This window comes from Neisseria sp. P0004.S004, assembly GCF_051963335.1.
Taxonomy (GTDB): domain Bacteria; phylum Pseudomonadota; class Gammaproteobacteria; order Burkholderiales; family Neisseriaceae; genus Neisseria.
Genome location: NZ_JBQCUK010000008.1, coordinates 55,295 through 111,241 on the forward strand (window position 1 = coordinate 55,295; position 55,947 = coordinate 111,241).

56 protein-coding genes, 1 tRNA gene and 2 pseudogenes (2 of these 59 only partly in view) are annotated in these 55,947 nt (G+C 50.7%); 27 read left to right on the forward strand and 32 right to left on the reverse strand.

Annotated elements, in window-relative coordinates:
• Both ACTHRY_RS08285 and rplQ read left to right on the forward strand, forming a co-directional pair.
• A protein-coding gene (locus tag ACTHRY_RS08285) for a DNA-directed RNA polymerase subunit alpha (RefSeq protein WP_003749298.1) crosses the window boundary here: on the forward strand, positions 1 to 726 show its 3' portion. Its footprint begins 261 nt before the window's first position; 726 of the gene's 987 nt are visible here — the last part of the coding sequence; its start codon lies off the left edge, out of view; it ends in the stop codon at positions 724 to 726.
• Between the two features lie 24 nt (positions 727 to 750).
• A complete protein-coding gene (gene rplQ / locus ACTHRY_RS08290; RefSeq protein ID WP_003684792.1) occupies positions 751 to 1,125 on the forward strand; it encodes a 50S ribosomal protein L17 in 375 nt (124 codons plus the stop codon).
• A 211-nt stretch (positions 1,126 to 1,336) separates the two neighbouring features.
• On the opposite strand, the gene cas2 is transcribed toward rplQ, so the two are convergent.
• From cas2 to ACTHRY_RS08320, 6 genes and pseudogenes are all read right to left on the reverse strand, one after another.
• Positions 1,337 to 1,651: a CRISPR-associated endonuclease Cas2 gene (gene cas2, locus ACTHRY_RS08295; protein WP_049323409.1), complete on the reverse strand. Its 315-nt coding sequence runs from the start codon at positions 1,649 to 1,651 to the stop codon at positions 1,337 to 1,339.
• Between the two features lie 174 nt (positions 1,652 to 1,825).
• Positions 1,826 to 2,359: pseudogene (locus tag ACTHRY_RS08300) on the reverse strand (type II CRISPR RNA-guided endonuclease Cas9); the annotation flags it as partial.
• A 111-nt stretch (positions 2,360 to 2,470) separates the two neighbouring features.
• A complete protein-coding gene (locus ACTHRY_RS08305) occupies positions 2,471 to 3,895 on the reverse strand; it encodes an alanine/glycine:cation symporter family protein (protein WP_049323414.1) in 1,425 nt (474 codons plus the stop codon).
• Between the two features lie 262 nt (positions 3,896 to 4,157).
• Complete coding sequence (gene lysS, locus ACTHRY_RS08310; RefSeq protein ID WP_440374186.1) at positions 4,158 to 5,669, reverse strand: lysine--tRNA ligase; 1,512 nt, start codon at positions 5,667 to 5,669, stop codon at positions 4,158 to 4,160.
• A 179-nt stretch (positions 5,670 to 5,848) separates the two neighbouring features.
• Entirely contained in the window at positions 5,849 to 7,291 is a 1,443-nt protein-coding gene (aldA, locus tag ACTHRY_RS08315) for an aldehyde dehydrogenase (RefSeq protein ID WP_049323417.1), read from the reverse strand.
• 313 nt (positions 7,292 to 7,604) lie between these two features.
• Positions 7,605 to 7,680 (reverse strand) — tRNA-Lys (locus tag ACTHRY_RS08320).
• A gap of 181 nt (positions 7,681 to 7,861) precedes the next feature.
• On the opposite strand from ACTHRY_RS08320, the gene ACTHRY_RS08325 reads away from it, so the two are divergent.
• Positions 7,862 to 8,293, forward strand: coding sequence for an Ag473 family lipoprotein (locus tag ACTHRY_RS08325; RefSeq protein ID WP_049322437.1), 432 nt, complete (start codon positions 7,862 to 7,864; stop codon positions 8,291 to 8,293).
• A 63-nt stretch (positions 8,294 to 8,356) separates the two neighbouring features.
• Here ACTHRY_RS08325 and ACTHRY_RS08330 read toward each other — a convergent pair whose 3' ends face one another.
• The gene (locus ACTHRY_RS08330; protein ID WP_049322438.1) at positions 8,357 to 9,331 is read right to left on the reverse strand and encodes a TerC family protein; all 975 of its coding nucleotides are present in this window, start codon (positions 9,329 to 9,331) and stop codon (positions 8,357 to 8,359) included.
• 33 nt (positions 9,332 to 9,364) lie between these two features.
• The gene (locus ACTHRY_RS08335; protein ID WP_036493576.1) at positions 9,365 to 9,814 is read right to left on the reverse strand and encodes a CopD family copper resistance protein; all 450 of its coding nucleotides are present in this window, start codon (positions 9,812 to 9,814) and stop codon (positions 9,365 to 9,367) included.
• Between the two features lie 254 nt (positions 9,815 to 10,068).
• Here ACTHRY_RS08335 and ACTHRY_RS08340 point away from each other — a divergent pair, with 254 nt between their 5' ends.
• Positions 10,069 to 10,281: a glycine zipper 2TM domain-containing protein gene (locus tag ACTHRY_RS08340; RefSeq protein WP_003684747.1), complete on the forward strand. Its 213-nt coding sequence runs from the start codon at positions 10,069 to 10,071 to the stop codon at positions 10,279 to 10,281.
• A gap of 64 nt (positions 10,282 to 10,345) precedes the next feature.
• On the opposite strand, the gene ACTHRY_RS08345 is transcribed toward ACTHRY_RS08340, so the two are convergent.
• From ACTHRY_RS08345 to ACTHRY_RS08365, 5 genes are all read right to left on the reverse strand, one after another.
• Positions 10,346 to 11,266: a hydrogen peroxide-inducible genes activator gene (locus tag ACTHRY_RS08345; RefSeq protein WP_003749313.1), complete on the reverse strand. Its 921-nt coding sequence runs from the start codon at positions 11,264 to 11,266 to the stop codon at positions 10,346 to 10,348.
• A 3-nt stretch (positions 11,267 to 11,269) separates the two neighbouring features.
• On the reverse strand, positions 11,270 to 11,533 hold the full coding sequence (gene minE, locus ACTHRY_RS08350; RefSeq protein ID WP_003680625.1) for a cell division topological specificity factor MinE: 264 nt from the start codon (positions 11,531 to 11,533) through the stop codon (positions 11,270 to 11,272).
• Positions 11,534 to 11,536: 3 nt separating this feature from the next.
• Positions 11,537 to 12,352 (reverse strand): septum site-determining protein MinD, encoded by an 816-nt coding sequence (gene minD / locus ACTHRY_RS08355; RefSeq protein WP_049322439.1) that lies wholly within the window; start codon positions 12,350 to 12,352, stop codon positions 11,537 to 11,539.
• Between the two features lie 26 nt (positions 12,353 to 12,378).
• The gene (minC, locus tag ACTHRY_RS08360; protein WP_003749320.1) at positions 12,379 to 13,098 is read right to left on the reverse strand and encodes a septum site-determining protein MinC; all 720 of its coding nucleotides are present in this window, start codon (positions 13,096 to 13,098) and stop codon (positions 12,379 to 12,381) included.
• A 147-nt stretch (positions 13,099 to 13,245) separates the two neighbouring features.
• Entirely contained in the window at positions 13,246 to 14,481 is a 1,236-nt protein-coding gene (locus ACTHRY_RS08365) for an FAD-binding domain-containing protein (RefSeq protein WP_065423764.1), read from the reverse strand.
• 125 nt (positions 14,482 to 14,606) lie between these two features.
• On the opposite strand from ACTHRY_RS08365, the gene ACTHRY_RS08370 reads away from it, so the two are divergent.
• The 6 genes from ACTHRY_RS08370 to ACTHRY_RS08395 all read left to right on the forward strand — a co-directional run bounded on the left by ACTHRY_RS08370 (position 14,607) and on the right by ACTHRY_RS08395 (position 23,760).
• Positions 14,607 to 15,449 carry an ATP-grasp domain-containing protein gene (locus ACTHRY_RS08370; RefSeq protein ID WP_049322441.1) on the forward strand — a complete coding sequence of 281 codons (843 nt, stop codon included), beginning with the start codon at positions 14,607 to 14,609 and terminating at the stop codon, positions 15,447 to 15,449.
• A 303-nt stretch (positions 15,450 to 15,752) separates the two neighbouring features.
• Entirely contained in the window at positions 15,753 to 17,144 is a 1,392-nt protein-coding gene (locus ACTHRY_RS08375; RefSeq protein WP_049322442.1) for an alanine/glycine:cation symporter family protein, read from the forward strand.
• Positions 17,092 to 18,483, forward strand: a complete 1,392-nt coding sequence (locus ACTHRY_RS08380) for a D-amino acid dehydrogenase (protein WP_440374187.1) — start codon at positions 17,092 to 17,094, stop codon at positions 18,481 to 18,483. Before ACTHRY_RS08375 ends, ACTHRY_RS08380 begins: the two co-directional genes overlap by 53 nt.
• Positions 18,484 to 18,860: 377 nt before the next feature.
• Positions 18,861 to 19,853 carry a WG repeat-containing protein gene (locus ACTHRY_RS08385; protein ID WP_049322444.1) on the forward strand — a complete coding sequence of 331 codons (993 nt, stop codon included), beginning with the start codon at positions 18,861 to 18,863 and terminating at the stop codon, positions 19,851 to 19,853.
• A gap of 169 nt (positions 19,854 to 20,022) precedes the next feature.
• Complete coding sequence (zupT, locus tag ACTHRY_RS08390; protein WP_049322445.1) at positions 20,023 to 20,832, forward strand: zinc transporter ZupT; 810 nt, start codon at positions 20,023 to 20,025, stop codon at positions 20,830 to 20,832.
• 96 nt (positions 20,833 to 20,928) lie between these two features.
• Complete coding sequence (locus ACTHRY_RS08395; RefSeq protein ID WP_049322446.1) at positions 20,929 to 23,760, forward strand: valine--tRNA ligase; 2,832 nt, start codon at positions 20,929 to 20,931, stop codon at positions 23,758 to 23,760.
• Between the two features lie 75 nt (positions 23,761 to 23,835).
• Here the strand turns inward: ACTHRY_RS08395 and ACTHRY_RS08400 are convergent, their stop codons facing one another.
• Together ACTHRY_RS08400 and ACTHRY_RS08405 are read right to left on the reverse strand one after the other, a co-directional pair.
• The gene (locus tag ACTHRY_RS08400) at positions 23,836 to 24,777 is read right to left on the reverse strand and encodes an ABC transporter ATP-binding protein (RefSeq protein ID WP_049359294.1); all 942 of its coding nucleotides are present in this window, start codon (positions 24,775 to 24,777) and stop codon (positions 23,836 to 23,838) included.
• A gap of 15 nt (positions 24,778 to 24,792) precedes the next feature.
• Complete coding sequence (locus tag ACTHRY_RS08405) at positions 24,793 to 25,683, reverse strand: NUDIX domain-containing protein (protein ID WP_049359297.1); 891 nt, start codon at positions 25,681 to 25,683, stop codon at positions 24,793 to 24,795.
• Between the two features lie 120 nt (positions 25,684 to 25,803).
• Between ACTHRY_RS08405 and ACTHRY_RS08410 the strand changes: the two genes are divergently transcribed.
• The 9 genes from ACTHRY_RS08410 to ACTHRY_RS08450 all read left to right on the forward strand — a co-directional run bounded on the left by ACTHRY_RS08410 (position 25,804) and on the right by ACTHRY_RS08450 (position 36,069).
• Positions 25,804 to 26,388, forward strand: coding sequence for a beta-class carbonic anhydrase (locus ACTHRY_RS08410; protein WP_036493603.1), 585 nt, complete (start codon positions 25,804 to 25,806; stop codon positions 26,386 to 26,388).
• Positions 26,389 to 26,406: 18 nt separating this feature from the next.
• Complete coding sequence (gene nadD / locus ACTHRY_RS08415; protein ID WP_049359299.1) at positions 26,407 to 27,012, forward strand: nicotinate-nucleotide adenylyltransferase; 606 nt, start codon at positions 26,407 to 26,409, stop codon at positions 27,010 to 27,012.
• Between the two features lie 58 nt (positions 27,013 to 27,070).
• Positions 27,071 to 27,457 (forward strand): ribosome silencing factor, encoded by a 387-nt coding sequence (rsfS, locus tag ACTHRY_RS08420; RefSeq protein ID WP_002246503.1) that lies wholly within the window; start codon positions 27,071 to 27,073, stop codon positions 27,455 to 27,457.
• A 108-nt stretch (positions 27,458 to 27,565) separates the two neighbouring features.
• A complete protein-coding gene (hrpA, locus tag ACTHRY_RS08425; protein ID WP_079453807.1) occupies positions 27,566 to 28,960 on the forward strand; it encodes an ATP-dependent RNA helicase HrpA in 1,395 nt (464 codons plus the stop codon).
• Between the two features lie 474 nt (positions 28,961 to 29,434).
• The gene (locus tag ACTHRY_RS08430; protein ID WP_049359303.1) at positions 29,435 to 29,653 is read left to right on the forward strand and encodes a hypothetical protein; all 219 of its coding nucleotides are present in this window, start codon (positions 29,435 to 29,437) and stop codon (positions 29,651 to 29,653) included.
• A 54-nt stretch (positions 29,654 to 29,707) separates the two neighbouring features.
• Positions 29,708 to 29,995, forward strand: coding sequence for a helix-turn-helix domain-containing protein (locus tag ACTHRY_RS08435; protein WP_003684799.1), 288 nt, complete (start codon positions 29,708 to 29,710; stop codon positions 29,993 to 29,995).
• The gene (locus tag ACTHRY_RS08440) at positions 29,985 to 30,944 is read left to right on the forward strand and encodes a reverse transcriptase family protein (RefSeq protein ID WP_239665059.1); all 960 of its coding nucleotides are present in this window, start codon (positions 29,985 to 29,987) and stop codon (positions 30,942 to 30,944) included. Before ACTHRY_RS08435 ends, ACTHRY_RS08440 begins: the two co-directional genes overlap by 11 nt.
• A 530-nt stretch (positions 30,945 to 31,474) precedes the next feature.
• Positions 31,475 to 33,052, forward strand: a complete 1,578-nt coding sequence (gene lpt3 / locus ACTHRY_RS08445) for a lipooligosaccharide phosphoethanolamine transferase (RefSeq protein ID WP_440374194.1) — start codon at positions 31,475 to 31,477, stop codon at positions 33,050 to 33,052.
• 65 nt (positions 33,053 to 33,117) lie between these two features.
• Positions 33,118 to 36,069 (forward strand): DUF3418 domain-containing protein, encoded by a 2,952-nt coding sequence (locus ACTHRY_RS08450; protein ID WP_440374188.1) that lies wholly within the window; start codon positions 33,118 to 33,120, stop codon positions 36,067 to 36,069.
• 22 nt (positions 36,070 to 36,091) lie between these two features.
• Here ACTHRY_RS08450 and ACTHRY_RS08455 read toward each other — a convergent pair whose 3' ends face one another.
• From ACTHRY_RS08455 to ACTHRY_RS08480, 6 genes are all read right to left on the reverse strand, one after another.
• Positions 36,092 to 36,514: a very short patch repair endonuclease gene (locus tag ACTHRY_RS08455; RefSeq protein ID WP_049322456.1), complete on the reverse strand. Its 423-nt coding sequence runs from the start codon at positions 36,512 to 36,514 to the stop codon at positions 36,092 to 36,094.
• Between the two features lie 5 nt (positions 36,515 to 36,519).
• Positions 36,520 to 38,163, reverse strand: a complete 1,644-nt coding sequence (locus tag ACTHRY_RS08460; RefSeq protein WP_049322457.1) for a TIGR02391 family protein — start codon at positions 38,161 to 38,163, stop codon at positions 36,520 to 36,522.
• Positions 38,164 to 38,176: 13 nt separating this feature from the next.
• Positions 38,177 to 39,235: a DNA cytosine methyltransferase gene (locus ACTHRY_RS08465; protein ID WP_049322458.1), complete on the reverse strand. Its 1,059-nt coding sequence runs from the start codon at positions 39,233 to 39,235 to the stop codon at positions 38,177 to 38,179.
• Between the two features lie 240 nt (positions 39,236 to 39,475).
• Positions 39,476 to 40,246: a ParA family protein gene (locus ACTHRY_RS08470; RefSeq protein WP_440374189.1), complete on the reverse strand. Its 771-nt coding sequence runs from the start codon at positions 40,244 to 40,246 to the stop codon at positions 39,476 to 39,478.
• 67 nt (positions 40,247 to 40,313) lie between these two features.
• Positions 40,314 to 40,943, reverse strand: a complete 630-nt coding sequence (gene rsmG, locus ACTHRY_RS08475) for a 16S rRNA (guanine(527)-N(7))-methyltransferase RsmG (protein ID WP_036493627.1) — start codon at positions 40,941 to 40,943, stop codon at positions 40,314 to 40,316.
• An 82-nt stretch (positions 40,944 to 41,025) separates the two neighbouring features.
• Complete coding sequence (locus ACTHRY_RS08480; protein WP_003749363.1) at positions 41,026 to 41,520, reverse strand: hypothetical protein; 495 nt, start codon at positions 41,518 to 41,520, stop codon at positions 41,026 to 41,028.
• Between the two features lie 432 nt (positions 41,521 to 41,952).
• Between ACTHRY_RS08480 and ACTHRY_RS08485 the strand changes: the two genes are divergently transcribed.
• The 3 genes from ACTHRY_RS08485 (at position 41,953) to ACTHRY_RS08495 (ending at position 44,786) form a co-directional block, all read left to right on the forward strand.
• Positions 41,953 to 43,425 carry a malate:quinone oxidoreductase gene (locus ACTHRY_RS08485; protein ID WP_049322460.1) on the forward strand — a complete coding sequence of 491 codons (1,473 nt, stop codon included), beginning with the start codon at positions 41,953 to 41,955 and terminating at the stop codon, positions 43,423 to 43,425.
• 143 nt (positions 43,426 to 43,568) lie between these two features.
• Entirely contained in the window at positions 43,569 to 44,351 is a 783-nt protein-coding gene (gene trpC, locus ACTHRY_RS08490) for an indole-3-glycerol phosphate synthase TrpC (RefSeq protein WP_049322461.1), read from the forward strand.
• A 63-nt stretch (positions 44,352 to 44,414) separates the two neighbouring features.
• Complete coding sequence (locus tag ACTHRY_RS08495; RefSeq protein ID WP_049322462.1) at positions 44,415 to 44,786, forward strand: DUF488 domain-containing protein; 372 nt, start codon at positions 44,415 to 44,417, stop codon at positions 44,784 to 44,786.
• Between the two features lie 72 nt (positions 44,787 to 44,858).
• Here the strand turns inward: ACTHRY_RS08495 and ACTHRY_RS08500 are convergent, their stop codons facing one another.
• The 5 genes and pseudogenes from ACTHRY_RS08500 to argG all read right to left on the reverse strand — a co-directional run bounded on the left by ACTHRY_RS08500 (position 44,859) and on the right by argG (position 47,896).
• Positions 44,859 to 45,491: a DUF421 domain-containing protein gene (locus tag ACTHRY_RS08500; RefSeq protein ID WP_049322463.1), complete on the reverse strand. Its 633-nt coding sequence runs from the start codon at positions 45,489 to 45,491 to the stop codon at positions 44,859 to 44,861.
• 14 nt (positions 45,492 to 45,505) lie between these two features.
• The gene (locus ACTHRY_RS08505) at positions 45,506 to 45,955 is read right to left on the reverse strand and encodes a DUF3290 domain-containing protein (protein WP_049322464.1); all 450 of its coding nucleotides are present in this window, start codon (positions 45,953 to 45,955) and stop codon (positions 45,506 to 45,508) included.
• 129 nt (positions 45,956 to 46,084) lie between these two features.
• Positions 46,085 to 46,301 (reverse strand): annotated as a pseudogene (locus ACTHRY_RS08510) (hypothetical protein).
• On the reverse strand, positions 46,294 to 46,509 hold the full coding sequence (locus ACTHRY_RS08515; protein WP_003749376.1) for a DUF4177 domain-containing protein: 216 nt from the start codon (positions 46,507 to 46,509) through the stop codon (positions 46,294 to 46,296). The pseudogene ACTHRY_RS08510 and the gene ACTHRY_RS08515 overlap by 8 nt, the downstream one beginning before the upstream one ends.
• A 43-nt stretch (positions 46,510 to 46,552) precedes the next feature.
• Entirely contained in the window at positions 46,553 to 47,896 is a 1,344-nt protein-coding gene (argG, locus tag ACTHRY_RS08520; protein WP_049359322.1) for an argininosuccinate synthase, read from the reverse strand.
• Between the two features lie 109 nt (positions 47,897 to 48,005).
• Here argG and ACTHRY_RS08525 point away from each other — a divergent pair, with 109 nt between their 5' ends.
• The 3 genes from ACTHRY_RS08525 to ACTHRY_RS08535 are packed head-to-tail and all read left to right on the forward strand — an operon-like array spanning position 48,006 to position 50,394.
• Positions 48,006 to 48,806 carry a competence/damage-inducible protein A gene (locus ACTHRY_RS08525; protein ID WP_049359324.1) on the forward strand — a complete coding sequence of 267 codons (801 nt, stop codon included), beginning with the start codon at positions 48,006 to 48,008 and terminating at the stop codon, positions 48,804 to 48,806.
• Positions 48,806 to 49,432, forward strand: a complete 627-nt coding sequence (locus ACTHRY_RS08530) for a phosphatase PAP2 family protein (protein ID WP_049359327.1) — start codon at positions 48,806 to 48,808, stop codon at positions 49,430 to 49,432. Before ACTHRY_RS08525 ends, ACTHRY_RS08530 begins: the two co-directional genes overlap by 1 nt.
• Before the next feature lie 11 nt (positions 49,433 to 49,443).
• On the forward strand, positions 49,444 to 50,394 hold the full coding sequence (locus tag ACTHRY_RS08535) for an alpha/beta fold hydrolase (protein ID WP_049359328.1): 951 nt from the start codon (positions 49,444 to 49,446) through the stop codon (positions 50,392 to 50,394).
• 94 nt (positions 50,395 to 50,488) lie between these two features.
• Here the strand turns inward: ACTHRY_RS08535 and ACTHRY_RS08540 are convergent, their stop codons facing one another.
• The 6 genes from ACTHRY_RS08540 to ACTHRY_RS08565 form a co-directional block, all read right to left on the reverse strand.
• A complete protein-coding gene (locus ACTHRY_RS08540; protein ID WP_003680641.1) occupies positions 50,489 to 50,785 on the reverse strand; it encodes a helix-turn-helix domain-containing protein in 297 nt (98 codons plus the stop codon).
• Between the two features lie 404 nt (positions 50,786 to 51,189).
• The gene (map, locus tag ACTHRY_RS08545; protein WP_223168906.1) at positions 51,190 to 51,990 is read right to left on the reverse strand and encodes a type I methionyl aminopeptidase; all 801 of its coding nucleotides are present in this window, start codon (positions 51,988 to 51,990) and stop codon (positions 51,190 to 51,192) included.
• Between the two features lie 42 nt (positions 51,991 to 52,032).
• Positions 52,033 to 52,638 (reverse strand): hypothetical protein, encoded by a 606-nt coding sequence (locus ACTHRY_RS08550; protein ID WP_049359332.1) that lies wholly within the window; start codon positions 52,636 to 52,638, stop codon positions 52,033 to 52,035.
• A gap of 67 nt (positions 52,639 to 52,705) precedes the next feature.
• Positions 52,706 to 53,317: a BON domain-containing protein gene (locus tag ACTHRY_RS08555; protein ID WP_036493677.1), complete on the reverse strand. Its 612-nt coding sequence runs from the start codon at positions 53,315 to 53,317 to the stop codon at positions 52,706 to 52,708.
• A 73-nt stretch (positions 53,318 to 53,390) separates the two neighbouring features.
• Positions 53,391 to 53,984, reverse strand: coding sequence for a phosphoheptose isomerase (locus ACTHRY_RS08560; RefSeq protein WP_049359335.1), 594 nt, complete (start codon positions 53,982 to 53,984; stop codon positions 53,391 to 53,393).
• Between the two features lie 4 nt (positions 53,985 to 53,988).
• Positions 53,989 to 54,336, reverse strand: coding sequence for a YraN family protein (locus ACTHRY_RS08565; protein ID WP_049359336.1), 348 nt, complete (start codon positions 54,334 to 54,336; stop codon positions 53,989 to 53,991).
• 65 nt (positions 54,337 to 54,401) lie between these two features.
• Between ACTHRY_RS08565 and rsmI the strand changes: the two genes are divergently transcribed.
• Positions 54,402 to 55,289: a 16S rRNA (cytidine(1402)-2'-O)-methyltransferase gene (rsmI, locus tag ACTHRY_RS08570; RefSeq protein ID WP_049359338.1), complete on the forward strand. Its 888-nt coding sequence runs from the start codon at positions 54,402 to 54,404 to the stop codon at positions 55,287 to 55,289.
• Positions 55,290 to 55,506: 217 nt separating this feature from the next.
• Positions 55,507 to 55,947 carry the 5' portion of a DUF1269 domain-containing protein gene (locus ACTHRY_RS08575; protein ID WP_049359340.1) on the forward strand. It continues 180 nt past the right edge of the window, so 441 of the gene's 621 nt are visible here — the first part of the coding sequence; the start codon lies at positions 55,507 to 55,509; the stop codon falls past the right edge of the window.

Sequence of the window (55,947 nt, forward strand, 5' to 3'; positions counted from 1 at the left end):
ATCGTATTTAAGCTTCACGGTCGTAATCAAGTTCAGTTGACTTTGAAAAAAGCAGGTGCCGGTGCTGTTGTAGCCGGTGATATTGATTTGCCACATGATGTGGAAATCATCAATCCTGAACATGTTATTTGCCACTTGTCCGACAATGGTCAAATCGACATGGAAATTAAAGTAGAGCAAGGTCGTGGTTATCAATCTGTTTCAGGTCGTCGCGTATTGCGTGATGAGAACAAACAGATTGGTGCGATTCAGTTGGATGCGAGCTTTTCGCCCATCAGTCGTGTTAGCTTTGAAGTTGAACCTGCACGCGTAGAGCAACGTACGGATTTGGATAAATTGGTTTTGGATATTGAAACCAATGGTTCTATTGATCCAGAAGAAGCTGTACGTAGTGCCGCACGTATCTTAATTGACCAAATGTCTATTTTTGCAGATCTGCAAGGTACTCCGGTTGAAGAGGTTGAAGAAAAAGCGCCTCCTATCGATCCTATCTTGCTACGTCCTGTGGATGATTTGGAATTAACCGTACGTTCAGCTAATTGTCTGAAAGCTGAAGATATTTACTATATTGGCGATTTGATTCAACGTACTGAAACTGAGCTTCTCAAGACCCCTAATTTGGGTCGTAAATCTTTGAATGAGATCAAAGAAGTGTTGGCCTCTAAAGGTCTGACATTAGGTTCTAAATTAGAAGCTTGGCCGCCTGTAGGCTTAGAAAAGCCGTAAGTTTGAAGATTAAAGGATAATGACATGCGTCATCGTAATGGCAACCGCAAATTAAACCGTACTAGCAGCCACCGCGCTGCGATGCTGCGCAATATGGCGAATTCCTTGTTGACTCACGAAACCATCGTGACAACTTTGCCTAAAGCAAAAGAATTGCGCCGCGTAGTTGAGCCCTTGATTACCTTGGGTAAAAAACCTTCTTTGGCAAACCGTCGTTTGGCTTTTGACCGCACTCGCGATCGTGATGTTGTAGTTAAATTGTTTGACGAATTAGGTCCACGCTTTGCTGCTCGTAACGGCGGCTATGTTCGTGTACTGAAATACGGTTTCCGTAAAGGCGACAATGCTCCTTTGGCATTGGTTGAATTGGTTGATAAAGCAGCTGATTCTGCTGAATAAGCAAATTAATATGAAAGCACTACCTATTTAGGTAGTGCTTTTTTCATTTAGGAAGTCTCTATTTTATTTTGCAACACTACAAATTTATTGTTTCGTTCAATGGGGGGATATAGTTGTAGCTCCCTTTCTCATTTCGCAGTGCTACAATGTCTCAACGGGAAACCCTTATTATGTAAGGGTTTCCCGTTTTATTTTGTCTAAAAAAGCGGCTTTAAAATAATAATAGTTGGTCGGAATTTACCCTTTTTTCTTGGGTTTTCAGCTCTCCCAATAGTAGTTTCATGGTGGCATATTGCTTTTCTGTTACTTCCAAACAGCGGATGGAACCCTCTTGCGGCAGGTTTGCACATAGCCTATTGTAGTGTTTTTGCAACGAGTCTTGACCTTTGATAATACGGCTGTATACGGAAAGTTGGAGCATTTGGTATCCATCTTTTAATAGAAACTGGCGGAATTGATTGGTGGCTTTGCGCTTGGCCAGTAGGTTGAAGAAGACGATAATCCTTATGAATTTGGCCTCACTCATATTGGTATTCTTTCAATGGTAAGACTTCAGGTAATTCCAGCTGTTTGGCGTTTTTGTCGGCTACGCTGGCTTGAAATGAAGAAACCGTTTTGTCGATGGCAGCCAAGGTGCTGAAGTGCTGCCGTTCGATGCGGATTTGACAGTGAAGGGTCTTGATAAGGTTTTGTTTGATGCCGGGGTCAGTTCAGTCTTCAGACGGCCTGTAATGTCTTCATCGGTTTTGAATAGGGAGAATGCCGTGCCGATTTCATCTTGTAATTCGGGAGAAAGGTTTAATGGGGATTTTTTGTCTTTCAAACCTTCTTTTTCCAGCGCACGGCTGATGGCGTGGTAGGCCTTCATTTCCATCAATGTTGAGGCTTCGGCATTGTCTTTGCCGTAACGCAAGCCTTTGAAAAAGGCGGTATCTTCTAAACCCAGCAGCTTACGGGCTTGTGCGTAAGTCAGTTTAGATTTTCTGTATGGCTCGTCCATAAGCGTGGCGCGTTCGGTATTGGTCAATGGCCGCTCGCTGCCTTGCTCTAAAATACGCAGGTTGTTCAGCTTGGTCAGCCAGATGAAACGTTCGGCTGTGTAGGTGTTTTTAGCGGCTTTCAGCTCTGTCGGTTCGAAGGTGCAATGCCCCAACATTTTTTGAACAGCATCGCCTGACAAGGCAGGGCGTTGCGTCATCAGCAGGGTTTCGATACTTTCTTTAAGGCCGTCTGAAAAGATGTGCCGCAACGCTCTGCCCCTTAAGGCTTCTGCTTTAAGGGGCATCGTTTTGTCTAAATGGCAGGGATTAAAAAGGCCGTCTGAAATTTCAGACGGCCTTTGGTTTTACCAGATATCGGATTTGATTTTGCGTTTCAAGCCTGGGTGTTCAGAGAGTTTGAACTCTGGGTCTTTGCCCATTTTCAGCTTGGCTGTGTAGTCTTTCAACAGTAGGAAGGCAAGTGGGGACAGGAGCAGGATGGCAACGAGGTTAATCCATGCCATGATGCCCATGGCCATGTCTGCCATATCCCATACTAAGGGTACGTTGGCAACTGCGCCGAAGTAGACCCATGCCAAAACCAGCATACGGAAAACGGCGGTAACCAGCCAATGGCTCTTGATGAATTGGACGTTGGACTCGGCATAGGCATAGTTGCCGATAACGGTTGAAAAGGCAAACATAAACAGGATGGCAGCAAGGAAGCCCGCTCCCCATTCGCCTACCTGGCTGACGATTGCCGCTTGGGTCAGCGCCGCACCGCTCAGGTCGCCGTAAGGCTGTTGATAGGTCAAGACGATAAAGGCGGTGCATGAGCAGACGATGATGGTATCGACGAAAACGCCCAGCATTTGAATCATGCCTTGGGAGACGGGGTGTTTTACTTCGGCTGCGGCTGCGGCGTTCGGCGCGGAACCCATACCCGCCTCATTGGAATACAGGCCGCGTTTGATGCCCTGCATCATGGTGGTCGAAATCAGACCGCCGAGGAAACCGCCTGCAGCCGAATCAAAGTTGAACGCGTTGGAGAAAATCTGACCGAACACGTCAGGAATCAGGGAAATATTGGTAGCAATGATGAAGAGTGCTATGACGAGATATAAAACCGCCATCAGCGGAACGATAATTTCCGCGGCTTTAGATACGCGACGGATACCGCCGAAGATAATCGGGGCAGTCAGAATGACCAAGGCGACACCGACATAGTGTTGATCCCAGCCCCATGCCGCTTTGGTGGTATCGGCGATGGTATTGGTCTGTACGGCTTCAAATACAAAGCCGAAACAGAAAATCAGGCTCAGGGCGAACAAAATGCCCAGCCATTTTTGTCCCAGGCCTTGAGTTATGTAGTAGGCAGGACCGCCGCGGAAGTGGTGGTTGTCGTAGTCCCGGACTTTAAAGAGTTGGGCCAGTGAAGATTCGACGAACGCCGAACTCATGCCGATTAAGGCGGTTACCCACATCCAGAATACCGCGCCCGGCCCGCCGAGTTTGATGGCAATCGCCACGCCGGCGATGTTGCCCACGCCTACGCGGCTGGCCAAGCCGGTGACGAATGCTTGGAACGGTGTGATTCCGTGCGGATCATCACCTTGTTTGCGGCCGCCCAGCATTTCTTTGATACTGCGGCCGAAGAGGCGGAATTGTACAAAACCGGTGGTAATAGTGAAAAATAGGCCTGCGCCTAAAAGCATATATACCAATCCCGACCACATTGGGTCGTTGATGGCGTTTACCCAGCCGTGAAGCTGTTCGAAAAATTGATCCATACAAACCTTTCAGAGTTTCTGAATTTTCAGACGGCCTGTGTGTGGAGGCTGTCTGTAACTGGATGTATTCTAGCAGACTGTCAACAAACTGAAAAACGTTTACATATTCTTTTTTATATTATGCTTTTGATTATCATGGAATTTTATTATTATGATGTAAAGGAATTATCGATTTGAATTCTACCGTTTTACATATTTGAACAAAAAGGCCGTCTGAAAACAGAGTCTTGTTTTCAGACGGCCTTGATTTTATTTTAATGCGTTATTCGGGACGCATTTGCGGGAACAGAATCACGTCGCGGATGGTTTGCGAATCGGTCAGCAACATTACCAAGCGGTCGATACCGATGCCGCAGCCGCCGGTCGGCGGTAAACCGAATTCCATGGCGCGGATGTAGTCGGCATCGTAGTGCATGGCTTCGTCATCGCCGGCATCTTTTTGCGCCACTTGCGCTTTGAAGCGTTCGGCTTGGTCTTCCGGATCGTTCAACTCAGAGTAGCCGTTTGCCAGTTCGCGGCCGACAACGAAAAGCTCGAAGCGCTCGGTCAAACCCGGTTTGCTGTCGGATGCGCGTGCCAATGGCGACACTTCGACAGGGTAGTCGATGATGAAAGTCGGGTTCCACAGTTTGCCTTCGGCGCAACCTTCAAACAGGGCAAGTTGCAGGCTGCCGATGCCTGGAGACGGAGGCAGGCTTTCGCCGTGTTTGACGATTTCTTTTTTCAGCCATTCTTCATTGTTCAACTGCTCATCGGTGTAGTGCGGATTGTATTTTTTGATGGCACCGAGAATGGTTAAACGTTCAAACGGGCTTTCCAAATCGACTTCTTTGCCGTTGTAGCTGATTTTCGCCGTGCCGTTTACCGCGCGGGAAGCGTTGCGGATGATGTCTTCCGCCATCTGCATCATGCGCTCGTAGTCGGAGAAGGCTTCGTAGAATTCAATCATGGTGAATTCAGGGTTGTGGCGCACGGACATGCCTTCGTTGCGGAAGCTGCGGTTGATTTCAAACACGCGCTCCAAACCGCCGACCACCAAGCGTTTCAGATACAGCTCGGGAGCGATGCGCAGGTAGAGCGGAATGTCCAAAGCGTTGTGGTGGGTCACGAAAGGTTTCGCCGTTGCGCCGCCGGGAATCGGGTGCATCATCGGGGTTTCGACTTCCAAATAATGCTCGTTCACCATGAAATTGCGCACGGATTGGATGATTTGGCTGCGTTTGATGAAGGTATTGCGCGATTCTTCGTTGGCAATCAAATCGACGTAGCGTTGGCGGTATTTGGTTTCCTGATCGCTCAAACCTTTGTGTTTGTCGGGCAGAGGACGCAGGGATTTGGACAGCAGGCGGATGTTGGACACGCGCACAGTCAATTCACCGTGGTTGGTTTTGAACAAAGTGCCTTCTGCGCCGACGATGTCGCCCAAGTCCCAGTGGTTGAAGTCATCCAAGACTTCTTGGCTCACGCCTTTGTTGTTCAAATAAAGCTGGATTTGACCGGTCACGTCTTGAATGGTGGCGAAGCTGGCTTTGCCCATTTGACGTTTGAGCATCATACGGCCGGCCACTTTGACGGGAATGCCTTGCGGGTCGAGTTCTTCTTTGCTGATTTCGCCGTATTGGGTGTGCAGGTCGGCGGCAAAGCTGTCGCGTTTGAAATCGTTAGGGTAAGCGTTGCGTTCTTTGCGGATGTTGTGCAGTTTTTCGCGGCGCAGGGCGATGATTTGGTTTTCGTCCAACTGCGGCTCGATTTGAGGATTGTTTTGTTCGCTCATGATGTTTTCCGGAAAAATAAGTCAGGCTGCCCATGTGTTCAGACGGCCTGAATAAAGTGAAAAATTAGCTCTATTTTACGCGATGTCGGTATTTTTTTCTATAAAGGCAGAAAGGCCGTCTGAAACTTGAAAAATCAGCTTCAGACGGCCTTTTGCTTCATGAAGGGCAGTATCGGTGGTTAGATATCGGTTTCCAAATAAACAACTTGGGTTTGCAGATATTCTTCCAAACCGTGTTTACCGTCGGCGCCGCCGATACCTGATTTTTTCCAACCGGCATGGAAGCCCTGCATGGCTTCGAAGTTTTCGCGGTTGATGTAGGTTTCGCCGAAACGCAGGCGGCGGGTTACATAAAACGCTTCATTCAGATTGGTGGTATAGACGGAGCTGGTCAGGCCGAACTCGCTGTCGTTTGCCAAAGCGATGACTTGGTCGAGCGTGTCGAAAGTGGCAACCGGCAGGACTGGGCCGAAGGTTTCTTCTTTCATGATGTCCATGCTGTTGTCGGTATCGGTCAGCAGGGTAGGTTCGAAGAAGTAGCCTTTGCCGTCGGCACGTTTACCGCCGCAGACCAGCGTCGCACCTTGTTTGACGGCGCGTTCGACTTTTTCGGCAACGGCTTTGACGGCACGCTCTTCAATCAGCGGGCCCATTTCCAGTGCGCCGGGTTCGGCTTCGGCCGGGTTGCCGTAGCGCACGCCTTTCATGGCGGCAGTCATTTTTTCAATGAACGCGTCTTTCAGGCTGCTGTGGACATACACGCGCTCGGCGCAGTTGCAGATTTGGCCGGTGTTGCCGACGCGCGAAGCCAAGATGGATTTCACTGCCAAGTCCAAATCCGCGTCTTTCAAAACGATGGCAGGGGCTTTGCCGCCGAGTTCCAATGAGACTTTGGTAATGTTGGTGGCGGCGGCTTCCATTACTTGGCGGCCTGCTTCTACAGAACCGGTCAGGCTGACCATGTCGACTTGCGGATGTGATGCCAAGGCATTGCCGATTTCTGCACCCGGGCCGTTGACGACGTTGAATACGCCGGCCGGTAAGCCTGAAGCGTGAACGATTTCAGCAAAGATGTGGCAGTTGATCGGGGTGACGCTGCTTGGTTTGACGACGATGGTATTGCCTGTTACCAAAGCCGGGCCCATTTTGCGGGCGATCAGGAAGAAGGGGAAATTCCACGGCAAAATGCCGGCGATTACGCCCAAAGGACGTTTGAACAATAAAATGTTTTCGCGCGGGCGGTCGCTTTGGATGATTTCGCCTTCATAACGGCGCGCCCATTCGGCTTGATAATCGAGATAGTCGGCAGTGAACATGACTTCTATGCGTGCCAAGTCTTTGGTTTTACCGCCTTCGGCAACAATGGTGTCGGTCAGCTCGTCGGCGCGTTCGCGTATGCCTTGGGCGATTTTGCGCAAGTATGCGCCGCGTTCAACGGCAGGCAAACGCTCCCATGCGGCTTGCGCCTCTCTGGCGGCGGCAACGGCACGGTCAACATCGGCTTTTCCGCCTTTAGGCTCACGCGCGATGACTTCTTCGGTTGCCGGATTCAATACATCGCGCCATGTGCCGTTAAAATCGGTTTCAAAACGGCCGTTGATATACATAGACAGTTGTTTCATCAAACTTTCTCCTGTTTTGTAGTTGAATGTAGTTTTAGTCTATGCCTAAATTGTCTGGCATACAAGAGTATTTAGAGTGGGTTGACGGTAGGTATTTGGAAGTTTTTAGAAAAAGTTGATGGAAGGGGGGGAGTCGGGCTTGGTTGATTAAAGGTGGGTTTGTGCTGGTGTGATGCGTTGGGTAGCATTCAGACGCGGCATTGAGAAAAAGCCTGCATATGGCTTGATTTTGAAGATAGGGGAGGCATCGTATGGAGAAGGGTTTGATAGGGATGTAAAAAAACCTGCTTTTTTTAAAGCAGGTTTTCATATTTGGTGGGTCGTGAGCGATTCGAACGCTCGACCAACGGATTAAAAGTCCGCTGCTCTACCGACTGAGCTAACGACCCGATAAGCTGTGCATTATAGGGAGCTTGTTTCTTTTCGTCAACTGTTTTTTTGAAATTTTTTCAAAAAACGTAAATCGGTTGTTATTTGGCGTTAATTCTCCCGTTTTCGAGTATTAATTATGTTATGATTTTCTAATCTGTCAGTTCTGATGGATATTTTTTAGATCAAAGGATATACAACATGAAAAAATTATTGATTGCTGCGATGATGGTGGCTGGTTTGGCTGCTTGTTCTCAAGAGGCGAAACAGGAAACTCAAGAAGCGGCTTCTGCCGTTGCTTCTGATGTGAACGCTGCTGCTGAACACGCGGCTTCTGCTGCTGATGCTGCTGCTTCCGAAGCTAAAGGCGTTGCTGAACAGGCTGTTTCTGACGCTAAAGAAGCCGGTGCTGATGCGAAGGAAACTGCGGAGAAAGCAATTTCCGATGCTAAAGAAACTACCGGTAAAGCCATCGATGGTGCTAAAGAAGCCAGCGACAAAGCTTTGGACGATGCAAAAGCTGCTGTGGGCGAAGCTAAAGACGCTGCCAAAGATGCGGCTAAAGATGCTTTGGGTAAAGCTGCCGATGCAACTCAAGAAGCTGCCGACAAATTGAAAGATGCTGCTAAATAAGCTGGTGTTTGATATTTGAAAAGGCCGTCTGAAATGTTCAGACGGCCTTTTTATATCGGCAGATTATTTTTTCTCTTGCTGACGCGTGTACACCAAAGAAGTCAGGATGGACGCGCCCAGTGCGCCAAAGACGACGGACAGGGAAATGGAAATCGGGATATGCACCCAGTGCATAATCAGCATCTTGATACCGATAAAGCTCAACACGAAAGCCAAGCCGTATTTGAGGAAAATAAAGCGTTCGGCAAAGTCTGCCAGTAAGAAGTACATGGCACGCAGGCCCAAGATGGCAAAAATGTTGGAAGTGAGGACGATGAAAGGGTCGGTGGTTACGGCAAAAATAGCGGGGATGCTGTCCACGGCGAAGATGACGTCGCTCAATTCGATCATAATCAATACCAGCAAAAGCGGCGTAGCGATGCGTTTGCCGTTTTCAATGGTAAAGAATTTTTCACCGTCAAACTGTGGGCTGGTCGGGATGACTTTTTTGAGCAGGGTCAGGATTTTGTTTTGGGAAAGGTCTTCTTCTTCGTCCGATTCGGGTTTCATCATGTGGATGCCGGTATAGAGCAGGAATGCGCCGAAAAGGTAGAGAATCCATTCGAATTGCTGTACCAGTGCCGCGCCGATGAAAATCATGATGGCGCGCAGGACGATGGCGCCGAATACGCCATAGAGCAGGACGCGGTGTTGGAATTTGGGTTCGACTTTGAAATAGCCGAAAATCATCAGGAAAACGAAGATGTTGTCGACGGCAAGGGATTTTTCGAGCACATAGCCGGTGAAGAATTCGAGGATTTTTTCTTTGGCGACAACGGCCCCGTAAGCCGGGTTACCTGCCATTTCGAAATAGAGCCAGCCGGCAAATGCGCAGGATACGGCCACCCAAATGCCGCTCCAAGCGAGGGCTTCTTTAATGCTGACTTTGTGGGCGCCGTTTTTTTTCAGCGACACCATATCGATGGCAATCATGATTAAGACGGCAATAAAGAAGATGCCGTAAAACATCGGCGAGCCGACGGACGGGTATTGGGTCATAAACAATCCTTGTGTGTGGGGGAGGGGTAAGGTTTACCAAGACAGGTAGAACATTGCTTTGGCAAAAAAGACGATAAACAGCATATGGCTGAATACGACGGCGTGTATGTATTTCGACCAGCCGACGGTGAGGGTGTGCCGTGCCATTTTGACGACGGCGATGGCAAAATGTACCAAAACGCTTACTGCCAACAGGATTTTGATGCTCAGCATGATGCCGAAGGAGCTGTCGAAAGGGTGGTGCAGTATCGGCAGGTAGCGGTTGTACACCATCACGATCCCGCTGATGAACAGGGTAATGACGACAGGCGGCATCACGCGGACGGCACGATAGGACATGGCACGTTCGACTTCGCGGCGCGATTCGCGTGAAACTCGGCCGGTGTGTAAAACGGAGAGGACCAGCATTTCGAAAAATACGCCGCCGACAAAGGCAATCGCGCAATAAACGTGGATGATGTGTGCCAGTGCGTAGATACTCATGACGGGTGTTTCCGGTAATTCAGACAAGTCGTCATTGTATCACTACCGAATACAGTTGATGTATGCGCAATTTTATGCCAAATATATTAAATTTTATAAATATTCTTTTGGAATTACCGTTTGTTTTTGCATTTAACCGTTCATTAAGAGCGTTATCTTAGTTTAATTTGTCTTTACTTATCAGAAAATATATTAATGAAAGGTTGTGCCATACTATTTCATATAAAGCTTAACCTCTGATGGAGAATCAAACCATGAAGAAAACTTTTGCAAAAACTGTGACCTTGATCATGCTGGCCGCTTCTTTGGGCGCGTGTGCCAATATGACTCAAACCCAACGCAACACTGCTGCTGGTGCGGTATTGGGTGGTGTGGCAGGTAACTTGATTGGTGGCGATACCGGCTCTACCTTGGGTGGTGCGGCTTTGGGTGGCGTTATCGGCAGCCAGGTTCATACCCGCTACTAATCCTTTATTCGGTTAAAAATAAAAAAGGCCGTCTGAATGTTCAGACGGCCTTTTGTTTTGCGGTTTATTCGTTGACGAACGTTACACCGGTCAGTTGCGATTGCAAAATGGCAGTGCGCAAGGCAGTCAGTGCTTTCGGGCGGACAAAGTTGCGGCGATAAGCCAAAACGACACGGCGGTGCGGTGCAGTGCCTTCAAACGGGATAATGCTGAAAAGCATATGGTCGTTTTCGGTCAATGCGGTAGCCGGCATGACGCTGATGGCCAGGCCGCTGGCAACCATGTGGCGGATGGTGTTGATGGAGCTGCCTTGTAGGGTATTGGTCAAGCCCTGGATTTTTTGCTTGGAAGCCAATTCGGAACAGCTTGCCAACACTTGGTCGCGCATACAGTTGCCTTCGGACAGCAGCAACACTTGTTCTTCGCTCAAAAGCTGAGGCGTAACGGCATCGAGTTCTTCAAAGTGATGTCCTTTGGGAACGATGACGAAGAAAGGTTCGTCATACAGAGGCTCGGTTACGATGCCCGGCTCTTGGAACGGTTCGGCAACGACGATTGCATCGACATCGCCGCGTTTGAGCGACTCGGTCAGGATGTGGGTATAGTTCTCTTCCAGCATCAGCGGCATTTTCGGCGCGGTTTCACGCAGCGCGGTAATGAGCTTGGGCAGAAGGTAGGGGGCAACGGTAAAAATCAGGCCGAGTTTGAACGCGCCTTCCAATTCGTTTTGCTCTTCATTGGCAAGGTGCTTGATGAGTTCGGCTTCTTCCAGAACCCGGCGGGCTTGGGCGACAATGCGCTCGCCCGCTTCGGTCGTGATGATGTCGTTGCTGCTACGGTCGAACAGGGATACCGACAGCTCTTCCTCCAGCTTTTTGATGGCGATGGAGAGGGTGGGCTGGCTGACAAAGCAGCGTCGTGCGGCACGTCCGAAGTGACGTTCTTGTGCGACGGCTACGATGTAACGCAATTCGGTCAAGGTCATGTGTTAAGCCTTTTTTTGTTCCGGCAGGGTGATGTTCAGCTCAAGAACGTCCAAGCCGTCTTGTTTCTCTTGGGAGATGCGGATGTCGTCCAATGATACGTTGACGTATTTGGACAGGACTTCCAGCAGCTCTTTGCGCAAGGTCGGCAGATAGTCCGGAGCTTGGCCTTCTTGTGCGCGTTCTTGCGCGATGATGATTTGCAGGCGGTCGCGCGCGACGGTGGCGGTTTTCGGCTTTCTGCCGAACAGCATATCGAGCAGTGACATGTATTAACCTCCGAACAGTCGTTTTAAGAAGCTTTTCTTCTCAGCTTCGAGGAAACGCATTTCGCGGTTTTCACCCAAGAGGCGGGCGATAACGTCCTTGTAGGCTTCTGCTGCTGCGGCATTGTCTTGGTGGATGACAGGTTCGCCGGCGTTGGAAGCTTGCAGGACGTTTTGTGATTCAGGAATCACACCGATCAACGGAATACGCAAGATATCGCAGATGTCTTGTACAGACAGCATTTCGCCTTTAGCCACGCGCTCAGGGGAGTAGCGGGTAATCAGCAGGTGCTCTTTAACAGTGCTGCCTTGTTCTGCTTTGCGGGATTTGCTTTGCAAAATACCCAAGATGCGGTCGGAGTCGCGGACGCTGGATACTTCCGGATTGGTAGTGATGATGGCTTCGTCGGCAAAGTAGAGCGCCATCAGTGCGCCTTGTTCGATACCGGCAGGGGAGTCGCAGATAATGAACTCGAAGCCCATTTTTTTGCTGGACAGCTCTTTCATCACGTTGTCCACGCCTTCGCGGGTCAGCGCGTCTTTGTCGCGGGTTTGCGAGGCGGGCAGGATGTAGAGGTTTTCGCAGTTTTTGTCTTTAATCAGGGCTTGGTTGAGTGTGGCTTCGCCTTGGATGACGTTGATGAGGTCATACACGACGCGGCGTTCGCAACCCATAATCAGGTCGAGGTTGCGCAAACCGACGTCGAAGTCGATCACGGCGGTTTTGTGGCCGCGCAGGGCCAGGCCGGTTGCGATGCTGGCGCTGGTAGTGGTCTTGCCTACGCCGCCTTTACCTGAAGTTACTACGATGATTTTGGACACGATATTTCCTTTTTAAGTACTGATGTTTATTCGGCGTCGATTGCGCTGATAACCAGTCGGTTGTCTTGCAATGATACTTGTACGGGTTTTTTGTGCAGATGCTCGGGCAGGTCTTGCTCGAAGTTGCGGTAGATACCGGCAACGGAGACTAATTCGGCCTGCATGGAATGAATAAAGATGCGCGCGTTGGTGTTGCCTTTTGCTCCGGCCAACGCTCTGCCGCGCATGGGGGCGTAAATATGGATGTTGCCGTCGGCGATAAGTTCTGCACCTTGGCTGACGATGCCGGTAACGATGAGGTCGCCGTTTTCAGCGTACACCTGCTGGCCGGTACGCACGGGCGTGCTGACCAATACGGTCGGATTGTTGATGACGGTGGCTTGTACGTCTTGCGGCTGCGGGGCTTGGCGCGGGGTGGGCGCTGCCTGTGTGTCGGCTGCCTGGGTGGCGTTGCCTTGTTTGAAGACCAAGTGGTAACGTGCCGCCGCCGCCGCCCATGTGTCGCTGGTGTGGTGCAGCCCTAAGATTTGCATGCCGTAACGGGCAAACAGGGAAATCATGCCGCCCAAATCGATGGATTCGGGATGGTCGAAATCTTGTACGTCTAAAATAAAGGGAACGAATTCGTCTTGGGACTGGCCTGCCAGTTGGCGCAGGAATTCTTCCAATTCGGTTAGATCTGCGGTGTGCAGATGGATGGATAAGACGTCCAAACGTGACGTTTTTATGTCGAATGCGGGTTTCATTGTAATGAAATAATAAAATTTTTTAATGATGTAAGTTTACCGTGTAAATCTTGGCTATTCAATCTGTTTGGCCGTCTGAAACCAAAATATTTTGTTTGGGCGTTTTTTAGTTGTGTTTAGTGTGGTTTTTTGGTGTGAAGCTCTGTTTCAGACGGCCTTGGGGAAGGGGTAGCCGTGTGTGTCGATGTCATCGGCGGCCGCCCACGGTGTGTGGATGAGGGTGGACGGCAGGTGTGCCAATTCGGGGAGGTAACTGCGGATGTAGCTGCCGTCGGGGTCGATTTGGTGCGAACGGTGAGCATAGCGGACAGTGGTTGTGTCTTGAGCGGCAAGGTGCCAGTTGGCTTGGTTGAGCGCGGGGTCGGTGCCGGTTTGGACGGAGGCTGTCCACGCGATGCCTTGGTTGGGGTCGAGGTTGAGGGCATGGCAGAAATAGTGGGCGCACAGCTGCTGGAGAACAGGGTGTAAGTGGCCGGTGGCTTCGAGGCTGCGGATGGAGGCGTCGATGACGGGTACGCCGGTTTGGCCGTTGCGCCAGTATTCGCGCACCGGGGCGGCATCGGTTGTTTCGGGTAGTCGGCGGTGGTAGGCGAGCTGGTAGCAGTAGTCGCGGAAAATAAGCTTGTCCAGCCACTCGAAATGTCGGTTTGCCAAGCTTTCGGCGGCCAGCAGGCGCGGTGAAATGCAGCCTGCGGACAGGTAGGCATTGAGGAGGCTGGTGTTTTTTCGTGCCGGAAAATTTTGGGTAATCGGGTAGTGAACCAAATTCTGTTTGAACGCGTGCCATTGCGTTAAGGCCGCGGTTTCGCCGCCCTGTTGATAGGCAGGCAATACTGCGCCGGTATGGGCTGGAAACAGTGGAACGTTTTGTCCGGTTTGAACAGGCAATTCGGTTTCAGACGGCCTTTGTCCTGAATAGGCCTGCAACCATGCTTGTTTATAGGCGGCAAAATCGGTGTAGGGCAGGCCGTTGGCATCCATGAGGGGGGCTTTGGCCAAGATACCGCGGTCGTTGGCGTGTTGCAGGGCAATGCCTGCGCGGTCGAAATTGTGCCAGAGAAGGTTGTCTTGGCGGATTTCGGCTTCGGTGTAGGCTTCGTCAGTGATGACGGTATGGGCATGGAGCGAAGCGGCCAAGGGGAGGAGGTCTTCGTCGGAAGCGACGGCATATAAGGGAATATGGTGTGCCGCCAGACGGGTATGTAGCTCTTGCGCGGCTTGATAATGGAACAGGCTTTGACGCGGATTGTGGTTTTCAGACGGCCTTTGGCTGACCCAGACGCAGGCGATGGGTAAACCGCTTGCAACGGCGGCATTAAGCGCGGCATTGTCGTGCAGGCGGAGGTTGCGGCGGAACCAGACAAGGACGTGGGCAGATTTCATGAGCATGTTCCGACGGAAAAGGGGGAAACCATTTTATCAGAATCGGCCTTATGTATCAGGCCGTCTGAAAAATCTTTTGGTTTGATTTCGCTATATAATTTTGGTTTTAGCAACGAGATGCAACCATGACCGAGCAAACCGTTTTGGCACTCATTACCTGCCAAACCTATCCCGAACCGTCGGACAACCTGAAAACATTGGCGGCGCATTTGGAAACCATGGGTGTGAAAACCGTATTTGATGCGTGGCAAAACCATCCGTCCGCGCCGTTTTTGCTGCCTTTGTGCGCATGGGATTATGCCGCCGAACCCGAAGCCTTCCGCCAATGGCTGGAGCAAGCCGGGCAGGCGGGGCAGCGTTTTATCAATCCGCCCGAATTGATGGCTTGGAATATGGAAAAGACGTATTTGTGCGATTTGGCGGCGCGCGGCGCGCAAGTAATTCCCAGCGTGTTCGTTCCCGCGCACAAAGACAAATTGGCCGATATTCTGAAACAACAAGGCTGGACGGAAGCAGTCGTCAAGCCCGCATTCGGTCAGAGCGGCAAAGGTGTGGTCAAAGTTTGTGCGGAGGCATTGGACGTGGATATGGCGGATTATCCGCAAGGCATGATTGTTCAACCGTATATCCGCGAAATCGAAACGGCAGGCGAAACCTCGCTGGTGTTTTTCAACGGCGCATTCAGCCATGCCGTGCGCCGTCAGCCGCCGCAAGGCGAATGGCGCGCCAACTCGGCCTATGGCGTGTCGGTGTTCGGTATCGAGCCGCCCGAGTTTGCCATCAGTGCCGCGCAAGACGTACTGGCCGCCTTGCCGCAAATGCCGGTTTATGCCCGCGTGGACGGCACACTGATTGGCGATACCTTCCTGCTCAATGAGTTGGAACTCATCGAACCTGCCCTGTACCTGCACACCAGCGAAGGCGCGGCGGAGCGTTTTGCCCGAATGTTGGCTGGGTTGTTGGAATAGGATTGCGGCACGCACATTCAGGCCGTCTGAAAGACTTTTTTCAGATGGCCTGAATTTTTTTAAACAGTTGGCAGGAAGATGTTTTAAAGCATGCTTTTATTTGTCATTTTAATTGGGCTGGGGTCTTGGTCTGCTCTGGATTGTAAACAATTTTCTTGGTGTTGATTGGGTTTTATTTAGGGTAAAAATACGAAAAGCTTTTGAAAATAAATATGTTGTAATCTTAAACATTCTGTGCTGAAATTACAGGGCACTACAAAAAAGTGGTGTTTTAAAAAATAAAACAGACAAAGGAGAAAAACCATGCAATTGCTTTTAGACAATCTCAAAGCCTTTTTTGAAACCATCAGCGGCTGGGTCTGGGGGCCTATTATGTTGATGCTGCTGGTCGGTACGGGCATTTTGCTGACCGTTTTGCTGAAAGGCTTGCAGTTCACCATGTTGGGTTATGCACTGAAACAGGCGTTTGTGCCGTCAAAGAAGCATGAAGACGGCGAAGACCATGAAGGCGATATTTCCCATTTTGCAGCGTTGATGACCGCGCTGTCGGCCACCATCGGTACGGGCAATATCGCCGGCGTGGCGACTGCGGTGGTAACCGGCGGCCCGGGCGCGGTATTTTGGATGTGGATGACCGCTATTTTCGGCATGGCCACCAAATACGGCGAGGGCGTGTTGGCGGTGAAATACCGTGTGACCAACTCCAAAGGCGAAATGTCCGGCGGCCCGATGTATTACATCGAAAAAGGCTTAGGCAAAAACTGGAAATGGATGGCCGTCGCGTTTGCCCTGTTCGGCACATTCGCTTCCTTCGGTATCGGCAGCTCGGTGCAGTCCAACTCGGTTGCGCAGGCAGTGCAAACCAGCTTCGGCGTCGAACCTGCCTACACCGGCGTGATATTGACTGTATTAACGGCCATCGTGCTTTTAGGCGGCATTAAGGGCATCGCCAAAGCGGCGTCCTTTATCGTGCCTGCTATGGCCGTATTTTATGTAGTGGGCGGTATTTCCATTATTGTCGTGAATTCTGACGCACTGATGCCTGCCGTCAAACTGATTTTCTCCGATGCGTTTAGCGCGCAAGCCGTGGCCGGCGGCGCCATCGGCACGGTCATCCGCTACGGCGTGGCGCGCGGTGTGTTCTCCAATGAAGCGGGCATGGGTTCTGCGCCGATTGCCGCCGCCGCCGCGAAAACCGACCATCCCGTCCGCCAGGCCTTGGTTTCCATGACCGGTACGTTTTTGGACACCATCGTTGTCTGCTCGATTACCGGTATCGTGTTGGTCATGGGTCTGCTCGGCGCAGGCGGCGAGTTTGTCAAACCTGAATTGAGCGGCGCGGCGTTGACAACCGTCACTTTCCAAAAAATGCTGCCCGGCATCGGTGGCTGGATTGTGACCATCGGCCTGATTTTCTTTGCTTACTCAACCATTCTCGGCTGGTGTTATTACGGCGAGAAATGCGCGGTGTACGTTTTCGGCGAACGCTTTGCCGCCCTCTACCGCGTGGGTTATGTTTCTTCCGTTATGCTGGGAACCGTGTTGAGCCTTGATTTGGTGTGGCTGGCTTCGGACACATTCAACGGCTTGATGGCATTGCCCAACCTGATTGCGCTTTTGTTGATGGCGAAAGTCATCGTCAATGAAACGCGCGACTTCAAACAAAAAATCAAAAACGGTGAATTGCCGCATTGATGTCCAAGGCCGTCTGAAACGGAACATTCAGACGGCCCGATGTATATCAGTTTGTTTTGAAAAAAGTCAGAGGAGGAGAAAAATGAAAGTGCTGGTTTTAGGTGCCGGAGTTGCCGGCGTATCTTCCGCGTGGTATCTGGCAGAGGCCGGACATGAAGTAACGGTCATCGACCGCGCCGAGGGCGTGGCGATGGAAACCAGTTTTGCCAACGCAGGCCAGCTCTCTTACGGCTATACCACGCCCTGGGCTGCACCCGGCATCCCGACCAAAGCGCTGAAATGGCTGTTTAAAAGCCATCCGCCTTTGCTGTTTCGCCCCGACGGCAGCCTGTATCAAATCGAATGGCTGTGGCAAATGCTGCAAAACTGCACGGCAGCGCGCTATCAAATCAATAAAGAGCGCATGGTCAGGATTTCTGAATACAGCCGAGAAATGTTCCGCCGTTTTGAAGTGCAAACCGGCATGAATTTTGAAGGGCGCAAAAAAGGGACGTTGCAGATTTTCCGCCAAACCAAAGAAGTCGAAGCGGCAGAACAAGACATTGCCGTTTTGGAACGCTACGGCGTGCCCTACCGCCGTCTGAAACCCGAAGAATGCGCAGAGTTTGAGCCTGCGCTGGCGCGCGTTACTGCCAAAATTGCCGGCGGCCTGCACCTGCCTGCGGATGCGACCGGCGACTGCCACCTCTTCACCCAAAACCTGTACAAACTGTGTCTGGAAAAAGGCGTACAGTTCCATTTCAACCAAACCATCCGCCGCATCGACCACAACGGGCTGCGCATTAAAGCCGTTGAAACCGAAACAGGGCGGTTTGAAGCAGATGCCGTTGTCTGCGCGCTCGGCTGCTTCAGCAGGACGGTTTTGGCGCAGTTGGATCTCGATCTGCCCATTTATCCCGTCAAAGGCTATTCCTTGACCCTGCCGGTCACAAATTCCGACGGTGCGCCGGTGTCCACCGTTTTGGATGAAAGCTACAAAGTCGCCATCACGCGCTTTGATAACAGAATCCGCGTCGGCGGCATGGCGGAATTGTCGGGCTATGAAATCAAACTGTCCGACAAACGCCGCGAAACATTGGCTTTGGTCGTCAACGATTTGTTCCCCGAAGGCGGCGATTTGAGTCAGGCATTGTTCTGGAGCGGCCTCAGACCAATGACGCCCGACAGCACGCCGTTAATCGGCCGCACCCGCTTTGAAAACCTGTTCCTGAATACCGGCCACGGTACTTTAGGCTGGACCATGTCGCTGGGTTCGGCAAAATTGACCGCCGATATCGTGAGCGGCAAAGACACTGAAATCCGCAGCGACGACTTGAGCCTGTCGCGCTATCAGGCTTAAGCTGGAAAGCGATAAAGTTAGCGGCATTTCAAATTTAAAGGCCGTCTGAAAATCATTTTCAGACGGCCTTTTGTTCCCAGTATGTCTTGTTATACTGCAATCGGACTGACGTAAAGATTTTTTGTAAAAGAAATACGGATGGATTTGAAAAAAGTTTGTGGCCTGTTCTTCATGTTGGCGATATTGCCGGTATTTTCCAAAGGCAGTGTGATTTAGCAAAACAACCCGGTTGTGGCTATGTTGAGGGACGGTAGCAGCTTGGGAAAAGCGTAGGAGATTGTCCCATATTTCCTTTCAGTAACATTGCCGTTTTTGAAGATGGACATGTCTTATAATTTTCTTATAGAATTTATACATCATTTTTAAAAGGGTTAAGTGTGAAGAAAATATTTTTGGGTATTTTTATTGCATCAGTGTATATCCCTCTTGCGCTGGCTGATACCTGCGAAAAACCAAAATTAACCGGTAGAGAAAGTGACAGCACGGTTTATTGCCTTAACGAAGAAGGCTTGTCTATGGTTATCAAGGTTGGTAACGAGAAGAATCTTTTTTTGCATGGTTTTGCCAATCGACAAGGGAAGATTGTTGTTCCACTCAAATATTATCTTGCCCGTGATTTTTCTGAAGGATTGGCAGCAGTATGTAAAATAGTAGGGAAATCAGATCAGGTTTTATGCGGCTATATCAATGCTAGTGGCAAAGAGGTTATTCCTTTTAAATTTGAGGATTTGCCTGGTGATTTTTTACAAGGTATTGCTCCTGCTAAACAAAAAGGCAAATGGGGCTTTATTGATACAAAGGGCAAAGTTGTCATACCATTCCAATATGTTAAAATCGACTTATTCAGTGAAGGACTGGCGGTAGTTGTCACTGCTGATACAAATAAATATGGCTATATCAATATAAAAGGTGAGATGGTTATTCCACCAAAATATGAAGGGGCTTTTGATTTTAATGAAGGTGTAGCTGCTGTTCAGATTCTTGATAAATGGGGTTATATCGATAAACGAAATCAGTGGGTAATTCCTGCGCGATATAAAAGTGCTTCTAATTTTAATGATGGTATGGCAAGAGTTTCACAAAATGGTAAATATGGCTATATCGATAAAAAGGGAAAGGTAGTTATCCCTTTTAAATATGCATATCTAGGTTCATTGAGTGAAGGTTTGATCGGTGCAGAATTAAACGGCAAATTCGGTTATTTAGATAAAACCGGTAAAGTAGTTATACCGTTCAAATTTGGTACTGTTAATGATTTCCAAAATGGTGTGGCATTTGTCAATATGAAGAATGAATTTAAAGACGAAGATTTTAGTGAAGATGAATTCTTTTATATTGATAAGCAAGGCAAACCAGTTGAGATTGAATAGCAATTCCTGAATTTTTTGTCAGTAGGTAGGGCCGTCTGAAAACCATTTTTCAGACGGCCTTTTGTTTCAAAATCCGTGTATTCAATCAATAAAATAAATAATAACTATTATCATATGCATTAAAAAGTGTTAGTCTGAACCTGTCCCAGCTTTTAGCGCAGGTTTTCTCATGCCCGATTTTTCGATGTCTAATTTGGCCGTTGCCTTTTCCATCACGTTGGCTGCCGGTTTGTTTACCGTATTAGGCAGCGGTTTGGTGATGTTTTCCAAAACGCCCAATCCGCGCGTGTTGTCGTTTGGTTTGGCATTTGCCGGCGGTGCGATGGTGTATGTTTCCCTGACGGAGATTTTCAGCAAATCCAGCGAGGCGTTCGCTGAAATTTATGATAAAGACCACGCGTTTGCGGCGGCGACCATGGCATTTTTGGCCGGGATGGGCGGCATCGCGCTGATTGACCGCCTGGTGCCGAACCCGCATGAAACCTTGGATGCGCAAGATCCGTCGTTTCAAGAAAGCAAACGCCGCCATATCGCGCGAGTCGGCATGATGGCGGCGTTTGCGATTACGGCGCACAATTTCCCCGAAGGCTTGGCGACGTTTTTTGCCACCTTGGAAAATCCGGCGGTCGGGATGCCTTTGGCCTTGGCGATTGCCATCCATAATATTCCGGAGGGCATTTCCATTGCCGCGCCGGTTTATTTTGCCACCCGCAGCCGTAAGAAAACGGTGTGGGCGTGTCTACTATCCGGCTTGGCCGAGCCTTTGGGGGCGGCTTTGGGCTATTTGGTTTTGCAGCCGTTTTTGTCGCCTGTCGTGTTTGGTTCGGTATTCGGCGTGATAGCCGGTGTGATGGTGTTTTTGGCGTTGGACGAGCTGCTGCCGGCCGCCAAACGCTATTCAGACGGCCATGAAACCGTTTACGGCCTGACAACGGGCATGGCGGTGATTGCCGTCAGCCTGGTATTGTTCCGTTTTTAAAACCCGTATGCCAAAGGCCGTCTGAAATGATTCAGACGGCCTTTTTGCGTTATAATCCGCACATCAAAAATAACCTTAATTTCACAAAGTTCCATCATGTTAGACAAATACAATCCAGCCGAAATCGAATCCAAACATTATCAAAACTGGGAAGAGCAGGGCTATTTCCAACCTGATATGGATTTGACGAAACCGTCTTTCTCCATCCAACTGCCGCCGCCCAATGTAACCGGTACGCTGCACATGGGTCATGCCTTCAACCAAACCATCATGGACGGCCTGACCCGCTACTACCGCATGAAAGGCTGCAACACCGCCTGGATTCCGGGCACCGACCACGCGGGCATCGCTACGCAAATCGTGGTCGAGCGTCAGCTTGCCGCGCAAAACGTGTCCCGTCATGACTTGGGTCGTGAAAAATTCTTGGAAAAAGTGTGGGAATGGAAAGAAGTTTCCGGCGGTACGATTACCCAACAAATGCGCCGCGTGGGCTGCTCTGCCGACTGGACGCGCGAGTATTTCACAATGGACGACGTGCGTGCCGAAACCGTGACCGAAGTGTTTGTGCGCCTGTTTGAACAAGGCTTGATTTACCGCGGCAAACGCTTGGTGAACTGGGATCCGGTATTGGGTACCGCAGTGTCTGATTTGGAAGTGGAAAGCGTGGAAGAACAAGGCTCTATGTGGCACATCCGCTATCCGTTGGCGGACAATCCCGCCGAAGCCGTTATCGTGGCGACCACCCGTCCTGAAACGTTGCTGGGCGACGTTGCCGTTGCCGTCAATCCCGAAGACGAACGTTACACCCACTTAATCGGCAAAGAATTAATCCTACCGCTGACCGGCCGCACCATTCCCGTGATTGCCGACGAATACGTTGAAAAAGACTTCGGCACAGGCTGCGTGAAAATCACGCCTGCGCACGACTTCAACGACTACGAAGTCGGCAAACGCCACAACACGCGCCTGATTAATGTGTTCGATTTGGAAGCCAAAGTGCTGGCAAACGCCGAAGTGTTCAACTTCAAAGGCGAAGCGCAACAAGGCTTTGCCCTGCCTGAAAAATACGCAGGCTTAGACCGCTTTGCCGCACGCAAACAAATGGTTGCCGATTTGCAGGAACAAGGCTTCTTGGTCGAAATCAAACCGCACACGCTGATGACGCCGAAGGGCGACCGCACCGGCTCAGTGATTGAACCGATGTTGACCAGCCAATGGTTTGTCGCCATGTCTGCCACGCCAAATGGCGGCGAACCCGACAGCGAATTCAAAGGCCTGAGCCTCGCCGACAAAGCCAAAAAAGCCGTCGACAGCGGCGCAGTGCGCTTTATCCCTGAAAACTGGGTCAATACCTACAACCAATGGATGAACAACATCCAAGACTGGTGTATCTCACGCCAACTGTGGTGGGGTCATCAAATCCCTGCATGGTACGACAACGAAGGCAATGTGTACGTCGCCCGCAATCAGGAAGAAGCCGAAAAACAAGCCGGCAAAACAGGCTTGACCCGCGAAGAAGATGTATTGGATACATGGTTCTCCTCCGCGCTCGTACCGTTTTCCACACTCGGCTGGCCGTCTGAAACCGACGAACTCAAAGCCTTCCTGCCGTCCAACGTCTTGGTAACAGGCTACGAAATCATCTTTTTCTGGGTGGCGCGCATGATTATGATGACCACCCACTTCACCGGCAAAGTACCGTTTAAAGACGTGTACATCCACGGCATCGTGCGCGACCACGAAGGCAAAAAAATGTCCAAATCCGAAGGCAACGTTATCGACCCTGTGGATTTGATCGACGGCATCGACTTGGAAAAACTGCTGGTAAAACGTACCACCGGCCTGCGCAAACCCGAAACCGCGCCGAAAGTGGAAGACGCAACCAAAAAACTCTTCCCCGAAGGCATTCCGAGCATGGGCGCGGACGCATTGCGCTTCACCATGGCGAGCTACGCCAGCCTCGGCCGCAGCGTCAACTTCGACTTCAAACGCGCCGAAGGCTACCGCAACTTCTGCAATAAATTGTGGAACGCCACCAACTTCGTGTTGATGAACACCGAAGACAAAGACTGCGGTCAAGACGAAATGCAGCCGTTGGCGTTTACCTTCGCCGACCAATGGATTATCGGCAAACTGCAACAAGCCGAAGCCGCCGTTGCCGAAGCCTTTGAAACCTACCGCTTCGACCTTGCCGCACAAACGCTGTACGAATTTGTGTGGAACGAATATTGCGACTGGTACATCGAGCTGGCAAAAGTGCAAATCCAAACCGGCTGCCCGACAACCCAGCGCACCACACGCCGCACCCTCGTGCGCGTACTTGAAACCATCCTGCGCCTGCTGCACCCAATCATGCCGTTCATTACCGAAGAGCTGTGGCAGGTCGTTGCCCCTCTGGCGAATGCCAAAACCGCCGACAGCATCATGTTGGCCGCCTATCCGCAAGCCGATAAAGAACAAATCGTTCAGACGGCCTTCGACAAAATGGCCGCATTGAAAGACTTGGTGGAAGAAGTGCGCAAACTGCGCGGCGAAATGGGTATCGCGCCAAACGTCAAAGCGCCGCTCTTCGTCGAAGGCAGCGCAGAACTCGAAGGCCTGCTCAAATACCTGCCGTCGCTGACACGATTGACCGAAGCCAAGCTGGTGGACAGCCTGCCCGAAGCAGAAGACGCACCTGTCGCCGTCTGCAACGGCGCGCGCCTGATGTTGAAAGTCGAAATCGACAAAGCCGCCGAAACCGCCCGTTTGAGCAAAGAAGCCGAGAAGCTGCAAAAAGCCTTGGACAAACTCAATGCCAAACTCTCCAAACCCGGCTACACCGAAAAAGCCCCGGCGCATTTGGTGGAAAAAGACAAAGCCGATTTGGCGGAATTGGAAGACAAAATGGCGAAAGTTCAAACCCAGTTGGCGAAGTTGAAAGACTGATTTTGATTGAATAGACAAGGCCGTCTGAAAAATGTTTTTTCAGACGGCCTTTTTCTTTTTCTCAATCCATCAAATTCAATCAAACCAAACAATTTGACCTTCATCCACGCTGATGCGGATTTCCTGTCCGGTTGGCGGTTTGTCCGTATCGTGGTCGGCGTGGGGATACCAAATCAAATCGCCGTATTGCGGATGGGCAAGGGTGAGGCGTATGCCTTCGGCGAGAGGGACGGCTTCGCTGATGCGGACGGCCGTGCCGTTCGGGTCGAATCGGATGGCGTGTTGGGGGATGTAGCGTGTGTCGTCGGTGTTGGCCAAACCGAGCAGCAGGGCGGCTTGGGCGTTGACGGGGCGGCGGATAAGGGTTTCCGGCGTGCCGTGTTGGAGGATGCGGCCTTCGTGCATGATGGCGATGGTGTCGGCCATGGTGCAGGCTTCCTCGGCGGAGTGGGTCACGAGGATGGCGGGGATGTTTTGACTGCGGATGCGTTCGGCGGTCAGGGTGCGCAGGTGGCGGCGCAGGTGGGTGTCGAGGCTGGAGAAGGCTTCGTCCAAGAGCAACAGCGACGGGCGCGTGATTAGGGCGCGCGCGAGGGCGAGGCGTTGCTGTTCGCCGCCGGAGAGGCTTTCGGGTTTGCGTTGTGCTTCGTGTTCCAAACCGATGTCGCGCAAGGCCTGCATGGATTGTTCTTCGATTTCGGCTTTGGGCAGACGGCGCATTTTGAGGCCGAAACCGACGTTATCGAGGGCGGTTAAATGCGGCAAAAGGGCGTAGTCTTGAAACATCAGCGAGATATTGCGCTTTTCAGACGGCATGTCGGTGATGTTGTCGCCGTTGAGCCAGACTTCGCCGCTGTCGGGACGCACCAGGCCGACGATGGTTTTGAGCAGGGTGGATTTGCCGCAGCCGGAGCGGCCGAGTACGGCGAGGATTTCTCCTGCTTCGACGTTTAGGTTGATGTCTTGGGCAACGGTTTTGTTGCCGAAGCGTTTGTTGATGTTTTTGAGTTGCAACATGGTTTCAGACGGCCTTTAAAAATGGGGTCGGCAACGGATGCTGTCGAGCCATGCGGACAGCGGATGTTTAGGGTCGATCAGGTCGTATCGCCGGCAGGCTTCGATCGTGACCAGCTGGGCATCGTGCATCATGTGTCCGCCCAGCATGGCATCGAGCAGGGTGGGGATGTCCATCAGTTCAAAACCGGCGACTTCGCCGTCTTGGTTGGCGGGTTGGAAGTCTTCGGGCAGGATAATGTCGAAGATATGCAGGATTTCGTTGTGGACACCGCGGTTAACGGGGCGCAAACTATATATCTGGGCGGTCGGTCGGATATGGGGTGTCAGAGAAGCGGGAATGCCTGCTTCTTCTTCACCTTCGCGGCAGACGGCTTCAGACGGCCTCTCGCCGCTGCTGATGCCGCCGCCGGTCAGGTTGTCGAGTTTGTTTGGATCGACGGCTTTGTGCGGACTGCGGCGGCCTATCCAAAAGCGCAGACTGTTTTCTGTTTCGACCAATCCGTTCAAATGCACTGCCTGACTCATCAGGCCGAACGGACGGAAGGCGGCGCGTTCGAGTGCGCATAAAGGCTTGCCTGCCTGGTCGCAGATGTCGAACTTTTCACCGCGCCAACCTTTGAGCCAACCGCACTCGCGCCATTTTTGCGCCAGCGTTTGCAAACTGTCGCCCATTTCCGGCCAGCCGTCAGTTTCCAAATTCAGGCCGTCTGAAAGGGTCGACTGCCTGCCTGTCCAATCTTGCCCGAGGCGTTCGCGCCATAACGGGTTTAGACGGCCCAAAGGCAGGCCGTTGAGATACAGAATGCACCAATCGTCGGATGCGCCATAGCTGGTTTGCGCCCAATCCCACAATGCATCGTGGACATCGGGCGCGAATACCTGTTCAAAGCGGAAAGACTGAGACACGGCACATCCTCCAAAAGAACTAAAGATACGTCGATTTTAGCCGTTTACGGCGAATTTGCAAAACAACCGCACTACCCGAAAACCGCTATAATAGAGTAAACCATCCGAAACGAGCACATCATGAGTGAATTGAGCGAAATCCTCGCCTATAACCAACATTTCGTCGAAACAGGCGAATACGAAAAATACTTTACCAACAAATACCCCGGCCGCGAGCTGGCCATCCTCTCCTGTATGGACGCGCGCATTATCGAATTGCTGCCCAACGCGTTGGGTTTGAAAAACGGCGATGCCAAGCTCATCAAAAACGCCGGTGCGCTGGTGACCCATCCTTGGGGTTCGGTAATGCGCAGTTTGTTGGTGGCCGTATTTGAACTCAAAGTCAAAGAAATCATGGTCATTGCCCACCATGACTGCGGTATGCGCGGATTACACGCCGAAGAGTTCCTCCAACGCGTACACGACAGCAATATCCCCGACGACCGCATCGAAACCCTGCGCAACGCCGGTATCGATTTGGACGGCTGGCTGACCGGTTTTGACGATGTCGAAGACAGCGTGCGCCATACCGTCGAGCTGATTCGCAAACATCCGCTGATGCCCGACAATATCGCCGTCCACGGCCTGGTCATCCACCCGACCACAGGCAAGCTCAACCTGATTGTTGACGGCAGCCTGCCCGCTTCAGACGGCCAAAACATCTAACGCAGACACCACCACGAAATGAAAAACATCGGATTATTCGGCGGCACGTTTGACCCCATCCACAACGGCCACCTCCACATCGCCCGCGCCTTTGCCGACGAAATCGGTTTGGACCTTGTCGTCTTCCTGCCGGCAGGCGACCCGTACCACAAAGACAGCACGCGCACGCCGGCGAAAGAGCGCCTCAATATGGTCGAACTCGCCATCGCCGACGAGCCGAGATTCGCCGCCAGCGACTGCGACATCGTCCGCGACGGCGCGACTTATACGTTTGACACCGTCCAAATCTTCCGCCAGCAGTTTCCCGGCGCGCAACTGTGGTGGCTGATGGGCAGTGACAGCCTGATGCAGCTGCACACATGGAAAAAATGGCAAACCCTCGTGCGCCAAACCCATATCGCCATTGCCATGCGACAGGGCGACAACCTCAACAAAACCCCGCGCGAATTGCACGCATGGCTCGGCGAAGCCCTGCAAAACGGCAGCGTCCGCATCCTCAACGCGCCGCTGCACAACACCAGCTCCACCCAAATCCGCGCCAATCTCGCCAAAACGCACCATTCAGACGGCCTGCCGCAACCCGTCGCCCAATACATCCGCCAACACAAACTCTATGAAAAATAGCGTTTATTCAGGCAGATAAGCTATAATGCCGTCTGAAAACATTTCAACTAGGAAAACAATGAACGAACAAGAATTGCAAGACCTGCAAAAAATGGTCGAAGTGGCCGTAAACGCCCTCGAAGACATCAAAGCCAAAGACATCTCCGTTTTGGAAACCCAAGACAAAACCTCCCTGTTCGCCCGCATGATTATTGCCAGCGGCGACAGCACACGCCAAGTCAAAGCACTGGCCAACAACGTTGCCGTCGATTTGAAAGAAGCCGGTTTCGAAATCCTCAGCACCGAAGGCGACAGCGGCGAATGGACGCTCGTCGATGCAGGCGACCTCGTTGTCCACGTCATGCTCCCTGCCGTGCGCGACTTCTACGACATCGACACCTTGTGGGGCGGAGAAAAACCGAGTTTCCACGCCGGTATGCAAAAACCTTGGCACGCCGCCGACTAAAACGGTTTATCCATACAAAGGCCGTCTGAAACTTGAAAGCAAGCAAGTTTCAGACGGCCTTTTGCTATAATTCCATTCTTTTCACATTATTCAATTTATTGCACCATCATGCCGCAACCCGATTTCGCCCAAACCCTCTCCAAAGACCGCCATTTTCTGCGATCTGCCTTTAAAAACCCCAATAAATACGGCGGCTTAGCCAAGGTTGAGGAAAAATACAAAAAATCGCACGACCTCTATCTGCAACGCCTGTCCAAACTGCCCAAGCCCGAATTTGACAACACGCTGCCCGTTCACGAAAAACTCGACGAAATCAAAAAAGCCATTGCCGAGAATCAGGTAACGATTATTTGCGGCGAAACCGGTTCGGGCAAAACCACGCAGCTGCCCAAGATTTGTTTGGAACTCGGACGCGGGGCAGCAGGTTTAATCGGGCATACCCAGCCGCGCCGTTTGGCCGCGCATTCCGTGGCAGAGCGGATTGCCGAAGAGCTGAAATCAGAAATCGGTAGTGCGGTCGGCTATAAAGTGCGTTTTACCGACCATACCTCGCGCGATGCCTGCGTCAAACTGATGACCGACGGCATCCTGTTGGCGGAAACCCAGACCGACCGTTATCTCGCCGCCTACGACACGATTATCATCGACGAAGCGCACGAGCGCAGCCTGAACATCGACTTCCTCTTGGGCTATTTGAAACAACTGCTGCCGCGCCGCCCCGATTTGAAAGTTATCATCACCTCGGCAACGATAGACGCAGAACGCTTCTCCCAACACTTCAACGGCGCGCCTGTTTTAGAAGTGAGCGGGCGCACCTACCCCGTCGAAATCCTCTACCGACCGCTTACCAGCAAAGACGAAGACGATGCAGAAGTGGAGCTGACCGACGCGATTGTCGACGCCGCCGATGAATTGGCGCGCTACGGTGAAGGCGATATTTTGGTGTTCCTGCCGGGCGAACGCGAAATCCGCGAAGCCGCCGAAGCCCTGCGCAAATCCACGCTGCGCCGCAACGACGAAATCCTGCCCCTGTTCGCACGCCTGTCGCACGCCGAGCAGCATAAAATCTTCCACCCTTCAGGCGCAAAACGCCGCATCGTGCTGGCGACCAACGTCGCCGAAACCTCGCTCACCGTGCCGGGCATCAAATACGTCATCGACACCGGCCTCGCGCGCGTCAAACGCTATTCCGCACGGGCGAAAGTGGAGCAGCTTCATGTAGAAAAAATCTCCCAAGCCGCCGCCCGCCAACGCTCCGGCCGCTGCGGCCGCGTTTCCGCAGGCGTCTGTATCCGACTGTTTTCAGAAGAAGATTTCAACAGCCGCCCCGAATTTACCGATCCCGAAATCGTCCGCAGCAACCTCGCCGCCGTCATCCTGCGCATGGCATCGCTGAACCTGGGCGACGTAGCAGCATTTCCATTTTTAGAAATGCCCGATTCACGGTATATCAATGACGGTTTTCAGGTATTGCTGGAATTGGGTGCGGTGGAGGCCGTCTGAAAAGTAAAGCCCTTAGTTTGCATTGGTAAACCCAAATATCTCAGACGGTATTGGGTTTTGTATCAGTCTTCAAAAAGACTTACTCAGAAAGCAACATTTTTTAACTGACAGTCAAAAAATGTTGCACTTAAAAAGCGTGTCTGCTATTATGCCAACCTGTGGACGAGCTGCAATCGGCTCGATGCATTTCAAAAGATAATAATCTGATGTACCGAACATGACAGTGGCACTTTCGTGTCGTTTACCCTAAAAGGTAAACTACTTCCTCGTTCTGATTAGGAATGGGTAGCCAAAGCAAAGTTAGCAACCTAAGCCTAAAAAAAATCAAATAAACGACTGGAAGCTGCTTATTGCATTGAACGCAATGCAATAAGCAGCAATATGAAAGCAACCTGTGCTATCCATACTATTTCTTAACAGTTCGGTATTGTTTGACGACTGGGCAATGTCGCCCTGTTAAACGAAAGATTTATTATGAAAATTCTTTTGAAAAATACCATTGATACTTTGAAACAGTTGAAAATGGAAATGCATGATGGTATGGATAGCAGCACACAAGCAAAACTAGACCAAGTTATTCAGGATTTAGAACAGCATAATGATTTAACAAAATCTAAATTGCTGCAAATTTTGGGAGAAATTTTGGAGTGGTTGCCGGTAATTCGCGGCATTATGCAATTACTGGATAAATAGTAGGCTTGGGTGCAACAGGTTGCTTTTTATTATTCTATGATAAGGAGCTAGATAATGAATATTGGTAGGGCGATTAAATTATGTCGCAACCAAAAAGGATTTACCAAAACTAAACTGGCAGAAAATTCTGGATTATCAGTTTCTTATTTAACGCTGTTAGAACAGGGTAAGCGAGACCCAAATTTATCTACACTTGAAAAAATCTGTCTAGCTTTACAAATTCCATCAACGGTTTTAATGTTTTTGGCAGCAGATGCAGATGAAAAAGCTGGTATGAGTACAGAATTATCAGAAAAATTATCAGCATTGGCTTTATCTGCAATTGGTGACAATGATGAATAAACCTGTTTCTTTTTGCTATCCACACAAACCCATAGCCAGTTTAGAAAAACTGGCTATTTGCTTGGGCATTACATTAGAAGAGTTGTTTTATTTACGGCAATATTCTGATTCATTCTATTTCTTGCATGAGCATAAATTAAAACCTGATGGTACTTTTCGGGATACCTATAATGTTCGTGATAGATTAAAAATTATTCACGAAAAAATTGCTAAAAAATTTTTCAAAATATTGAATTACCCCGAATATTTGCAAGGAGGAATTCAAAAACGCAGCAGTATAACTAATGCTAAAGAACACATCGGAATGAACATTCTCATTAAAGAAGACATTTCTAATTTTTTTCCAAGTATCAGCAAAAAAATAGTTCATCAAGTATGGACTGGATTTTTCCACTTTCCTCATGATGTTGCCGATTGCTTAGCTGAATTGGTAACTTATCAAGGATACTTGGTGCAGGGAAGTAAGGTTAGTGGCTTTTTGTGTAATTTGATTTGGTGGCAGCGTGAAGCAGATTTGGTTGCTGAATTTCAAAAACAAGGACTTGTTTATACCAGGTTTGTTGATGATGTAACGGTTTCTACCAAAAGGAATTTAAGCAAAGCAGAAATGCAAAAAATTATCAGTAAAATTTATTCGCTCTTTCATAGTGTTGATGCAAAACCTAATCGAAAAAAGCACAAGGTTATGCATAAAGGTCACCAGCAAACTGTGAATAATATGAATGTTTCAGTAGACAAGCCAACACTACCAAAAGAAAAACGAAAAGAAATTCGCTCCATAGTTTTTAAATGCGAACAGGCCTTTAAACATAAGGAAATACATGTTACCACTTATGAAAAACTGTTTAATTCAGCAAAAGGCAAGGTACTTTATTTAAAACAATTTCATATAGCACAAGCCGAACAATTATTACAACGATTGGAGAATATACAACCAAAATACTTTTAGTAGTCTAAAAATGCTTAAATGCCTATCTGAAAAATAAAAGACTGTCTAAAAAACGGCCGAGAATTGATGTCCGACCTAGAATCATGCAGAACACAAAAAACAACTACAACACACCCTCCACCCCCATAGGCAGCCTACCCCATACAAATAAACCAGACCTACCTAAAAGTCACTCACTCTACCGCCTGATCAGACTCAGCGAATAAACGGCACATCTACTCAGTAACACAAAATTTACTTACATTTTGTCGTTTACTTTACTGTTTTTGAAAATGCCCGATTCGCGGTATATCAATGACGGTTTTCAGGTGTTGTTGGAATTGGGGGCGGTGGAGGCCGTCTGAAAATTAAGTAGGGCAGGCATTTATGTCTGACCTACAAAACCAAAAACAATCTACCCCCTTAATCAACCACACAAACCATTTTCAGACGACCTCATTCTTGAAAAACAATCTGTAAACAGATAGCTGCTGAAGAATACCGTTGCCGCACACCCTAACCCGTCCTGCAACTTTTATTGTGAACTTCCCATTATGAAAAAATCCCTTTTCGTTCTCTTTCTGTATTCATCCCTACTTACTGCCAGCGAAATTACCTATCGCTTTGTATTCGGGATTGAAACCCTGCCGGCGGCAAAAATGGCAGAAACGTTTGCGCTGACATTTGTGATTGCCGCGCTGTATCTGTTTGCGCGTTATAAGGCGACGCGTTTGTTGATTGCGGTGTTTTTTGCGCTCAGCATTATTGCCAACAATGTGCATTACGCGGTTTATCAAAGTTGGATGACGGGCATTAATTATTGGCTGATGCTGAAAGAGGTTACCGAAGTCGGCAGCGCGGGCGCGTCGATGTTGGATAAGTTGTGGCTGCCTGTGTTGTGGGGTATGTTGGAAGTTGTGCTGTTTTGCAGCCTTGCCAAGTTCCGCCGTAAGACGCATTTTGCCGCCGATATATTGTTCGCTGCGGCGATGTTGCTGATTTTTGGACGCTCATTCAGCACGACGCAGGAACACGGTATTTCGCCCAAACCGACATACAGCCGCGTCAAAGCCAATTATTTCAGCTTCGGCTATTTTGTCGGGCGCGTGTTGCCGTATCAGTTGTTTGATTTAAGCAAGATTCCTGTGTTCAAACAGTCTGCGCCAAGCAAAATCGGGCAGGGCAGTGTTCAAAATATCGTCCTGATTATGGGCGAAAGCGAAAGCGCGGCGCATTTGAAATTGTTTGGCTACGGACGTGAAACTTCGCCGTTTTTGACCCAGCTGTCGCAAGCCGACTTTAAGCCGATTGTGAAACAAAGCTATTCCGCCGCTTTGATGACGGCTGTGTCCCTGCCCAGCTTCTTCAATGCGATACCGCATGCCAACGGCTATGAGCAAATCAGCAGCGGCGATACCAATATGTTCCGCCTTGCTAAAGAGCAGGGTTATGAAACGTATTTTTACAGCGCGCAGGCGGAAAACGAGATGGCGATTTTGAACTTAATCGGTAAGAAATGGATAGACCATCTGATTCAGCCGACGCAGCTGGGCTATGGCAACGGCGACAATATGCCTGATGAGAAGCTGCTGCCGCTGTTTGACAAAATCAATTTGCAGCAGGGCAAGCATTTTATCGTGTTGCACCAACGCGGTTCGCATGTTCCATACGGCGCATTGTTGCAGCCTCAAGATAAAGTATTCGGCGAAGCCAATATTGTGGATAAGTACGACAACACTATCCACAAAACCGACCAAATGATTCAAACCGTATTCGAGCAGCTGCAAAAGCAGCCTGACGGCAACTGGCTGTTTGCCTATACCTCCGATCATGGTCAGTATGTGCGCCAAGATACCTACAATCAAGGCACGGTGCAGCCCGACAGCTATCTCGTGCCGCTGGTGTTGTACAGCCCGGATAAGGCCGTGCAACAGGCTGCCAACCAAGCTTTTGCACCTTGCGAGATTGCCTTCCATCAGCAGCTTTCAACGTTCCTGATTCACACGCTGGGCTACGATATGCCGGTTTCAGGTTGTAGCGAAGGCTCGGTAACGGGCAATCTGATTACAGGCGATGCAGGCAGCTTGAACATTCGCGACGGCAAGGCGGAATATGTTTATCCGCAATAAGCGGCGTGAAAACCAATAAAAACAAATTTAGATGATGTCGGGGAAGATGCCCGACCGACAAGACTATGCAAAATATGAAAAACCAAGTACGCGGATCAGGCATGGATGCACGATCCAACCCAGCCAATGTTTCAGACGGCCTGCAAAACAGTTCGGGCCATATCGGTGCCAACACGCGCTACCGCCTGACTAAACTCGGCGAACAAATGGCGCGTCTGCCCATCGACCCGAAAATCGCGCGTATTTTGCTGGCGGCGAAGAAGCACGACTGTATGGCGGAAATACTGGTGATTGCGTCCGCACTGTCGATTCAAGACCCGCGCGAGCGGCCGCTGGAAGCGCGCGATGCCGCGGCTAAGGCGCATGAACGCTTTACCGACAAGCAATCCGATTTCCTTGCCTATCTGAATATTTGGGACAGCTTCCAACGCGAGCGCGATAAAGGCTTGTCCAACAAGCAGTTGGTGCAGTGGTGCCGCCAATATTTCCTGTCGCACCTGCGGATGCGCGAATGGCGCGAGCTGCACCACCAGCTTGCCCAAACCGCGATTGAAATGGGTTTGACCACCAAAGAAGCCGCGTTTAGACAACCTCCTTCCCAAGAGCAATTAAGGCCGTCTGAAAGCCAAGGCGACCAAGATTTAGCGGCCAAACTCAAACAAAAACAACTGGATAAGAAACAACACCGTGCCCAAATCCGCGCCGCAAAAGAAGCCGGCTACGAACAAATCCACCGTGCCCTGCTGACCGGCCTTATCGCCAACGTCGGAATGAAATCGCCCGATGGCAACGACTACACCGGCGCGCGCGGCAGCCGTTTCCACCTTTTCCCCGCCTCAGCCCTGTTCAAAGCCAAACCCAAATGGGTGATGGCGGCAGAATTGGTTGAAACCACGCGCCTTTACGCGCGCGACGTCGCCGTTATCCAGCCCGAATGGATAGAGCAGGAAGCGCCGCACCTCGTCCGCTACCACTATTTTGAGCCGCACTGGGAGCAAAAACGCGGCGAAGTCGTCGCCAGCGAACGCGTGACGCTTTACGGCCTGACCGTATTGCCGCGCCGCCCCGTGTCTTACGGCAAAGTTGCGCCCGAAGAAGCGCGTGAAATCTTTATCCGCGGCGCATTGGTGGCGCAGGAAAGCAATCTTCAGACGGCCTTTTTTGTTCACAATAAAAAGCTGATTAAAGAAATTACCGAACTCGAACACAAATCGCGCAAGCAAGACGTATTGGTCGATGACGAAGCCCTGTTTGCGTTTTATAACGAACGGCTGCCCGAGCTGGTGTGGAAAGACGCGAAAGGCGGCGTTTGGGGAAACGAAGAGGGCGGACAAACCCAGTCGGACAAGACAGCCGATCAAAACGGACAAGCAAACCAGCGCAACGCAGGGCGCGTGGCGCAAGCCGCGCACGCGGATTCCAAAGATGCGTCCAACCACGAGCGCGAACCGAGTTCACATACCCGACAAAATGTTTCAGACGACCCCAAACCTAAAAAGCAGCCAGCATCTCAAAAAGGCCGTCTGAAACCTTTGCCCCTTGCCGATATCCGCACCTTTGAAGCCTGGCTCAAAACCGCCGAGCGCGACAACCCGCGCCTGCTGTTCCTCAGCCGCGACGATTTGATGCAACACGCCGCCGCGCACATTACCGAAGAGCAATTCCCCAAATTCTGGCAAACCGCAGACGGCAAGTTCAAACTTTCCTACCGCTTCGAGCCGCACCACCCGCTCGACGGCGTGACCATGACCGTGCCGCTGACCGTCCTCAACCGTCTGCACGCGCCGTCGCTCGAATGGCTGGTGCCCGGTATGTTGCGCGAAAAAATCCAGCTGCTGATTAAAGCCCTACCGAAGCAAATCCGCCGCATTTGCGTGCCCGTGCCCGATTTCATCACCAAATTCCTCGAAAGCAATCCCGACCGCCAAGCGGCCATCATTCCCCAGTTGGCGCACTTTATCGCCAAAAGCGCCGGCGATATGCGGATTCTCGAGCAAATCGACCAAGACGCATGGGCGGCGCAAGAATTGCCCGAACACTGCTATCTGAATCTGCGTATTATCGACGACGGCGGACAAGAGCTTGCCGGCGGCCGCAAACTGCACGAATTGCAACAACAACTCGGCCAAGCCGCCGCCGTTACCTTCCGCGACAACACCCAAGAATTCGAGCGCGACAACGTTACCGCATGGGACATCGGCACCCTGCCCGAATCCATCAAGTTCGCACGCGGCAAACAACAGCTCACCGGCTATCTCGGCCTGCAAAAAGAAAAAGACGGCCGCATCGCCCTGCGCCTGTTTGACACTAACGAAGCCGCCGAACAGGCACACCGTCAAGGCGTAATCGAATTGATGAAGCTGCAATTAAAAGAGCAGGTAAAAGATTTGAACAAAGGCATCCAAGGCTTCACCCAAGCCGCCATGCTGCTCAAACACATCAACGCCGACACCCTGCGCGACGACCTCACCCAAGCCGTCTGCGACCGCGCCTTTATCGGCGAAGACGAGCTGCCGCGCAACGAAAAAGCCTTCAAAGAACAAATCAAACGCGCCCGCAGCCGCCTGCCCGCCGTCAAAGAAGCCCTCAGCCGCTACTTACAGGAAACCGCCGCCGCCTATGCCGAACTCAACGGCAAACTCGGCAAACACCCATTGACCCACCTTCTAAGACTACGCCTCCAAACCCTGCTCGCCGCCGGCTTCGCCACCCGTACCCCATGGGCACAATGGCCACGCCTCCCCATCTACCTCAAAGCCATGACCCTGCGCCTTGAAAAATACAGTGGCAACCCCGCCCGCGATGCAGCCCGCGAAACCGATATACAGGAATTGGAACAAATGTGGCAGGAAAAAACCGACAGCCTGATCAAACAAGGCCTCCCCGTTTCAGACGACCTCGCCGCGTTTAAATGGATGATTGAAGAATTGAGAGTGTCGCTGTTTGCACAGGAATTGAAGACGCCATATCCGGTGTCGGTGAAGAGGTTGATGAAGGTATGGGAGGGTCTTAATTAAAGGAAAATGCCGTCTGATTTTTTCAGACGGCATCTTTTATTTCCTCGACCAACTGATTTAATCGCTCCCTACAAATAGCTTTATTTTTTAATTCGCACTCCCAAACGACAATCACTTTGAAACCAAGCTTTTCCAGCTCGGTTTCATTTTTAAAATCACGTTTGCGATTTTTTGTGATTTTTTCCAACCAAAAATCCGTATTGCTTTTCGGGATGTGTCCTTTATTACAAGAGTGCCCGTGCCAAAAACAGCCGTGTATAAACACGACTGTTTTATATTTCGGCAAAACGATATCTGGTTTGCCTGCATAGCGTTTATCGTTTTTCCGATAACGGAAACCTTGGGAAAAAAGAAATTTCCTTACCAATACTTCCGGTTTGGTTTCTTTGCTATGGATTTTTGACATCACGAAGGAACGTTTGGATGGAGTGAAAATATCGGTCATAAAATTTAAGACGATGTAGGCTTAGCTCGTTTTTTTGTTTGTTCCACTTTTCTTAATAAATATGAAACTAAGCTGATTAAATCCAAAGCATCCTTGTCATTAAAAATGCTAGGAGATAAATTTGCTCTTAACTCATGTTGCACAGGATTTCTAAATCCAGTCCATGTTCCGCATGCAAGCTGTTCAAGACCATCTTCTAAATTCTGTTCCGCCTGCGTTTTGTTATTCGTTAATAGAAGTATAGAATTTTTACTCCCGAAGGCTTTTTCAATCAATTCCCTTCCATCTATGCTATGAAGACCTGTCTGCTTCTGAACCTTATCTTCGAAAACTTTAACTGCCTCGATTGCAGCACTTAAATAATCCTTCTTTTCATTGTAAAAATCATTACAGGCAGTATGCAAATCCTGATGCAGATGCCGCCAATGATAGTAAGGATATTCTGGAATAATACTATGTAAGGCAGAGATTACTTCCGCTTGTTCTCTATTTGTAAGCTCCGAATCTTCCAAACGATTCAAAATAACTTCTACTGGGTCCCTTTCCTCTTCTGGTAATTTGCTTTTCCAATCTTCGATATCAACTCCGCTTTCGCCTTTCACTTCGTCATCTTTCTCTTTTTTTCTTCTTTTTCTCCAATCTTGCCCGATGGCTCGGACGATTTCCCCAAGGAAAACCCGTAATTTTGAAGTTTTAGGATGCTTCCAATCCAATGATGTCCTATCTGTAGCGATTAAATCTTCATCATCATTATCTATAAAATCAATACTTAACCATCCTGTCAGATAAGAGTAGAAATGGCTAGATTCACTATCTGTGAAGAATTCCGGAGTATTAACCATTCTACCGTTAGCAAACAACGTAATACCTTTCATATCGTTCTTTAACGGTTTTTCAGTTGTAATAAATTTGCCTTTTATCAAACCACTAAATTCATATTGTTCGAATTTTAAAGATAATGAAGGAATAGCGGTTACCAAATTTTCATATTTCCATTCAAATTGCGGGGTTACAAGATTATATTTTAGGTTTCCATCAATGATTTTGGGTTCCGAGTCGTTCAATCTTACTTTGATTTTAAAATCCTGAGCCGGAAAATCAAACAAGCGGGAAAGACGCTCCACATAATTATCTAATGGATATCCCTGTTTCTTCGTTAGCTCTGTCAAAGTTATAGTTGTTCCGTTTTCGGTATTGGGTTCAACAGATTCTTTCTGAAACTTTGGTTGATAAATACGCTCACTTTTTTTAATCTCTGCATAATCCAAAGTAAAAGTAACCCGTTCGTTTCCTTGAATAGTAGAGATTTCAATTTTGTTACCAAGCCCGAATAATGCCAATTTACCAAGCCCCTTTTTACCCGTTGGAATTCTTCCGCACGGTGAGGCTTGTTTTTCTTCCCTTCTGTTCCGACCGATTCTCAAATAAAAATCATTGATTTCATCGAAGCTCATTCCTATACCATTATCTTTAATAATGATTTTATGCTCCGGTTTATCGAATAACCTAACTTCCACTTCCGTGGCACATGCATCGTAGGCATTCGCTATCAACTCGGCAATCGCAGGAACAGTATGCGAATACATCTTTACACCCAAATGTTCGATTACGGTTGGCTCGAAACTCATTTTCAATTTTTTTTCAGACATGTTTTCTCCTTTTCTAACATTCGATATTATCAACAATTGCCCTACCTATTTTTTCCGCATACATCGGAGGAACGGCATTACCAATCAAACGGGCTATCTTGTCTCTGCTGCCCGCTTTAAAGACATAGTTACGAGGGAACGATTGCAATGTTGCACCTTCGCGCAGGGATAACGCCCTGTCTTCTTCTGGATGGACAAACCGCCCGTTGGAAATACTAAAGAATTTGGTCGTTATGGTAGGTGCGGGTTTATCCCACCATAGCCTACCGAACGTATCCTTAAAGCTATCATCTTTCCCGATAAAACATTTCAGTTGTAATTCGGGAATATGTGCAAAAGCCAAACGATTTCCTCCGTTTTTAGGTATCAAAGCCAATCGTTTCAGATTGATATCGGATAATCCCGCACAGCTATGCATAAAATCCGTTTCATCTTGATGCCCCGCAATAATTTTCGGAAAGCCGTTTTCCATTCCCAAAACATCGCGCACCGTAAGCCGTTTACCCGAATACTTGACTGGCTCCAGCTTGTCTTTGGTTATTCTGTTTGCAATCAAAGTAAACCTCTTACGACTTTGGGGAATTCCGTAATCAGCCGTATTGTGAATACCGAAATGGACGGTAAATCCTTTTTCTTCCAATAATTTTATGAAATTATCAAGCCCACTTTCTTTCATCCTGCTCAGAATTCCCGGAACATTCTCTACAACAACATATCCGGGATTAAAATATTCTACAAACCGTTGAAATTCCAAAAGCAAACTCTTGGATTTTTCCGATTTTCGTTTGTCTGTTTGAATAACGCTCCAATATTGACAAGGACTACAACCTATAAGAATTAAATCATCATCATCCTTTTTTAAGCCGAGTTCTTTTTCTAATGTTTCAGGCTGCAATTCAAAAACATCAGCCTGTATAAATTTGGCATCTATATTGGCTTCATATGTTTCTTTGCAGCTAGGTTCGTAATCTATTCCAGCTAGAACTTTGATGCCAGCAGATTGCATTCCATAGCTCATTCCTCCGCCACCACAGAAAAAATCAATTGCTTTTAAAAAAGTACCATTCTTCATTTTTATTTAAATAAATGCATTAGTAAAAATTTGTTTTGTATAACATATAATTTGTTGTTTATCAAGAAAAATTAATTTTTAACTAGTGTGGCCTGTATAGTAAACTGTAGCTTGCATCAAGCCGCGTGTGTACCCAAAGGCACGCACGCGGTCTTTTTAAAATGTTTTCCCAATCAAACCAAAGGCCGTCTGAAAGTACTCTTTAACTTTCAGACGGCCTTTTTATATTCATATCCCTGTTTATTTTTCCAACCGTGCAATCAGTTCATCGGCCAAGTCCAGATAAGCCTGTGTGCCTTTGGCGTGGGCGTCGTAGGCGAGGGCGGGGAGGCCGTGGCTGGGGGCTTCGGCAAGGCGGATGTTGCGGGGGATGACGGTGTCGAAGAGCAGGTTGCCGAAGTGTTGTTTGAGCTGTTCGCTGACTTCGACGACGAGGCGGCTGCGACTGTCGTACATGGTGCGGACGATGCCGGTTACGTCGAGATCGGGGTTGATGGCTTGGCGGATTTTACGGACGGTGGCCACTAAGTCGGAAATGCCTTCGAGGGCGTAGTATTCGCAAAGCATGGGGACGATGACGCCGTTGGCAGCGACCAGGCCGTTGAGGGTGAGCAGGGTCAGGGACGGGGGGCAGTCGATGAGGACGTAGTCGTAGTTGTCGGCAACGAGCTGCAGGGCGTTTTTGAGGCGGATTTCGCGTGCGATTTCTTGGACGAGTTCGACTTCTGCGCCGGCCAGTGTGCGGTTGGCGCCCAATACGTCGTAGCCGCCTTCTTTGCTGCGGACGACGGCGTTGGGGATGTCGGTTTCTCCGAGGACGACTTGGTAAACGCCGTTTTCGATGGTGGCTTTGTTGATGCCGCTGCCTGTGGTGGCGTTGCCTTGGGGGTCGAGGTCGACGACGAGGACGCAGCGGCCTTTGGAGGCCAGGGAGGCGGCTAGGTTGACGGTGGTGGTGGTTTTGCCGACTCCGCCTTTTTGGTTGGCGACGGCGAGGATTTGTGCGCTCATGTGCTTTGCTGTCGTGTTAAGTGTGGATGGCTGGATTGTACCGTTATTCGGTATGCTTGGGTTGTTTTCAGACGGCCTTTTTGCGGATGATGACGATATGGCGTTCGGCATTGAGTTGGGGGACGTGCAATGCTTCGACTTTTTCGACAGCGACGCTTTCGGGCAGTTTGTCGATTTCTTCTTGCGGGTATACGCCTTTCATGGCCGCCCAGTAGCCGCCGTCTTTAAGGAGGTGCTCGGTCCAGTTGACGAAGTCGGCGAGTTCGGCAAAGGCGCGGCTGGTGATGACGTCGGCGCGGCAGTCGGCGGCGGCTTCTACGCGGCCGCTGATGACGCGGACGTTTTTAAGGCCGAGTTCGATGACGGCTTGTTGCAGAAAGGCGGTTTTTTTGGTGTTGGCATCGAGGAGGGTGATGTCGAGGTCGGGGCGGCAGATGGCGGTGGGTATGCCGGGCTGTCCGCCGCCGGAGCCGACGTCGAGCATGGTTTGGGCGTGTTCGATATAGGGCAAGAGGGTCAGGCTGTCGAGCAGGTGGTGGCTGACGGTTTGGGCGGGATCGCGCAGGGCGGTCAGGTTGTAGGTTTTGTTCCACTTTTGCAGCAGGGCGGCATAGTCTAGCAGTTTGGCTTGTTTGGCTTCGTCGATGTCCAAACCCAGTGCCTGTATGCCGTCGCGGAGCTGTTGCGCCTGATTCATTTGTTATTCCTTATTGGTTAAAACGCGTTGGATGTAATGGTAACGGAAAGCATGCCGTCTGAAAATGTTTGTGCCTGTTGAGTCAACGTTTCATCTTGTGAAAGACGATGGGCTGCTCCGGCGCGCGCGTGAGCTGTTTGGGCAGGGTCAGCATGGCGATGATCCATACGGAGAGGGTGTAGTAGAACACGCCTTGTCCGCGCATACCGGCCAATGCGGCATTGCCTAAGATGGCTTCAAAAATCAAACCTGCCGCCGCCGAGGCACACGCTGCGACACCGGCAAGGAAGATGGCATAACGCGAATGCCTGCGCATCATTTTTTTATACGCCAGCTTGGTCAGCCCGCCTGCAATCGGCAGGTTGAGGAAGGCAAACATGCCGCAGACGAACCATGCGACAGAATCCTGCCAACCGCTTTGCCATGCCCACGCGCCGTCTTTGACCGTGACCAGCAGGCCTTGGCCGTCTGAAAAGGCGATTTGCACGATATTGTGCAATATCATTGCCAGCGGCAGGGTGAGGAACATCAGTGCGACCAATAGGGGGCGGTAGGGCTTTTCTTGAGTCAGGTACATGGCGGTTTGCCTTGTTGTGGGATAAGTCGAAATGATAGCAGATTGGCGGTTGATTCACGTTTGTTAGCGCTGAAATTGCTGACAAAAACGGTCAATTAAAAAAGAAATGAAAAATTCTTTTTTCTTGGCAAACGTTGGCGGATAAAGGTTAAAAAAACGTTTTCAGACGGCCTGGTCTCTTATTTTTATATGAACCGAACAGAAAATCTTTGCATTTCTCCGTAAAATCTACTAAATTCTCAATAACATATTATAAAGACCTGAAATCTGGAACCCAAACCGAAACTGCCTCCCGCCCTTTACGCTCGGAAACTCAGCAGGCAAAAAAGTTTCACACACTACAAAAAACAAAACAATTCCTCTGAAATCAGTTGTTTATAATGATAGATAACCACAAGGCAAACCATGCCTGACTTTAGTAGGAGTAAAACCATGGCTGAAGCAACCGATGTCGTATTAGTAGGCGGCGGCATTATGAGCGCCACTTTGGGCGTATTGCTCAAGGAGCTCGAACCATCTTGGGAAATTACCCTGATCGAACGCCTGGAAGATGTAGCGTTGGAATCATCAAATGCATGGAACAACGCCGGTACGGGACACTCTGCCCTGTGCGAATTGAACTATGCCCCCCTGACTGCCGACGGTACGATCGATCCGACCCGCGCCCTCAATATTGCCGAACAATTCCACATCAGCCGCCAGTTTTGGGCGAGTTTGGTTGAAGAAGGCAAACTGGCCGACCGCTCTTTCATCAATTCCGTCCCCCATATGTCGCTGGTGATGAACGCCGATCATTGCGATTATCTGCAAAAACGTTTCGACGTATTCAAAAACCAAAAACTCTTCGAAAAAATGGAGTTTTCTACCGACCGTGCCAAAATTGCCGAATGGGCGCCGCTGGTTATCAACGGCCGCGATGAAAACCAATCCATCGCCGCCAACTACTCCGCCGAAGGCACAGACGTCGATTTCGGAAGCCTGACCCGCCAGATGGTCAAATACTTGAGCGACAAAGGCGTAAAAATCAAATTCAACCGCCATGTCGACGACCTCAACCGCGAATCGGACGGCGCATGGGTGCTGAAAACCAGCAGCACCAAAGACGATGACGACCCGTTGACACTCCGCACCCGTTTCGTCTTCCTCGGCGCAGGCGGCGGCGCACTGACCCTGCTGCAAAAATCCGGTATCCCCGAAGGCAAAGGCTACGGCGGCTTTCCGGTTTCCGGCCTCTTCTTCCGCAACAGCAATCCCGAAACGGCTGCGCAACACAACGCCAAAGTGTACGGCCAAGCCTCCGTCGGCGCGCCCCCAATGTCCGTTCCGCACCTGGATACCCGCAACGTCGACGGCCAACGCCATTTGATGTTCGGCCCGTATGCAGGCTTCCGCCCCAACTTCCTCAAACAAGGCTCGCTCATGGATTTGCCGATGTCCATCCACATGGACAACCTCTACCCCATGCTCCGCGCCGGTTGGGCTAATATGCCGCTGACCAAATACCTCTTGGGCGAATTGCGTAAAACCAAAGAAGAACGCTTCGCCTCGCTGCTCGACTACTATCCGGAAGCTAATCCTGACGATTGGGAACTGATTACCGCCGGTCAACGCGTACAAATCATCAAAAAAGACCCGAAAAAAGGCGGCGTACTCCAATTTGGTACCGAAATCGTCGCTCATGCCGACGGCTCGCTGGCCGCATTGCTGGGTGCGTCCCCAGGTGCATCAACCGCCGTACCTTTGATGATTAAGCTGATCAACCAATGCTTCCCAGATCATGCCGAATCATGGTCTGGCCGTCTGAAAGAATTGGTGCCCGGCTACGGTATCAAGCTGAACGACAATCCGTCTTTGGCGGACGAAATCATCAGCCACAACGCGTCCGTTTTGGGCATTCATCACTAAATTGAAGCAGACACAAAGGCGGGCATTCTTGCCCGCCTTTTTTCAAACCATTAAAATAGCGGCATTCAGGCCGTCTGAAATCTAATCTGCAGCAGCATGTTGCACGACTCAAACCCGAAAATCAGCCCCAATAGAAAAACGCCATGACCGATATTCTCAACAAAATCCTTGCCACCAAAGCAGAAGAAGTGGCCGCCCAAAAAGCCGCCGTTTCCTTGGAAGACATCAAAGCCCAAGCGCAGGCAGCCGCGCCGGTTCGCAGCTTTATCGGCTCAATCCGTGAAAAACACGCGCAGAATCTGCCCGCCATTATTGCCGAAGTCAAAAAAGCCAGCCCAAGCAAAGGCCTGATCCGCCCTGATTTTCATCCTGCCGAAATCGCCGTTGCCTATGAAAAAGCCGGCGCGGCCTGTTTGTCCGTGTTGACGGACGAACCTTATTTCCAAGGCTCACCCGAGTATTTGAAACAGGCGCGTGCGGCTGTGGCGCTGCCGGTCTTGCGTAAAGATTTCATCATTGACGAATACCAAATCTATCAGGCGCGCGCGTGGGGTGCGGATGCGGTTCTTCTGATTGCCGCCGCCTTGGAAGCAGAGCAGCTTGAGCGTTTTGAAGCCGTTGCCCACGAATTGGGCATGACTGTCTTGTTAGAATTGCACGATGCGTCCGAGCTGGAAAAATGCCGCAACATGACCACGCCGCTGTGGGGCGTCAACAACCGCAACCTGCGTACGTTTGAAGTGACCCTGCAACAAACCCTCGATCTCTTGCCTGAATTGAACGGTAAAACCGTTGTAACCGAAAGCGGCATCCGCAACAAAGAAGACGTCGATTTCATGCGCGGCCACGGCGTGCATACTTTCCTGATCGGCGAAACCTTTATGCGTGCCGAAGATATCGAAGCCGAAGTCAAAAAACTGTTCTAAACCTAAAAAATATCAGGCCGTCTGAATTTTCAGACGGCATGAATCCATTGGAGACGAGAAAAAATGTTTACCGTACAACGCATTTATGCTTATCAGCCGAATCCCGAACAGACCGCCGTCTTTATCGACCGCCTTTATCCGCGCGGCGTCCATAAAGAAGTTTTCGCTACGGCGATTTGGCTCAAAGACATTACGCCCAGTGCAAACCTGCGCCGCTGGTATCATGAAAATCCGGCTGAGAATTTTGACGGTTTTGTCAGCCGTTATCACGAAGAGCTGCAAGGCGATACCGAGCAGGCCGCGATCAAACGGCTGCTGGATTTGGAGCGGCAACACGGCAATATCCTGCTGCTGACCGCCGTCAAAGATCCCCGGCATTCCCACGTCTCTGCGCTGGCTCAATTTTTGGGCACAACGTTTGAATATCGCGATTAAAAAATCAGTGTTTGGGCTGAATACAAAAAGGCCGTCTGAAATTAAGGTTTCAGACGGCCTGCTATTTTCAAATCAAGAAGGATAACGGTGTGCCACCAATTTTCCGTCTATGTATTCGCCGATATAGACTTGCGAGGCTTCAAGGTGGAGGCGGTCGAGTTCTTGTTGCAGCCACTCTTCATCACGCTTAATGATTTCGAGGATGTCGGGGTCGACTTGGCCGTCTGTAATCAGTGGATAGCGCATGCTTTCGTCGCCGTACTTAATGACGGCGAGCTGGCCGTTTTGTTCCATCACGGCACGTTTGACGGCAGAGATTTCGTAGATGCCGGCGGCGCGGAGTTTGAACATGAGGTCGTGTGCGCTGATGCCGTTTTTCATGCATTCATCGGTTTGGATTTTGCCGTTGACGATAACCCAGACGGATTTGCCGTCAATGATGGATTTGACCCAGCGGTTGTGGTTTTTGATGAATTTCAGGCTCAAGACCAACAGCGTCCACAAAATCAGCACGAGGAAAAATTGCAACAGGCCGACGCTGTCGCTGTAAATCACGCCACCGATGATGCCGCCGAGTACATAGTTTTGCACTTGGTCCATGGCGGAGGTCGGCGCGAGGTTGCCTTTACCTAAGAGGTTGATTTGCAAAATCAAACCTAAAATACCCATCAGCAGTTTGAGGGCGAGCAGGGAGTATGCTTCCATGTGTGTGTATCCTGTTATTCTTTATCGATGAGTTCGATATTGTTGTTGACCAAATTGATGGGCGTCAGCGTGTAGGCGGAGAAGTCTTGATTGAAATGGACTTCGTAATATTGGCTTTTGATGCCGACAATCATGCCGTTGAACAGGCGCGTGCTGTTGACGATGATGTCTTGTTTTTCAACTTTTTGGTTTTCAATCAAGGCATTGAGAAAACCCACCATGCGCGAAGTATCGGCGGCAAAGTTTTGACGCTCGCTGTATGAAAGATATTGCGTGCCGCAGATGAGGATGAGCAACAACAGCGCAATAATGCTCAGGTCGCGGTATTTGGTGTCCATACGGTGGCGCAGGTATTGCGATACGGCGAGCAGGAGGATGACGAGGGCGGCGAAAATCAGGACGTATTTCAAGTAGTCGTTGAAATACATATGGTTTTCAAGATAAAAGTGGGAAAAGAATTTCATGGTATTTGATAAATTTGGGAAGGGTAATAAGGCCGTCTGAAACTTAAATTTCAGACGGCCTCGTCTATTAAACAAGGATGTTGCGTCAAGGTTTCGGATAAAGCATACATGGTGCTTCCTGAAGTAGTATCAGTTGATAAATCCGTCATCCTTCATTTTCTTTTCGGAAAAATACTGGCTGATGACCAGCAAACTGGCCAGAATGATAATGAAAAGACCTGCCATGGTCAAGGGTGATTTTGAGAAACAAATCGGCATCGATGAAGGAAAACCAAAGTTGCAAAATCAAGAGCAACACCCAGCTGACGAACAATCCGAGACAGGCATAGACGCCGAGTTTAAACACGTTCTTTTTCCAAAATGACGACGTAGGCTTCACGCACGAAAAACAGCAGCATGCGGCGCTGGTCTTTTTCCATGGTAACGACCTTCCATCCTTGCGAAGCGTGGCTGTTGAGGAAATCGCTGAATTTGACCGGATTGATTTTGGCGCTGCCGAAAACCAAACTGGAAAGCAGGTTCTCTTGATAAATGACAGCTTTATATTCTTTCATTTTATTCCTTTAAAAAATAAGGGGGCTTTAAAGCCCCCTGATTCTACTCCTTATTATTCAATTGCGGTAATACGGAGCCTTCGCCCAATGCCAACAAACCGCTTTGCGAGTAGATACCCAGTTTGGCGCGGGTGTCGGTGATGTCGAGGTTGCGCATGGTCAGTTGGCCGATGCGGTCGAGCGGTGTGAACGCTGCGTCTTCGACTTTTTCCATACTCAGGCGTTCCGGTTGGTAGGTCAGGTTAGGCGATTCTGTGTTCAGAATCGAGTAGTCGTTGCCACGGCGCAGCTCGAGGGTGACTTCGCCGGTGATGGCTTTGGCGACCCAGCGTTGGGCGGTTTCGCGCAACATGAGGGCTTGGCTGTCAAACCAGCGGCCTTGGTAGAGCAGGCGGCCGAGGCGCAGGCCGTTGATGCGGTATTGTTCGATGGTGTCTTCGTTGTGGATACCGGTAACCAAACGCTCGTAGGCGATGTGGAATAATGCCATGCCCGGGGCTTCGTAGATGCCGCGCGATTTTGCTTCGATGATGCGGTTTTCGATTTGGTCGCTCATGCCCAAGCCGTGGCGGCCGCCGATGCGGTTGGCTTCGAGGAAGAGTTCGACGGGGTCGGCGTATTCTTTGCCGTTTAATGCAACCGGTACGCCTTCTTCAAAGCGTACGCTGACTTCTTCAGGTTTGACTTCGACGTTTTCGTCCCAGAAGGCAACGCCCATGATGGGCTTGACGATTTTGATGCCGCTGTTGAGGAATTCCAAGTCTTTGGCTTCGTGGGTGGCACCCAGCATGTTGGAGTCGGTAGAGTAGGCTTTTTCAACCGACATTTTGTAGTTGAAGCCGTTGGCAATCAAAAATTCGCTCATTTCGTGACGGCCGCCGAGTTCGTCGATAAATTGTTGGTCGAGCCAAGGTTTGTAGATTTTCAGCGCCGGGTTGGTTAACAGGCCGTAGCGGTAGAAACGCTCGATGTCGTTGCCTTTGTAGGTGCTGCCGTCGCCCCAGATGTTGACGTCGTCTTCTTTCATGGCGGAAACGAGCATGGTGCCGGTTACGGCGCGGCCCAAAGGCGTGGTGTTGAAGTAGGCGATGCCGCCGGTGGAAACGTGGAACGCGCCGCATTGGATGGCGGCGATGCCTTCGTGTGCCAACTGCGTGCGGCAGTCAATCAGGCGGGCGTTTTCCGCACCGTATTCCATCGCTTTTTTGGGAATGGCGTTGTAGTCGTCTTCGTCGGGCTGGCCGAGGTTGGCAGTATAGGCATAAGGCAGCGCGCCTTTGAGTTTCATCCACAACAGCGCGGCAGAGGTATCGAGGCCGCCGGAGAAGGCGATGCCGACTTTTTGGCCAACGGGGAGATTTTGTAAAATGGTATGGTTTTGGCTCATGGGAATTTCTCCAGACTTGAAAAGTTGAAACCATTATCTTATAAATGGAATACATTGTCAGCAATAGGCCGTCTGAATGTTCGGAAGGCCGTATTAAAGAAACCTCATCATGAACGCTTTTAACCTCATTATCATCGGCGATGAAATCCTGCACGGCAGCCGCCAAGACAAGCATTTCGCCTTTTTCAAATCTTTATTGGAATCGCGCGGGCTGAAACTCAATCAGGTGCAATATCTGCCCGATGAACCCGAATTGCTGGTCAAACAACTGCGCCGCAGTTTTTCAGACGGCCTGCCGACTTTCGTTACCGGCGGTATCGGCTCTACACCTGACGACCACACGCGCCAAGCCGCAGCGGCTGCTTTGGATTTGCCCGTTGTCCGCCATCCTGAAGCCGCCAAGTTTATCGAAGGCGTAACCCTGAAACGCGGCGAGCCGCTTGATTCGCCGGAACACGCCCAACGCCTGAAAATGGCGGATTTTCCCGAAGGTGCGGAATTGGTGCCCAATCCGTTTAACAACATCGCCGGATTTTCCATCCGCGAGCATTATTTCTTCCCCGGTTTCCCTGTGATGGCGCACCCGATGGCCGAATGGGTATTGGAAACTTATTACGCCGACTGCTTCAACCAAACCGAACGCGGCAGCCGCAGCGTGTATGTATTCGACCAACCCGAATCGCGCATTACGCCGATTATGGAACATCTTGAGCGTACCTACGCCGGTGTCCGTTCGTACAGCCTGCCCACCGTGGGCCGTACCGATTCAGACGGCCGTTATATTCCGCCGCATATCGAGTTCGGCATCAAGGCGGAAGGCGAGGCCTGCCGCTTGTTGGATGCAGCGTGGGCAGATGCGTTGCAGGGTTTGCAGGCGATTGGCGCGACTTTGAAAGAAACGGTGGAATAATGCACTTGTCTCCGGCCCAAGCCAAACGCGCACTGGCTTTCGCTTCTTTGCTGTTTTTACCGCCGACCCTCATCATCGGCATTGGGCTGGCGCAATATGGCGGCTTTGCTTTCGAGCCGCCGCTGATGCACGCCGTCCATGCCCACGCGGGCACATGGTTTGCCCCGATTGCCACCGTGTTGCACTATCTGGGCAAAACCGCGATTGCCGTGCCGCTGATCGGCGCGGTTGCCGCCGCCCTGTATTTCGCCGATAAAAAGCGAGAGGCACTGTTTTGCGTGTTGGCGGCATTGGTGCCGACTGTGAACATGCTGATTGTGAAGGTATGGTTTGCCCGCGAACGCCCGCTGCTTTGGCCTCGCCTGATTGAAGAAAGCAATTTTTCCTTCCCCAGCGGCCACAGCACGTTTTCCGCCGCCATTGCCGTCATGTTGATATTGCTTTGCCGCCGCACGCGCTACCGCCGCGCCGCTTGGATAGGCGGTATTGCCTTTGCCCTGTTGACCGGGTTTTCACGCGTTTATTTGGGCGTGCATTATCCCACCGACGTTTGGGCAGGCTGGACAAACGGCACGCTGACTGCCTTGCTGGTGTATATGCTCATCTTCAGGCCGTCTGAAAAATAGAAGAAATAATTATGAATACACGTTCACCCAACACGCCTTATTGGCTCAGAAACGGCCACGCCGACACTCTGTTTGCCAAGTTGCTGCAAGGCAAGGCGCCCGACTACCGCCGCGAGCTTCTGCCCGACAGCACCGGCAAAACCCAAGTTGCCTACGATTTTGTCGACAGCACCGACCCCGATGCGCCGCTGGTGGTTTTGTTCCACGGACTGGAAGGCAGCAGCGAAAGCCATTACGCGGTCGAATTGATGAAAGCCGTACAGCAGCGCGGTTGGAACGGCGTGGTCGCCCATTTCCGCAGTTGCGGCGGCATCGCAAATACCGCGCCCGTGTTCTACCACCTCGGCGATACGACTGAAATCGCCTTTATGCTCAACACGCTGGCCCGACGCTATTCAACCATTTACGCCGTCGGCGTTTCTTTGGGGGGCAATGCCCTGGCCAAATATTTGGGCGAGCAGGGCAGCAATGCCGTTCCGCGCGCTTCTGCCGTCGTTTCCGCACCGGTTGATGCCGTAGCGGCAGGTACGCGTTTTGATCAGGGCATGACGCGACTGATTTACACGCGCTATTTTTTGAATTCGCTGCTGCCGAAAGCCCGAGCGATTCCTCAGTTTCAGACGGCCTTGAGCCGGCAAAACTGCAAAACGCTTGGCGATTTTGACGACCGCTTTACCGCGCCGCTTCACGGTTTTGCCGACCGCCACGATTACTACCGCCGCAATTCCTGCAAACCGTTTCTGAAAGGCGTGGATACGCCGTTGCTGCTGCTCAATGCCGTCAACGACCCCTTCCTGCCGCCGGAAGCCCTGCCGACCGGGCGGGACGTGTCCTCGGCCGTTACGCTGCTGCAACCGGCATACGGCGGTCATGTCGGCTTCGTCAGCCGCGATCGGGGCCGTCTGAATCTGCAATGGCTGCCGCAAACGGTGTTGGACTATTTCAAGCAGTATCAGCCGTAAAGGAGAAAGGGCATATATGCGACATGCCCTTAGAGTGTAGAAAGTAAAAAGGCCGTCTGAAAACAAGTTTCAGACGGCCTTTTGAATGGCTTGATTATTTGCCTTTGTTGTCGGCTTTGGCTTCTTTTTTCAGAGAAGCGTACAACTCAGGGTCGCGGTTTTTCAGCAAGGACGCAACGGCCAAGTCGTCACGGTTTACTTTAGCCAAATCGACGCGCTCGATGTGTACCAAACGCAGCAATTCGCGTACAGGTTTAGGCATATTGCGGCCGGATTCGTAACGGGAACCACCGGATTGAGTCACACCGATGCGGCTCCAGAAGTCCATTTGGTTCAGGCCGAGTTTTTTACGGATATCGCGGATGTTTTCAATTTTTTCGAACGATTTCATGAATCTTCCTTATTGTGGTATTTGTTGCATGCCTCTAGGCATAAAAATGGGTCTGCAAGAATGCCGGCATCCCTTTTCCTGTAGGCTTTTGGGGTGATATGTGGGCGTATTGCAAATGACTGATCTAGATAATTAGACAGTATATTCGAAAGAAGTTTGCCGCTGTTTGCCATAATTTGTGTAAATATTTCTTAATTCATTATTTCGTATAATTTTTGGCATATAAATCATTAAATTATGCGATTATCTTAAATATGGCGTGGGCAAATTTTTACACAACTAAACAATTCATTATGGGTAAAAACTTAATTTTGAGCTTTTATTCGGTTTGACGGGTCGGGAAAACGGATAAATTTCAGGCCGTCTGAATCTGTATTTTCAGACGACCTGAAAATTTTTCAAGTTTAAGGCTTGCCGGTGGCAGGACTGATGGTGAGGATTTCGTAGCCGGTTTCGGTAACCAAGACTTCGTGTTCCCATTGGGCGGAAAGGGAGCGGTCTTTGGTAACCACTGTCCAACCGTCGTTCAGGATACGCAGGTGGCGTTTGCCTTGGTTGATCATCGGCTCGATGGTAAAAATCATGCCCGGTTTGAGGACGAGGCCCTGACCTTTGCGGCCGTAATGGACCACTTGCGGCGCTTCGTGGAAACCGCGGCCGATGCCGTGGCCGCAGAATTCTTGAACTACGGAGTAGCCGGCATTTTCTGCAACCTGTTGGCAGGCATAGCCGACGTCGCCGAGAGTGGCGCCGGGTTTGACCGCTTCGATACCCGCCATCATGGAGGCGTGGGTCACGTCGATCAGGCGCTGGGCAATCGGTGAGACTTTGCCGACGGTAAACATGCGGCTGGAGTCGCCGTGGAAGCCGTCTTTTTTGATGGTCAGGTCGATGTTGACGATGTCGCCTTCTTTCAGCGGCTTGTCATCTGGAATGCCGTGGCAGATAACGTGGTTGACGGAGGTGCAGCAGGATTTCGGGTAGGGCGGGTTGCCGTAGTTGAGGGGGGCCGGATAACCGCCTTGAACGTTGACGTGGTAGTCGTAAACGAGTTTGTCGATTTCGTTGGTGGTGACGCCGGGTTTGACGAATTGGCCGATGTAGTCGAGGGCTTCGGCGACCAAGCGGCCGAGTTCGCGCATTTTTTCGATTTCTTCGGGGGTTTTGATGATGACTTTGTCCATGAGGTTTCCTTCTTGTTTCAGACGGCATGGGGGCCGTCTGAACGGGACGGGTGTGCCGTCTGTTTAAAACAGGTTGTCGAGATTGTCTTTGTTGCGCGGTTTGGCTTGTGGTTTGGCCTCAGGCTCGGCTTTGGGAGTCGGTTTGGATTCGGGGGCTTTGGCTTTTGCCGGTTTGTTTTCTGCTGCTTGTGCGGCCGGTTTGCTGTCTGCGGCTTTGTTTGCTACCGGCTGGCTGTCTGCTTGAGGTGTGTTTTGAGCGGCAGGGCTGCTGTTGTCGGATTGTGTTTTTTCTGATTTGTCAGTTTCGGCGCGTTTGTTTTCTGTGCGTTTGCCGCGGTGTGCGGCAGGCCGGTCGTTTTTTGCACCTTCTTCGGCTTTGTCGCCTTTTTCGTTTTGTGGGACGACAGGATTGCCGGAGGCGGTTTTTTCGTCGCCTTCTTGGGCGGGTTGGACGGTTTCAGGTTCGACTGCGCCGTTGGGGCGCCAAACTTCAATGCGTGTATCGGTTTGTTCGGCAGGGCTTTTTTCGGGTACGTCGGTTTTACCGGAGTTTAGGGTGCTGAATACGCCGGCGACAAGGGCTGCGACGGCGATAAAGCTGACAAGGAATAAAGCGCGGATTAGGTGTTTGGGCTTAAGTTGGAAAGGGGTTTTATTATTCTTGGACATGATGGGTCAGGTAATCGTTGGAGGAATGGCCGTCTGAATATTCAGACGGCCCCGGGTTGCCTGTGAATCAGTTGGCAACGTAGTTTTGATAGAGGGTCACGACTTTTTGTACGCCGACGGTCGTGCTGACTTTTTGGGTCACGCGAGCTTGCTCGTCGGGCGTGAGGATACCCATGACATAGGTCACGTTGCCGTAAGTTACGATTTTGACACGTGCTTGGGTGGCCGGGCTGAGGCCCAACAGGGCGGCGCGGACTTTGGATGTGCCCCAGGTGTCGTTGGTCACGTCGCCGAGCGAACGCGCTTGCGAGGCGACGGTAATGTAGTTGTACACGCCTTCTGCGGCTTGTTCGGAACGGGCGATACGTTCAACAAATTGTTTTTCGCCTTCGGTGGCCACTTGGCCGAGCAGGAGCAGGTGGCGGTTGTAGCCGACAACGTTCAGTTTGGGCTTGTAGCCTTCGACTTGGTTGTTTTGGCGCAGGTAGGAGCGTGCGGTGGTTTCGACACGCAGGGCCATAACGTTGTCGTCGGTTTGCGCGCCTGTGGTGCGGCGGTCGACGGCGGATTTGGTGCCGACGGCAGCACCGCCGATCAGTGCGCCGACGCAGCCGCTCAGACTCAGGCTCAAGAGGGTCGCTGTCAGAACGGGGAGGGCGTAGCGTTTGATATTCTTCATATCCTTTTCCTTGGGTATGGACGGTTGGGCGTTCAGACGGCTTTTAAGGGATGGGCCGTCTGAAAAGAAAGGGTTACATGCCTTCAAGCAGGGCGGAGTCGATACAGTCGCACATGGCGTGTATCAGCAGGATATGGTTTTCCTGAACGCGGGCGGTGCGCGGATAAGGGACGTTGAGCAAAACGTCGGTATCTTTGAGCATGGCGGCGATTTTGCCGCCGTCGCGTCCGGTCATGGCGATGACGTGCATATCGCGTTCGTGTGCCGCTTTGATGGCTTCGATGACGTTGGCGGAATTGCCGGAGGTGGAGATGCCGACCAATACGTCGCCGGCACGTCCGAGCGCGCGCACTTGTTTGCTGAATACGTGGTCGAAACCGTAGTCGTTGCCGATGGCGGTCAGTGCGGAAGTATCCGTCGTCAGCGCGACAGCGGCCAATTCCATGCGTTCTTTTTCAAAACGGCCGGTCATTTCGGCGGCGAAGTGTTGCGCGTCGGCAGCCGAACCGCCGTTGCCGCAGGCTAGGATTTTGCCGTCGTTCATCAGGCATTGCAGCATCAGCTCGGCGGCCTGTGCGGTCGGCTCGACCAGTACTTTTTCAGCTTCCTGCTTGGCGCGGATGCTCTCGGCAAAATGTGCGGAAACGCGTTCTTGTAATGTTGTCATGAGGTTAACCTGTAATATTTTGAATCCATTCGGGCGGGCCGTCGCCCTCGATCAGTACCGCGTCCAGGCGGCAGGGCGCATGGTTTAACCCGTGCTTTTGCAGATAATACTCTACACTTCGTTGCAATTTCAATAATTTGGACGGCGAGATGCTGTATGCGGCACCACCGAAACCTCGGTTTTTGCGGTATTTTACTTCAACAAACACAATCGTACCGCCGTTTTTGACGATTAAATCGATTTCGCCGTAGGCACAATGCCAGTTCCGAGCCAGCAGCGAGCAGCCTTTGGCCTGTAGGAACGCCAGTGCCGCATCTTCGGCCGCCGCCCCCTGTTTGTGGTTTAAGCGCATGAAAAGTTTACCCGTTATATAATTATTGTTTTTAAAGAGACGCCGTTTCAGACGGCCTTGAATCTATGTACACAAAACACCTGCAAAAAGCCGTCGACAGCATCGAAAAACAGACATTATACGTTGTCGCCACACCCATCGGCAATTTAGCCGACATAACGCTGCGCGCGCTGGCCGTGCTGCAAAAGGCCGACATGATCTGCGCCGAGGACACCCGTGTTACCGCCCAGCTTTTGAGTGCGTACGGTATTCAGGGCAAACTCGTGAGCGTGCGCGAACACAACGAGCAGCAAATGGCCGATAAAATCATCGCCCATCTTTCAGACGGCCTGAGCGTCGCCCAAGTTTCGGATGCGGGCACGCCTGCGGTGTGCGATCCGGGTGCGAAACTTGCCGCCCGCGTGCGCGAAGCCGGATTTAAAGTGGTGCCAGTGATCGGCGCAAGCGCGGTCATGGGGGCGTTGAGCGTGGCCGGTGTGACGGAATCTGATTTTTATTTCAACGGTTTCTTGCCGCCTAAGACCGGCGAACGCCAAAAGCTGTTGGCCAAATGGGCGGAAGCCGATTTTCCGATTGTGATGTTTGAAACGCCGCACCGTATCGAAGCAAGCCTTGCGGATATGGCCGCGCAGTTCCCCGAACGCCGTTTGACTTTGGCGCGCGAAATCACCAAAACGTTTGAAACCTTCCTCAGCGGCACGGTTGCCGAAATCCAAGCCGCCCTTAAAAACGACAGCAACCAAACGCGTGGAGAAATGGTGCTGGTGTTGCACCCTGCGGTGAAAGAGAAACACAGCGATTTGCCCGAGGCGGCGCAAAACACGATGAAAATCCTTGCGGCTGAGTTGCCGATCAAACAGGCCGCCGAGCTTGCCGCCAAGATTACCGGCGAAAGCAAAAAAGCCTTGTACGATTTAGCGTTGGAGTGGAAACGGATTTCAGACGACGCTTGAGGTCTTGCAGGCTTATTTCTCTCAACCTGTGGTGTGAACGATGCGACGATTTCCTACAGGCAAGGCTGGGTATTGTTCGTTATCCGTTTGCCGGTTCTACAGGCTTTATATAGGCAAAGTTTTGTTTGCCGCATTGCTTCCCCCCCCCTTGCAATTTATAATGACACTGCATACAACTAGTATGTTCTTAAATCTTTCAATCTACGGGAGTGGACTTATGAAACAAAACATCATCGTTGCCTTATTCAACATCTCCAGCGAAGCTTATCAAGCCTTTTCTGAATTGAAAGCTTACTCGCAGACAACAGATACTTTGGTGGCACAAGCCGTTTTGGTTAAAAAGGAAAATGACCTGATTATCCCAGCAGAAAGCACCGACTTTACCGCCAATACGGTCGAAGGCACATGGACGGGCGGCCTCATTGGTTCACTGGTCGGCATTCTTGGCGGTCCTATCGGTGTTCTGTTGGGTGGAGCTACTGGCGCACTCATCGGCAGTGATGCAGGTACTGCCCAAACATTGGAAGAGGGGGCGTTGCTGGAAAATACAGCCAAAAAACTGGATAACGGCAGTACTGCAATCATTATTTTGGCGCAAGAATCCGACGAGGCTGTATTGGATGCTTTCTTCCACCGTTTCAAAACCGTTATTCTCCGG

Excerpts from the sequence above, each read along its gene's own strand:
- ACTHRY_RS08345 (WP_003749313.1), bottom strand. The coding sequence starts at position 11,266 with ATGACCTTGACCGAATTGCGTTACATCGTAGCCGTCGCACAAGAACGT.
- ACTHRY_RS08560 (WP_049359335.1), bottom strand. The coding sequence starts at position 53,984 with ATGACAACATTACAAGAACGCGTTTCCGCACATTTTGCCGAGAGCATC.
- ACTHRY_RS08495 (WP_049322462.1), top strand. The coding sequence starts at position 44,415 with ATGTTTACCGTACAACGCATTTATGCTTATCAGCCGAATCCCGAACAG.
- ACTHRY_RS08340 (WP_003684747.1), top strand. The coding sequence starts at position 10,069 with ATGAAGAAAACTTTTGCAAAAACTGTGACCTTGATCATGCTGGCCGCT.
- ACTHRY_RS08380 (WP_440374187.1), top strand. The coding sequence starts at position 17,092 with ATGAAACGCGCGACTTCAAACAAAAAATCAAAAACGGTGAATTGCCGC.
- minC (WP_003749320.1), bottom strand. The coding sequence starts at position 13,098 with ATGAAACCCGCATTCGACATAAAAACGTCACGTTTGGACGTCTTATCC.
- ACTHRY_RS08455 (WP_049322456.1), bottom strand. The coding sequence starts at position 36,514 with ATGACCGATATTTTCACTCCATCCAAACGTTCCTTCGTGATGTCAAAA.
- rsmI (WP_049359338.1), top strand. The coding sequence starts at position 54,402 with ATGTACACAAAACACCTGCAAAAAGCCGTCGACAGCATCGAAAAACAG.
- hrpA (WP_079453807.1), top strand. The coding sequence starts at position 27,566 with ATGCCGCAACCCGATTTCGCCCAAACCCTCTCCAAAGACCGCCATTTT.
- ACTHRY_RS08515 (WP_003749376.1), bottom strand. The coding sequence starts at position 46,509 with ATGAAAGAATATAAAGCTGTCATTTATCAAGAGAACCTGCTTTCCAGT.
- ACTHRY_RS08500 (WP_049322463.1), bottom strand. The coding sequence starts at position 45,491 with ATGGAAGCATACTCCCTGCTCGCCCTCAAACTGCTGATGGGTATTTTA.
- ACTHRY_RS08400 (WP_049359294.1), bottom strand. The coding sequence starts at position 24,777 with ATGTTGCAACTCAAAAACATCAACAAACGCTTCGGCAACAAAACCGTT.
- ACTHRY_RS08370 (WP_049322441.1), top strand. The coding sequence starts at position 14,607 with ATGACCGAGCAAACCGTTTTGGCACTCATTACCTGCCAAACCTATCCC.
- ACTHRY_RS08410 (WP_036493603.1), top strand. The coding sequence starts at position 25,804 with ATGAGTGAATTGAGCGAAATCCTCGCCTATAACCAACATTTCGTCGAA.
- rsmG (WP_036493627.1), bottom strand. The coding sequence starts at position 40,943 with ATGAATCAGGCGCAACAGCTCCGCGACGGCATACAGGCACTGGGTTTG.
- argG (WP_049359322.1), bottom strand. The coding sequence starts at position 47,896 with ATGAGCCAAAACCATACCATTTTACAAAATCTCCCCGTTGGCCAAAAA.
- ACTHRY_RS08535 (WP_049359328.1), top strand. The coding sequence starts at position 49,444 with ATGAATACACGTTCACCCAACACGCCTTATTGGCTCAGAAACGGCCAC.
- ACTHRY_RS08325 (WP_049322437.1), top strand. The coding sequence starts at position 7,862 with ATGAAAAAATTATTGATTGCTGCGATGATGGTGGCTGGTTTGGCTGCT.
- ACTHRY_RS08470 (WP_440374189.1), bottom strand. The coding sequence starts at position 40,246 with ATGAGCGCACAAATCCTCGCCGTCGCCAACCAAAAAGGCGGAGTCGGC.
- rplQ (WP_003684792.1), top strand. The coding sequence starts at position 751 with ATGCGTCATCGTAATGGCAACCGCAAATTAAACCGTACTAGCAGCCAC.
- ACTHRY_RS08460 (WP_049322457.1), bottom strand. The coding sequence starts at position 38,163 with ATGTCTGAAAAAAAATTGAAAATGAGTTTCGAGCCAACCGTAATCGAA.
- ACTHRY_RS08305 (WP_049323414.1), bottom strand. The coding sequence starts at position 3,895 with ATGGATCAATTTTTCGAACAGCTTCACGGCTGGGTAAACGCCATCAAC.
- ACTHRY_RS08430 (WP_049359303.1), top strand. The coding sequence starts at position 29,435 with ATGAAAATTCTTTTGAAAAATACCATTGATACTTTGAAACAGTTGAAA.
- minE (WP_003680625.1), bottom strand. The coding sequence starts at position 11,533 with ATGTCACTGCTCGATATGCTGTTCGGCAGAAAGCCGAAAACCGCCACC.
- ACTHRY_RS08525 (WP_049359324.1), top strand. The coding sequence starts at position 48,006 with ATGAACGCTTTTAACCTCATTATCATCGGCGATGAAATCCTGCACGGC.
- ACTHRY_RS08485 (WP_049322460.1), top strand. The coding sequence starts at position 41,953 with ATGGCTGAAGCAACCGATGTCGTATTAGTAGGCGGCGGCATTATGAGC.
- zupT (WP_049322445.1), top strand. The coding sequence starts at position 20,023 with ATGCCCGATTTTTCGATGTCTAATTTGGCCGTTGCCTTTTCCATCACG.
- ACTHRY_RS08435 (WP_003684799.1), top strand. The coding sequence starts at position 29,708 with ATGAATATTGGTAGGGCGATTAAATTATGTCGCAACCAAAAAGGATTT.
- ACTHRY_RS08440 (WP_239665059.1), top strand. The coding sequence starts at position 29,985 with ATGATGAATAAACCTGTTTCTTTTTGCTATCCACACAAACCCATAGCC.
- ACTHRY_RS08530 (WP_049359327.1), top strand. The coding sequence starts at position 48,806 with ATGCACTTGTCTCCGGCCCAAGCCAAACGCGCACTGGCTTTCGCTTCT.
- aldA (WP_049323417.1), bottom strand. The coding sequence starts at position 7,291 with ATGAAACAACTGTCTATGTATATCAACGGCCGTTTTGAAACCGATTTT.
- cas2 (WP_049323409.1), bottom strand. The coding sequence starts at position 1,651 with ATGAGTGAGGCCAAATTCATAAGGATTATCGTCTTCTTCAACCTACTG.
- ACTHRY_RS08555 (WP_036493677.1), bottom strand. The coding sequence starts at position 53,317 with ATGAAGAATATCAAACGCTACGCCCTCCCCGTTCTGACAGCGACCCTC.
- ACTHRY_RS08540 (WP_003680641.1), bottom strand. The coding sequence starts at position 50,785 with ATGAAATCGTTCGAAAAAATTGAAAACATCCGCGATATCCGTAAAAAA.
- ACTHRY_RS08450 (WP_440374188.1), top strand. The coding sequence starts at position 33,118 with ATGCAAAATATGAAAAACCAAGTACGCGGATCAGGCATGGATGCACGA.
- trpC (WP_049322461.1), top strand. The coding sequence starts at position 43,569 with ATGACCGATATTCTCAACAAAATCCTTGCCACCAAAGCAGAAGAAGTG.
- ACTHRY_RS08550 (WP_049359332.1), bottom strand. The coding sequence starts at position 52,638 with ATGTCCAAGAATAATAAAACCCCTTTCCAACTTAAGCCCAAACACCTA.
- lysS (WP_440374186.1), bottom strand. The coding sequence starts at position 5,669 with ATGAGCGAACAAAACAATCCTCAAATCGAGCCGCAGTTGGACGAAAAC.
- ACTHRY_RS08335 (WP_036493576.1), bottom strand. The coding sequence starts at position 9,814 with ATGAGTATCTACGCACTGGCACACATCATCCACGTTTATTGCGCGATT.
- ACTHRY_RS08480 (WP_003749363.1), bottom strand. The coding sequence starts at position 41,520 with ATGTACCTGACTCAAGAAAAGCCCTACCGCCCCCTATTGGTCGCACTG.
- ACTHRY_RS08375 (WP_049322442.1), top strand. The coding sequence starts at position 15,753 with ATGCAATTGCTTTTAGACAATCTCAAAGCCTTTTTTGAAACCATCAGC.
- ACTHRY_RS08565 (WP_049359336.1), bottom strand. The coding sequence starts at position 54,336 with ATGCGCTTAAACCACAAACAGGGGGCGGCGGCCGAAGATGCGGCACTG.
- ACTHRY_RS08395 (WP_049322446.1), top strand. The coding sequence starts at position 20,929 with ATGTTAGACAAATACAATCCAGCCGAAATCGAATCCAAACATTATCAA.
- rsfS (WP_002246503.1), top strand. The coding sequence starts at position 27,071 with ATGAACGAACAAGAATTGCAAGACCTGCAAAAAATGGTCGAAGTGGCC.
- ACTHRY_RS08505 (WP_049322464.1), bottom strand. The coding sequence starts at position 45,955 with ATGAAATTCTTTTCCCACTTTTATCTTGAAAACCATATGTATTTCAAC.
- nadD (WP_049359299.1), top strand. The coding sequence starts at position 26,407 with ATGAAAAACATCGGATTATTCGGCGGCACGTTTGACCCCATCCACAAC.
- ACTHRY_RS08330 (WP_049322438.1), bottom strand. The coding sequence starts at position 9,331 with ATGACCCAATACCCGTCCGTCGGCTCGCCGATGTTTTACGGCATCTTC.
- ACTHRY_RS08365 (WP_065423764.1), bottom strand. The coding sequence starts at position 14,481 with ATGAAATCTGCCCACGTCCTTGTCTGGTTCCGCCGCAACCTCCGCCTG.
- ACTHRY_RS08465 (WP_049322458.1), bottom strand. The coding sequence starts at position 39,235 with ATGAAGAATGGTACTTTTTTAAAAGCAATTGATTTTTTCTGTGGTGGC.